At 71.8% G+C, this 56,247-nt stretch carries 50 protein-coding genes, 2 tRNA genes and 1 riboswitch; of the genes, 28 read left to right on the top strand and 24 right to left on the bottom strand.

Annotated features, from left to right (window positions below; genetic code table 11):
• Positions 1-967: 967 nt before the first annotated feature.
• The gene (locus ACH4K1_RS20360; protein WP_398090686.1) at positions 968-2,386 is read right to left on the bottom strand and encodes an ABC1 kinase family protein; all 1,419 of its coding nucleotides are present in this window, start codon (positions 2,384-2,386) and stop codon (positions 968-970) included.
• A gap of 64 nt (positions 2,387-2,450) precedes the next feature.
• Complete coding sequence (locus tag ACH4K1_RS20365) at positions 2,451-3,731, bottom strand: ThiF family adenylyltransferase (protein WP_398090687.1); 1,281 nt, start codon at positions 3,729-3,731, stop codon at positions 2,451-2,453.
• Positions 3,732-4,100: 369 nt separating this feature from the next.
• Between ACH4K1_RS20365 and ACH4K1_RS20370 the strand changes: the two genes are divergently transcribed.
• From ACH4K1_RS20370 to ACH4K1_RS20385, 4 genes are all read left to right on the top strand, one after another.
• Complete coding sequence (locus ACH4K1_RS20370) at positions 4,101-4,718, top strand: M48 family metallopeptidase (protein ID WP_398090688.1); 618 nt, start codon at positions 4,101-4,103, stop codon at positions 4,716-4,718.
• A gap of 196 nt (positions 4,719-4,914) precedes the next feature.
• The gene (locus tag ACH4K1_RS20375) at positions 4,915-6,561 is read left to right on the top strand and encodes a TerD family protein (protein WP_398090689.1); all 1,647 of its coding nucleotides are present in this window, start codon (positions 4,915-4,917) and stop codon (positions 6,559-6,561) included.
• Between the two features lie 11 nt (positions 6,562-6,572).
• Entirely contained in the window at positions 6,573-7,253 is a 681-nt protein-coding gene (locus ACH4K1_RS20380) for an AIM24 family protein (protein ID WP_228990568.1), read from the top strand.
• 19 nt (positions 7,254-7,272) lie between these two features.
• Positions 7,273-8,028 (top strand): AIM24 family protein, encoded by a 756-nt coding sequence (locus ACH4K1_RS20385; RefSeq protein WP_228990569.1) that lies wholly within the window; start codon positions 7,273-7,275, stop codon positions 8,026-8,028.
• A 76-nt stretch (positions 8,029-8,104) separates the two neighbouring features.
• Here ACH4K1_RS20385 and ACH4K1_RS20390 read toward each other — a convergent pair whose 3' ends face one another.
• Together ACH4K1_RS20390 and ACH4K1_RS20395 are read right to left on the bottom strand one after the other, a co-directional pair.
• Positions 8,105-8,644, bottom strand: a complete 540-nt coding sequence (locus ACH4K1_RS20390; protein WP_398090690.1) for an NUDIX hydrolase — start codon at positions 8,642-8,644, stop codon at positions 8,105-8,107.
• A complete protein-coding gene (locus ACH4K1_RS20395) occupies positions 8,641-10,098 on the bottom strand; it encodes a zinc-dependent metalloprotease (protein WP_398090691.1) in 1,458 nt (485 codons plus the stop codon). Before ACH4K1_RS20395 ends, ACH4K1_RS20390 begins: the two co-directional genes overlap by 4 nt.
• A 191-nt stretch (positions 10,099-10,289) precedes the next feature.
• On the opposite strand from ACH4K1_RS20395, the gene ACH4K1_RS20400 reads away from it, so the two are divergent.
• From ACH4K1_RS20400 to ACH4K1_RS20415, 4 genes are all read left to right on the top strand, one after another.
• Complete coding sequence (locus tag ACH4K1_RS20400) at positions 10,290-11,441, top strand: SDR family oxidoreductase (RefSeq protein ID WP_228990572.1); 1,152 nt, start codon at positions 10,290-10,292, stop codon at positions 11,439-11,441.
• A 99-nt stretch (positions 11,442-11,540) separates the two neighbouring features.
• Positions 11,541-12,002, top strand: coding sequence for a molybdenum cofactor biosynthesis protein MoaE (locus tag ACH4K1_RS20405; RefSeq protein ID WP_398090692.1), 462 nt, complete (start codon positions 11,541-11,543; stop codon positions 12,000-12,002).
• Positions 12,003-12,128: 126 nt separating this feature from the next.
• On the top strand, positions 12,129-12,299 hold the full coding sequence (locus ACH4K1_RS20410) for a hypothetical protein (protein ID WP_228990574.1): 171 nt from the start codon (positions 12,129-12,131) through the stop codon (positions 12,297-12,299).
• Positions 12,300-12,400: 101 nt separating this feature from the next.
• Positions 12,401-13,513 (top strand): PDZ domain-containing protein, encoded by a 1,113-nt coding sequence (locus ACH4K1_RS20415; protein ID WP_398090693.1) that lies wholly within the window; start codon positions 12,401-12,403, stop codon positions 13,511-13,513.
• 47 nt (positions 13,514-13,560) lie between these two features.
• Here the strand turns inward: ACH4K1_RS20415 and ACH4K1_RS20420 are convergent, their stop codons facing one another.
• Complete coding sequence (locus ACH4K1_RS20420; RefSeq protein ID WP_398090694.1) at positions 13,561-14,121, bottom strand: PPA1309 family protein; 561 nt, start codon at positions 14,119-14,121, stop codon at positions 13,561-13,563.
• Between the two features lie 136 nt (positions 14,122-14,257).
• Between ACH4K1_RS20420 and ACH4K1_RS20425 the strand changes: the two genes are divergently transcribed.
• The 4 genes from ACH4K1_RS20425 to ACH4K1_RS20440 all read left to right on the top strand — a co-directional run bounded on the left by ACH4K1_RS20425 (position 14,258) and on the right by ACH4K1_RS20440 (position 19,896).
• Positions 14,258-17,266: a UPF0182 family protein gene (locus ACH4K1_RS20425; protein WP_398090835.1), complete on the top strand. Its 3,009-nt coding sequence runs from the start codon at positions 14,258-14,260 to the stop codon at positions 17,264-17,266.
• 42 nt (positions 17,267-17,308) lie between these two features.
• Positions 17,309-17,382 (top strand) — tRNA-Met (locus tag ACH4K1_RS20430).
• A 225-nt stretch (positions 17,383-17,607) separates the two neighbouring features.
• Positions 17,608-19,716, top strand: a complete 2,109-nt coding sequence (locus tag ACH4K1_RS20435) for a tetratricopeptide repeat protein (RefSeq protein ID WP_398090695.1) — start codon at positions 17,608-17,610, stop codon at positions 19,714-19,716.
• A gap of 106 nt (positions 19,717-19,822) precedes the next feature.
• A tRNA-Met gene (locus ACH4K1_RS20440) sits at positions 19,823-19,896 on the top strand.
• A gap of 183 nt (positions 19,897-20,079) precedes the next feature.
• Here ACH4K1_RS20440 and ACH4K1_RS20445 read toward each other — a convergent pair.
• On the bottom strand, positions 20,080-20,499 hold the full coding sequence (locus ACH4K1_RS20445) for a Fur family transcriptional regulator (protein WP_398090696.1): 420 nt from the start codon (positions 20,497-20,499) through the stop codon (positions 20,080-20,082).
• Between the two features lie 256 nt (positions 20,500-20,755).
• Between ACH4K1_RS20445 and ACH4K1_RS20450 the strand changes: the two genes are divergently transcribed.
• Positions 20,756-22,207, top strand: coding sequence for a catalase (locus ACH4K1_RS20450; RefSeq protein ID WP_398090697.1), 1,452 nt, complete (start codon positions 20,756-20,758; stop codon positions 22,205-22,207).
• Positions 22,208-22,313: 106 nt separating this feature from the next.
• Here ACH4K1_RS20450 and ACH4K1_RS20455 read toward each other — a convergent pair whose 3' ends face one another.
• Together ACH4K1_RS20455 and hisN are read right to left on the bottom strand one after the other, a co-directional pair.
• Complete coding sequence (locus tag ACH4K1_RS20455; protein WP_398090698.1) at positions 22,314-22,718, bottom strand: cyclic nucleotide-binding/CBS domain-containing protein; 405 nt, start codon at positions 22,716-22,718, stop codon at positions 22,314-22,316.
• A 334-nt stretch (positions 22,719-23,052) separates the two neighbouring features.
• Complete coding sequence (gene hisN / locus ACH4K1_RS20460) at positions 23,053-23,856, bottom strand: histidinol-phosphatase (protein WP_398090699.1); 804 nt, start codon at positions 23,854-23,856, stop codon at positions 23,053-23,055.
• Positions 23,857-23,990: 134 nt separating this feature from the next.
• On the opposite strand from hisN, the gene ACH4K1_RS20465 reads away from it, so the two are divergent.
• Positions 23,991-24,557 carry a TetR/AcrR family transcriptional regulator gene (locus ACH4K1_RS20465; RefSeq protein WP_398090700.1) on the top strand — a complete coding sequence of 189 codons (567 nt, stop codon included), beginning with the start codon at positions 23,991-23,993 and terminating at the stop codon, positions 24,555-24,557.
• 31 nt (positions 24,558-24,588) lie between these two features.
• Here ACH4K1_RS20465 and ACH4K1_RS20470 read toward each other — a convergent pair whose 3' ends face one another.
• The 4 genes from ACH4K1_RS20470 to ACH4K1_RS20485 all read right to left on the bottom strand — a co-directional run bounded on the left by ACH4K1_RS20470 (position 24,589) and on the right by ACH4K1_RS20485 (position 28,279).
• Entirely contained in the window at positions 24,589-24,912 is a 324-nt protein-coding gene (locus tag ACH4K1_RS20470; protein WP_398090701.1) for a DMT family transporter, read from the bottom strand.
• Between the two features lie 176 nt (positions 24,913-25,088).
• On the bottom strand, positions 25,089-26,105 hold the full coding sequence (gene rsgA / locus ACH4K1_RS20475; RefSeq protein ID WP_398090702.1) for a ribosome small subunit-dependent GTPase A: 1,017 nt from the start codon (positions 26,103-26,105) through the stop codon (positions 25,089-25,091).
• A 4-nt stretch (positions 26,106-26,109) separates the two neighbouring features.
• Entirely contained in the window at positions 26,110-27,462 is a 1,353-nt protein-coding gene (aroA, locus tag ACH4K1_RS20480; protein ID WP_398090703.1) for a 3-phosphoshikimate 1-carboxyvinyltransferase, read from the bottom strand.
• Positions 27,463-27,565: 103 nt separating this feature from the next.
• Positions 27,566-28,279, bottom strand: coding sequence for a M50 family metallopeptidase (locus ACH4K1_RS20485; protein WP_398090704.1), 714 nt, complete (start codon positions 28,277-28,279; stop codon positions 27,566-27,568).
• 53 nt (positions 28,280-28,332) lie between these two features.
• Here ACH4K1_RS20485 and ACH4K1_RS20490 point away from each other — a divergent pair, with 53 nt between their 5' ends.
• The 6 genes from ACH4K1_RS20490 to def all read left to right on the top strand — a co-directional run bounded on the left by ACH4K1_RS20490 (position 28,333) and on the right by def (position 33,684).
• A complete protein-coding gene (locus tag ACH4K1_RS20490; RefSeq protein WP_398090705.1) occupies positions 28,333-29,148 on the top strand; it encodes an SOS response-associated peptidase in 816 nt (271 codons plus the stop codon).
• Between the two features lie 54 nt (positions 29,149-29,202).
• Positions 29,203-29,850 carry an alpha/beta family hydrolase gene (locus ACH4K1_RS20495; protein ID WP_398090706.1) on the top strand — a complete coding sequence of 216 codons (648 nt, stop codon included), beginning with the start codon at positions 29,203-29,205 and terminating at the stop codon, positions 29,848-29,850.
• Positions 29,851-30,151: 301 nt separating this feature from the next.
• On the top strand, positions 30,152-30,808 hold the full coding sequence (locus ACH4K1_RS20500; RefSeq protein ID WP_228990643.1) for a sigma-70 family RNA polymerase sigma factor: 657 nt from the start codon (positions 30,152-30,154) through the stop codon (positions 30,806-30,808).
• Positions 30,805-31,125, top strand: a complete 321-nt coding sequence (gene rsrA, locus ACH4K1_RS20505) for a mycothiol system anti-sigma-R factor (RefSeq protein WP_398090707.1) — start codon at positions 30,805-30,807, stop codon at positions 31,123-31,125. Before ACH4K1_RS20500 ends, rsrA begins: the two co-directional genes overlap by 4 nt.
• 804 nt (positions 31,126-31,929) lie before the next feature.
• Positions 31,930-32,925: a hypothetical protein gene (locus ACH4K1_RS20510; RefSeq protein WP_145798011.1), complete on the top strand. Its 996-nt coding sequence runs from the start codon at positions 31,930-31,932 to the stop codon at positions 32,923-32,925.
• A gap of 120 nt (positions 32,926-33,045) precedes the next feature.
• Positions 33,046-33,684, top strand: a complete 639-nt coding sequence (gene def / locus ACH4K1_RS20515) for a peptide deformylase (protein ID WP_398090708.1) — start codon at positions 33,046-33,048, stop codon at positions 33,682-33,684.
• 65 nt (positions 33,685-33,749) lie between these two features.
• On the opposite strand, the gene ACH4K1_RS20520 is transcribed toward def, so the two are convergent.
• Complete coding sequence (locus ACH4K1_RS20520; protein WP_398090709.1) at positions 33,750-34,730, bottom strand: GlxA family transcriptional regulator; 981 nt, start codon at positions 34,728-34,730, stop codon at positions 33,750-33,752.
• A gap of 81 nt (positions 34,731-34,811) precedes the next feature.
• On the opposite strand from ACH4K1_RS20520, the gene ACH4K1_RS20525 reads away from it, so the two are divergent.
• Positions 34,812-35,027: a hypothetical protein gene (locus ACH4K1_RS20525; RefSeq protein WP_398090710.1), complete on the top strand. Its 216-nt coding sequence runs from the start codon at positions 34,812-34,814 to the stop codon at positions 35,025-35,027.
• Positions 35,028-35,040: 13 nt separating this feature from the next.
• On the opposite strand, the gene ACH4K1_RS20530 is transcribed toward ACH4K1_RS20525, so the two are convergent.
• The 6 genes from ACH4K1_RS20530 to ACH4K1_RS20555 all read right to left on the bottom strand — a co-directional run bounded on the left by ACH4K1_RS20530 (position 35,041) and on the right by ACH4K1_RS20555 (position 43,201).
• Positions 35,041-36,057, bottom strand: coding sequence for a ribonucleotide-diphosphate reductase subunit beta (locus ACH4K1_RS20530; RefSeq protein ID WP_398090711.1), 1,017 nt, complete (start codon positions 36,055-36,057; stop codon positions 35,041-35,043).
• Positions 36,057-38,477 (bottom strand): ribonucleoside-diphosphate reductase subunit alpha, encoded by a 2,421-nt coding sequence (locus ACH4K1_RS20535; protein ID WP_398090712.1) that lies wholly within the window; start codon positions 38,475-38,477, stop codon positions 36,057-36,059. The genes ACH4K1_RS20530 and ACH4K1_RS20535 overlap by 1 nt, the downstream gene beginning before the upstream one ends.
• Before the next feature lie 134 nt (positions 38,478-38,611).
• A riboswitch (cobalamin riboswitch) is annotated at positions 38,612-38,753 on the bottom strand.
• 56 nt (positions 38,754-38,809) lie between these two features.
• Positions 38,810-39,496, bottom strand: a complete 687-nt coding sequence (locus ACH4K1_RS20540; RefSeq protein WP_398090713.1) for a hypothetical protein — start codon at positions 39,494-39,496, stop codon at positions 38,810-38,812.
• 208 nt (positions 39,497-39,704) lie between these two features.
• On the bottom strand, positions 39,705-39,908 hold the full coding sequence (locus ACH4K1_RS20545) for a YbdD/YjiX family protein (RefSeq protein WP_398090714.1): 204 nt from the start codon (positions 39,906-39,908) through the stop codon (positions 39,705-39,707).
• Complete coding sequence (locus ACH4K1_RS20550) at positions 39,905-42,130, bottom strand: carbon starvation CstA family protein (protein WP_398090715.1); 2,226 nt, start codon at positions 42,128-42,130, stop codon at positions 39,905-39,907. Before ACH4K1_RS20550 ends, ACH4K1_RS20545 begins: the two co-directional genes overlap by 4 nt.
• Before the next feature lie 306 nt (positions 42,131-42,436).
• Positions 42,437-43,201: a GntR family transcriptional regulator gene (locus ACH4K1_RS20555; RefSeq protein ID WP_030113615.1), complete on the bottom strand. Its 765-nt coding sequence runs from the start codon at positions 43,199-43,201 to the stop codon at positions 42,437-42,439.
• A 279-nt stretch (positions 43,202-43,480) separates the two neighbouring features.
• On the opposite strand from ACH4K1_RS20555, the gene ACH4K1_RS20560 reads away from it, so the two are divergent.
• The 4 genes from ACH4K1_RS20560 to ACH4K1_RS20575 all read left to right on the top strand — a co-directional run bounded on the left by ACH4K1_RS20560 (position 43,481) and on the right by ACH4K1_RS20575 (position 48,292).
• The gene (locus ACH4K1_RS20560; protein ID WP_398090716.1) at positions 43,481-44,779 is read left to right on the top strand and encodes an extracellular solute-binding protein; all 1,299 of its coding nucleotides are present in this window, start codon (positions 43,481-43,483) and stop codon (positions 44,777-44,779) included.
• A gap of 115 nt (positions 44,780-44,894) precedes the next feature.
• A complete protein-coding gene (locus tag ACH4K1_RS20565; protein ID WP_398090717.1) occupies positions 44,895-45,902 on the top strand; it encodes a carbohydrate ABC transporter permease in 1,008 nt (335 codons plus the stop codon).
• The gene (locus ACH4K1_RS20570) at positions 45,899-46,762 is read left to right on the top strand and encodes a carbohydrate ABC transporter permease (RefSeq protein ID WP_228990243.1); all 864 of its coding nucleotides are present in this window, start codon (positions 45,899-45,901) and stop codon (positions 46,760-46,762) included. The genes ACH4K1_RS20565 and ACH4K1_RS20570 overlap by 4 nt, the downstream gene beginning before the upstream one ends.
• 9 nt (positions 46,763-46,771) lie before the next feature.
• The gene (locus ACH4K1_RS20575; protein WP_398090718.1) at positions 46,772-48,292 is read left to right on the top strand and encodes a glycoside hydrolase family 3 protein; all 1,521 of its coding nucleotides are present in this window, start codon (positions 46,772-46,774) and stop codon (positions 48,290-48,292) included.
• A 154-nt stretch (positions 48,293-48,446) separates the two neighbouring features.
• On the opposite strand, the gene nagB is transcribed toward ACH4K1_RS20575, so the two are convergent.
• On the bottom strand, positions 48,447-49,232 hold the full coding sequence (nagB, locus tag ACH4K1_RS20580) for a glucosamine-6-phosphate deaminase (protein WP_145798126.1): 786 nt from the start codon (positions 49,230-49,232) through the stop codon (positions 48,447-48,449).
• Positions 49,233-49,460: 228 nt separating this feature from the next.
• Here nagB and ACH4K1_RS20585 point away from each other — a divergent pair, with 228 nt between their 5' ends.
• Both ACH4K1_RS20585 and ACH4K1_RS20590 read left to right on the top strand, forming a co-directional pair.
• Complete coding sequence (locus ACH4K1_RS20585) at positions 49,461-50,534, top strand: SIS domain-containing protein (protein ID WP_398090719.1); 1,074 nt, start codon at positions 49,461-49,463, stop codon at positions 50,532-50,534.
• 417 nt (positions 50,535-50,951) lie between these two features.
• Positions 50,952-52,418: a sensor histidine kinase gene (locus ACH4K1_RS20590; RefSeq protein WP_398090836.1), complete on the top strand. Its 1,467-nt coding sequence runs from the start codon at positions 50,952-50,954 to the stop codon at positions 52,416-52,418.
• 182 nt (positions 52,419-52,600) lie between these two features.
• Here the strand turns inward: ACH4K1_RS20590 and ACH4K1_RS20595 are convergent, their stop codons facing one another.
• Complete coding sequence (locus tag ACH4K1_RS20595) at positions 52,601-52,858, bottom strand: WhiB family transcriptional regulator (RefSeq protein ID WP_003953983.1); 258 nt, start codon at positions 52,856-52,858, stop codon at positions 52,601-52,603.
• Positions 52,859-53,179: 321 nt separating this feature from the next.
• Positions 53,180-54,148, bottom strand: coding sequence for a diacylglycerol/lipid kinase family protein (locus ACH4K1_RS20600; RefSeq protein WP_398090720.1), 969 nt, complete (start codon positions 54,146-54,148; stop codon positions 53,180-53,182).
• Between the two features lie 161 nt (positions 54,149-54,309).
• Between ACH4K1_RS20600 and ACH4K1_RS20605 the strand changes: the two genes are divergently transcribed.
• Complete coding sequence (locus ACH4K1_RS20605; protein WP_398090721.1) at positions 54,310-54,759, top strand: hypothetical protein; 450 nt, start codon at positions 54,310-54,312, stop codon at positions 54,757-54,759.
• Positions 54,760-54,771: 12 nt separating this feature from the next.
• Here ACH4K1_RS20605 and ACH4K1_RS20610 read toward each other — a convergent pair whose 3' ends face one another.
• Positions 54,772-55,716: an RNA polymerase sigma factor SigF gene (locus ACH4K1_RS20610; RefSeq protein ID WP_398090722.1), complete on the bottom strand. Its 945-nt coding sequence runs from the start codon at positions 55,714-55,716 to the stop codon at positions 54,772-54,774.
• On the bottom strand, positions 55,713-56,126 hold the full coding sequence (locus ACH4K1_RS20615) for an anti-sigma regulatory factor (RefSeq protein WP_030113604.1): 414 nt from the start codon (positions 56,124-56,126) through the stop codon (positions 55,713-55,715). The genes ACH4K1_RS20610 and ACH4K1_RS20615 overlap by 4 nt, the downstream gene beginning before the upstream one ends.
• Between the last annotated feature and the right edge of the window lie 121 nt (positions 56,127-56,247).

Here is a 56,247-nt window from a genome sequence, read left to right on the forward strand (position 1 = left end):
GCGCCGGGCGGGGCGCCCCCGGGGGGGGGGGGAGGGGGGGGCCGACCTGGCCCCCCCCACCCCCCCCCCCCGGGGGGGCCCCCCGGCCGGGGGGCCCCCCCGCGGTGGGGTGTGGGCGCCGGCCGCCCCGCTGCGGAGATATCGTCAAAGGGTGGACGAGGAGACCGATCCCCCCGAGCAGCCCGACCCCTCCGGCCGACCCGGACCCTCCGAACGGCCTGGCCCCTCCGGCCGACCCGATCCCTCCGGCCGACCCGATCCCTCCGAGCGACCCGATCCCTCCGAGCGGCCCGGTCCCTCCGAGCGGCCCGGCCCCTCCGGCCGCCCCGGACACTCCGAACGGCCCGGCCAGTCCGGTCCCTCCGAGCGGCCCGGCAGGCCCGTCCAACCCGGTCCCCCCGAACCGCCCGCCGGGGGAAGCGCGGTGTGCGCCCGCTGCGGCGCTACCGCCGAAGGCGAAACGGCTCCGCCCACCTGGCTCTGCTCGGTAGAGGACGGAGACCGCCTCCACTTCTGTGGGGACTGCGCGCGACTCCACATCCGCGCGATCGAGAGCCGCCTCGACTCCCTCTGGTGGTGACCGCCCGCCCGCGCCCCGGGCCGCGATCCGAACCGGCCGACCCGGACAACCACCCCGACCCGTCAGGCCGGTACGGGTGGTCACCCGGGGCCGGTGACCGCCCGAGCCTGCCCGGTCGGAACGGCCGCTCGCCCGAACACGGCCGACCGCCCGAGCACAGCCGCTCGCCCGAGCACGGCCGACCGGTGTGGATAACTCGTCCCCAGCCCGGCCGGCCGGCCGCCGCCCCGGGCCCCTCACGCATCGGGAATCCTTGCGTCCCGGGGCCCCTGCTGTCGGGGAGCCCTCGCGCCCGGGGCTCTCCTACGTTCCGGGACCGCCCGTACCCCGGGCTCTCCATACGTTCTGGAACCGCCCGCGTCCCGGTGCTCCTCCTCCCGCAGTCGCCTACGTCTCGACGACATCCCCCCTCGGCTCGGGGGCGTCCTCCTCCTCAGCGGATTCCGCGTACTCCGCTTCCAGGTCCGTCTCCTCCGGGAGGAACCCCGGCAGCCATGCTTCGAGTTCGTCGCGCATCCGGACCGTCGCGCCGAGCTGGCACAGCACCCCGATGGTGCTCAGCGTCACCCGGTGTATCAGGACGTAGGACGGAGGGAGGTTCAGCTGCCTGCCGAGCTGGTGGGCGGGGGAGCGCGGATCGGCTATCCGGGCCGCCTGCTCCCGGAGCCAGCTCCGGCTGAAGGTGAACTCCTCCACCCGGGTGGGCTCGATGATCGGAAGCAGGTAGTCGAGCACCGCGTCCGGATCCAGGTCGATCGACTCCTTGACGAAGCCCTCTTCGCGCAGCAGCCGGTACACCCCCGCCGCGTCGCCCTCCAGCGTCAGCCGCAAGGAGTCGCCGATATTCCGCGGCAGCCCGCCCGGAAGCCGGTCGACCGTGCCGAAGTCCAGCACCCCCAGCCGCCACGCACCGGCCGGATCGCCCTTCTTCACCGGTAGCAGCCGGAAGTTGCCCGGGTGCGGGTCGGCGTGGAGCAGACCGGTGCGCGCCGGACCGGAGAACAGGAAGCGGGCGAGCAACTGACCGGCACGGTCCCGCTGCTCCTCCGTCCCCTCCGCGACGATCTCGGAGAGCGGGATCCCGTCGATCCACTCCGTCACCAGCACCTGGTCGGACTGGTGCACCACCCGGGGGATCAGCACATCCGGGTCGTCCGCGAACTCCGCCGCGTGCTCCCGCTGGGCCTGTGCCTCCAGCGCGTAGTCCAGCTCCTCCGAGACCCGCTCGCGGAGCTCCTTGATCAGAGGCTTGATGTCCATCCCCGGGACCAGCGGCCCGAGCAGCCGGGCGAAACGGCTGAGCTGGGCGAGGTCGGAGAGCAGGGCCTCGCCCGCCCCCGGGTACTGCACCTTCACGGCGACCTCGCGGCCGTCGTGCCACACCGCCCGGTGCACCTGCCCGATCGAGGCGGCCGCTGCCGGTGTGTCCTCGAACTCCAGGAAGTGGTCCCGCCAGTCCTCACCGATCCGTTCGGCGAGCACCCCGTGGACCGTGCGCGCGGGCAGCGGTGGCGCTGCCTCCTGGAGCTTGGTCAAGGCGGCCCGGTAGGGACCGGCGACCTCCTCGGGCAGGGCCGATTCGAAGACCGACAGGGCCTGGCCCAGCTTCATGGCCCCGCCCTTCAGCTCGCCCAGCGTCTTGAACAGCTGGTCCGCCGTGCGCTGCTGCACCTCCCGGGCGACCAGCTCGGCGGACTTCCCGCCGATGCGCTTTCCCAGGCCCCATGTAGCACGGCCGGCGAAGCCGAGCGGAAGCGCGGCCAGCTTGGCCGTGCGCGTTACCGCCTTCCGGGGAAGATCAGACATGTGCCCCTCCAGTTCCCAGACTGCCGTGCCGCTCCGGTCTCCGGTGTCGCTCCGGCGACGGCGGTCACCCCGCCATTGTGTCCTGCGCCCCTGCGCCGGTGACGGCCCGATCCCGCTCAACCTCCCCGGCCGCCCCGCAGGAGCAGTCCGCGTGCGGGCCGATCGGCTCGGACCGCCAGTCCAGCAGGGGCAGAGCGGCCTCCCAGCGGGCCCCGGTAGTGGCGGGGAGGTCCCCGTCCAGAAACGCCAGAGCGTGCGCCGCGGCCAGCCCGGCGACCGCCGTGGCGAGCGCCAGATCGCACGCGGGCACCGCCCCCCGCCGCCCGGAACGCCACTGCGCCAGCATCCGGGGCCACTGCGGATCCCGGTCCGCACGGTGCAGTTCCAGGCACCCCGCGCAACCGGTGCCCCCGGGCAGCACGAGCGGGCCGACCACTCCGGTGGCCTCGATCACCCCCGCGTACAGATGAGGAGTGCCCGACGCGATCCAGGGGCCGGCCGTCTCCGCGGCGGGCGCGTACACCGCCAGACCGTCCCGGGGGGCGACGACGATCAGGGAGAGGGCGGGCTCCCCGGCCCCGAGGGCGGGGCCGGCCCCCGTCTCGACCCGTGCCCCCGGCACGCCCGCTCCCGGCGTCCTCATTCCCGACGCCCCCGCCCTTGACGCCCTCCTCCCAGACGCGCCGGCCCCCGCGCCGGGCACCGCCTTGCCGGGCCTCTCGGCCTCGCCCACCGCCCGCCGGGGACCAGGCCCGGGCGCCGAACGGCGGACGAGCCGGCGGGCCGCCACATCGCGCCGCTCCCCCACGGCCGCCTGGGGGAGGCCCCCGGGCGCCACGTCCCACAGCTCGGCCCGGCCGCCGTCGAGCACTTCGACCCGCCCCACCCCCGCACCGGACAGCACCGAGGCGATGGACGCCCCGACCCGGCCGGCCCCCCGCACCTGGACCCGCATCTCCCGCCGGGCCGCCATCCGGCGCAGCCCGCCGCCCGGCTCGGGACGTACGACCGACAGCGACGCCACATCGGGGCGCTGCCGGTCCATCACTTCGGCCCGCTGACGCAGCACATCGGCTTCCGGTCCCGCCGCCCTCGGGTCGTCGAGGAGCCCCGCCTCCGCCAACCTGCGCAGCAGCACATCGACATGACGCTCCGACAAGTCCAGGGCACGGGCCTCCTCGCGCAGCAACGGCAGACCGCGCGTGCCGTCGAGCAGCTCCAGGAAGCTCCCCGTGGCGAGGTCCACCGGACCCAGCGCCACGGCATGCGCGGGCGTCACACCGAACTGCACGGTGTTCCGTCCACGCCAGGCGCGACGGAGTGCGGGCTTCAGCATCGGATACATGACTTCTCCCCCGGGTGGTGTCATGGGCACGGGCGCACCCGCCGTCCTGGTGGGCCAGGCGGATTTCCGCAGGACCACCGCCAGCATGCGGGCCCGCGCCGAACCGTGCCCGAAGTTGTCCACAGGGGCGGTCTGCTCATCATGCAATCAGTGGATCGGCGCGTCCCGGCCCGGTCGTCCACGGTCCCGGCCCCGCCCTACACGGCCGCGTCCCGCCCGGCCGCACACGGTCCCGGCCCGTCCCGGCCCCGCCGTGCATGGAACCGGCCGGCCCCGCCGCAGGCCGCCTCGGAAGGGTTCTGCCGTGGATCACCGCAGAACCGTTCCCGGGACGGGACTTCTTCCGTGCACAGCGGGTAACGTCGTGACGTGGCTGCCGACCCCTTGCCCGGCCTCGCCGGGGAGAACCCCGCGCGCGGCGCCGGAAGCTCTCCGCACCGCACGGAGAACCGCCCGGCCCGCGCCGCCGCGGCGAGCGCGGTCGAGGTCCGCAGGAGCACCCGGCGCAGGAAATCGGTCTCCGCCTACCGGGAGGGCGACCGCACGATCGTGCTGATCCCCGCCCGGATGTCGCAGGCGGAGGAGCGGCGCTGGGTGGGCGTGATGCTGGACAAGCTGGCCGCTCAGGAGAGCCGGCGCGTCCCGGGCGACACCGAGCTCTCGGAGCGGGCCGCGCGGCTGTCCGCCCAGTATTTCGACGGCCGTGCCAGGCCCGTGTCGGTGCGCTGGGTGACCAACCAGAACACCCGCTGGGGCTCGTGCACCCCCGCCGAGGGCAGCATCAGGCTCTCGCACCGGTTGCAGGGGATGCCGGAGTACGTCGTCGACTACGTGCTCCTCCACGAGCTGGCGCACCTGCTCGTCCCGGGGCACGGGCCGGAGTTCTGGCGGCTGCTGGAGGCGTACCCCCGCACCGAGCGCGCCCGGGGGTATCTGGAAGGCGTGGTGGCGGCCGGCCAGCTGCCCCAGCTGCCCACCGCCCGTTAGGGCCTGTCGTCCCACTGCCGCCTGCCGGGCGACGCCTGTCACGCGCGATCGCGGTGTTGGCCGGGCCCCAGGAGCGACCGGTTCCGTTTCGTGCGCCGATTCTGTACCGGGTGTGTACCGGCTTGGCTCGTTGTCGTCGTTTGCGGTTAGCCTGACGCGACGCATTTACCTTCGGGATGGGGGACGGTCGTTACGCATGGCCAGGGAATTCCAACGCGGCCACAAGGCCAAGATCAGTGACCTCACGCCAGGGACGGATCTGTACGTGGGCGTGCAGATCGCGGCCCCGGGGCTGACCTTCGACATCAGCTGCTTCGGCCTCGACGCCGACGAGCAGCTTTCCGACGACCGGTATTTCATCTTCTTCAACCAGCCGAAATCGCCCGAGGAGTCCATTCAGCTCCTCGGCGCGCAGTCGGGTGACACCGAGTCCTTCCGCGTCACGCTCGACCGCATTCCGCCGGCCATCCACAAGCTCTCCTTCACCGCGACGCTCGACGGCGCGGGGCAGATGTCCCAGATCGGCCCGGGGTACATCCGGATCGTGGCGGGCGGTGAGGAGGTGGTGCGGTACTCCTTCACCGGATCGGAGTTCACCACCGAGCGCGCGGTGATGCTCGGCGACTTCTACCTGAAGGACGTCTGGCGTTTCGCCGCCGTCGGCCAGGGTTTCGACGGCGGTCTCGAAGCGCTCCTGAAGAACTTCGGCGGCGAGGTCGCCGAGGAGGAGGCCCCGCCCGCGGCGGCCCCCGCCGCCCCGGGTTTCGCCCCGCCGGCCCAAGCTGCCGCGCCCCCCGCCTTCGGCGCCCCGGCCGCCCCTCAGCCCGCGCCCGCCTTCGGAGCCCCGTCCGCTCCCCAGGCCCCGCACCCCGCGCCGTCCTTCGGCGCCCCGGCCGCTCCCACCCCGCCGCCCGCTCCGCAGCACCCCGTGCACGCGGCCCCGACGATGGCGGCCCCCCTGGCCCCTCAGGCCCCGCAGCCGCCCATGGCTCCGCAGGCCCCGTCCCCGTACGGCCAGCCGCAGCCACCGCAATTCGGCCAGGCCCCGGGGCAGGGCGCCCCGCCCGCCACGCCCTTCGGCCAGCAGGCGCCCGCGCCCTTCGGCCAGCCCGCCCCGTCCCCCTACGGCCAGCAGCCCCCGGGCGCGCCGCAAGGCGTTCCCCAGGGTGTGCCGGCCGCGGGCGCCGGACTCCAGGCGGCGCTGCAGCCGTACAAGGAGACCGCGACCGGCCAGCGCTGGACCCCGCAGAACCAGCAGCTCATGCGGGTCGACCTGACCATGGGCGGAGCCGGGGTCCTGGCCCGCCAGGGCAGCATGGTGATGTACCAGGGCAAGGTGGACTTCGGTTACAAGGGTGCCGGTTTCGTCGGCCGAGCCGTGGGGAACGCCACCGGCCAGGAGATGCAGCTGATGCGCTGTACCGGCCGCGGCCAGGTCTTCCTGGCCGAGGAGGGTTCGCAACTGCACCCGATCGAACTGCAGGGCGACGCCATCTGCGTCTCCGCCGAGAACGTCCTCGCCTTCGACGAGTCCCTCCAGTACGAGATCCGCCGGGTCGAGGGACACGGCATCCCCGGTGGCGCCCTGTTCACCATGCAGTTCCACGGCACCGGCACGGTGGTCGTGAAGACGCACGGCACCCCGGTCGTCCTGCCGGTCACGCCCACCACGTTCGCCGACTGCAACGCCGTCGTCGCCTGGTCGGCCGCCTCTCAGGTGATCGTTTCCAGCCAAGTCCGGCTGCGCCGCAACGCGTACCCCGGACACAGCGGGGAGACCGTGAACCTCCAGTTTCGGGGAGCCCCCGGCAACTTCATCGTCGTCCAGCCCTACGAGGTCTGAGGGAGCCCGTCATGAACCAGCAACTCGCGGGCTACGCCCCGACCCCCGTCACGGCCCGGATGGAGAACCACGGCAAGGCCATGCTCAAGGTCGCCATGGCCTCCGGGCAGGACCTCTTCGCGCGCACCGGCTCCATGGTGGCGTACGAGGGCTTCATCCAGTACGAGCCCAACCCGCCCGCGGTCCGGCAGATCGCCTCCCAGTGGATCACCGGGGAGGGCGCCCCCGTCATGAAGTGCTCCGGCGACGGGTTGCTCTACCTCGCCGACTACGGCGCCGACGTGGTCGTCATCAACCTCGACAACGACTCCATCTCGGTCAACGGCACCAACCTCCTCGCCTTCGACGCCCACCTCACCTGGGGCGTCGAGAAGGTGAAGGGGCTGGCCAAGTTCGCCGGACAGGGTTTGTGGAACGTGGTCGTCCAGGGCACCGGATGGGTCGCCATCACCTCCCGGGGCACCCCGATCGTCGTCGACTGCGGGCGCGGCGAGGACGAGACGTACGTCGACCCGGACGCCCTCGTCGCCTGGTCCCCGAACCTCAAGGTGAAGGGCAAGCGCAGCTTCAAGGCCGGCTCGCTGATCGGCCGGGGCAGTGGTGAGGCGTACCAGATGGCCTTCTCCGGACAGGGCATCGTCGTCGTCCAGCCGAGCGAGGACAGCACGGACCGCCTGCGGATCCGGAACTGAGGGGGAGGGAGTCCACACCATGCAGAGTCCGCTTTTCAGCCACACCGAGCAGCAGAGCCAGGACCGGTACGCGATCCAGAACCCGCAGCTCCTGCGGGTGGCGCTGACCGGCCACGACGACGTCCTCGCCCGCAAGGGCGCCATGGTCGCCTACCAGGGCCTGATGGACTTCGACGGCGAATACCAGTCCCAGGGACAGCGCCGGGCCCGGGCGCGCACCGGCGAGGGCCTCGACCTGATGCGCGTGTCCGGCCAGGGCACCGTCTACCTCGCCAACCTCGCCCAGTACATCCACGTCGTGGACGTCGACCGCGAGGGGATGACGGTGGACAGCTCCTACGTCCTCGCGCTCGACTCCTCGCTCCACACCGAGGTCATCGCCGTGGACAGCCAGTACGGGATCTCCGGCAGCGGCAAGTACCAGCTCAACATCTCCGGTACGGGCAAGGTCGCCCTGATGACCTCGGGCCAGCCGCTGATGATGCAGGTCACGCCCGACAAGTACGTCAACGTCGACGCGGACGCGATCGTCGCCTGGTCCAGCTCCCTGCGCGTGCAGATGCAGGCCCAGACGCACTCCTCGGGCGTCTTCCGGCGTCGCGGCAACACGGGGGAGGGCTGGGAGCTGAGCTTCCTCGGCCAGGGCTTCGCGCTGGTCCAGCCGAGTGAGGTCATGCCCCCGCAGAACGCCCAGATCGGCCAGGGGGCCCGCGCCCAGTTCGGCATGGGCCAGCAGGGTTCCCACGGCCAGAACCAGAACAACGCCTGGAACTGACCGGCGCGGCGGCACACGACGGTAAGGGGCGGCCTCCACAGAGGCCGCCCCTTGCCCATGGCCGTTCGACCGGCTGCTACAGCCGGGCCCGCGCCGCCTCCAGCAGCCGTACGACGGAGGCGTCGGCCACGCCGGGCACGTCCTCGTACGCGAACCAGCGCAGCTCCAGGGACTCCTCGCTGATCCGCTCCGCCGCCCCGGCGGGGGCCAGCGCCGCGTACTGCACGTCCAGGTGCCAGTTGCACGGCGCCGGGATCGGGTGCCGGTCCAGCCGGACGGGCCCGCCGGGCAGCAGGGCCAGCCCCGTCACACCGGATTCCTCCGCGGCCTCACGGAGCGCCGCCGCCTCCAGGGTGGCGTCCTGCGGCTCGCAGTGGCCGCCCATCTGGAGCCACATCCGCAGCTTCCGGTGCAAGGTCAGCAGCACCTTCTCCCGCGACGGGTCGATCACCAGGGCGCTGGCCGTCACATGCCCGGCCCCGCACGCCTTCCACATGCCGTCGTCGTGCTCGGCCAGATGGTCCAGGTAGAGCCGGCGCAGCTCCGCCTGGCCACCGGCCGCGTCCTGGGGGGCGTACCCCTTCAGCACGAGGACGGCGTCGTCGTGCAGGGTCACCGGTCGCGGCCGTCCTCGTCCGCGGCCTCTGCGCCGCCGTCCTCGCCCTCGCCCTCGGCGGGCTTCGGCTTCTCCGGCGCGGGCGTGGCCGAGCCCTGCGCCGCCTCGCCGAGCATCTTGTCAAGCTCGGAGAAGTCGGCCTGCTCGTGGTGGACGAAGCCGTCCGGGTCGTCCAGGTCGCCGGCGGTCGGCAGCATGTCCGGGTGGGCCCAGAGCGCGTCCCGGCCCTCCAGCCCCCGCGCGTCCGTGAGCGAGGCCCACAGGCGCGACGCGTCCCGCAGCCGGCGCGGGCGCAGCTGGAGGCCGATGAGCGTGGCGAACGTCTGCTCGGCCGGACCGCCGGAGGCGCGGCGCCTGCGCATCGTCTCGCGCAGCGCGTCCGCCGAGGTCAGCCGGGACTTCGCGGCCTCGTGGACCACCGCGTCCACCCAGCCCTCCACCAGGGCGAGAGCCGTCTCCAGGCGGGCCAGGGACGCCTTCTGCCCGGGCGTGTCCTCGGGCTGGAACATGCCCTGCTGAAGGGCGTCCTGCAGCTGCTCCGGCTGCGAGGGGTCGAACTGGCCGACCACGTCCTCCAGCTTGCTGGTGTCGACCTTGATCCCGCGGGCGTACGCCTCGACCGCCCCGAACAGGTGCGACCGCAGCCACGGCACATGGGCGAAGAGCCGCTGGTGGGCGGCTTCGCGCAGGGCCAGATACAGCCGGACCTCGTCCTGCGGGACGCTGAGGTCCTTGCCGAACTTCTCCACGTTCAGCGGAAGGAGCGCGGCCTTCCCCGCCGGGCCCAGGGGCAGCCCGATGTCGGTGGAACCGACCACCTCGCCGGCCAGCGTGCCCACGGCCTGCCCGATCTGCTGGCCGAACATGGCGCCGCCCATGGAGCGCATCATGCCGATCAGCGGGCCCGCCATGGCCTGCATCTCCTCGGGGAGCACATCACCCATCGCCAGGCCCACCCGCTCGGCCACCGGGTCGACCAGCTGCCGCCAGGCGGGCAGCGACGCCTCGACCCACTCCGCACGGCTCCAGGCCACGGTGGAGACCGAACCGGAGGGCATCGAGGTGACGCCGTCCAGCCAGAGGTCCGCCAGCCGCAGCGCCTCATCGACCGCCGTGCGCTCCGAGGAGCCGACACTGGCGTCCTTGGAACCGTCCGGCGTGCCCTGCGAGACCGTCTGGCGGGCGATCTGCTTGGCCATGTCCCAGTTCACGGGACCGCCCTCGTAGCTCAGCATCTGGCCGAGCTGCTGGAAGGCGGCGCCGAGATCGTTCGGGTTCATCGAGCCGAACATCGCGGCGAACGGGTTGTCCCCGCCCGCCCCCGGCCCGAATCCGAACGGGTTTCCGGGCCCGCCCGCGCTCTGCCCACCTTCGGTGGGGTCCTTCTTCTTGCCCTCGTCGCCGTTCTCCGGCTCCTCCGGCGGAAGGCCGAATCCGAATGGGGTGTCACTCACGGGTTTCCTCGGCTCGTAGGGCCGCCGGCTCGAACCGACGGCGACTGCCCGACATCACCACCCAGCGTAGACACCACGCCCGCTTCGGGCCTCAGTGCTCCGTCGGCTCCCGGCCTGCGGCAGGATGGACGCCACCTGGTACGTACGCGTCACGTCGGGTACGTACTGAAGACAACCGCTGGAGACGCCCGGTGAGTTCCCCAGATCCGCAGGTTCGCGCAGCGCGAAACCCGACCGACCCCTCGCCCGCGAGCGCACCCGAAGAGAAACGTCCCAGGAGCCGCAGGAACCGGGGCCCCGTCGTCGCGGTCACCGGCGCCGCCACCGGCATCGGCGATCTGCTGACCGCCCGCCTCGCCGCATCCGACGAGATCAAGCAGGTCATCGCCATCGACGAGCGTCGCGGCGAGGTCTCCGAGGCGACCTGGCACATCCTGGACGTCCGCGACCCGGTCATCGCCGAGAAACTGCGCGGGGCGGACGTCGTCGTGCACCTGGCCCTCGATCTCGACCTGGAGACCGACCCCGCCGCCCGCACCGCGTACAACGTACGGGGAACTCAGACCGTGCTCACCGCGGCGGCCGCCGCCGGGGTCCACCGGGTCGTGCTGTGCACCTCGGCGATGGTCTACGGAGCGCTCGCCGACAACGACGTGCCGCTCTCGGAGGACGCCGAGCTGCGCGCCACCGCCGAGGCCACCGGCGTCGGCGACCTCCTGGAGATCGAGCGGCTCGGCCGCCGGGCCCCCCGCGCCCACCCCGGCCTCAACGTGACCGTCGTGCGCCCCGCCGTCCTGGTCGGCGGCACCGACACCGCCCTGACCCGCTACTTCGAGTCCCCGCGCCTCCTGGTCGTCGCCGGCTCGCGCCCCACCTGGCAGTTCTGCCACGTCGAGGACCTGGTGACGGCGCTGGAGTACGCCGCGCTGGAGAAGATCGACGGCGAGTTCGCGGTGGGCTGCGACGGCTGGCTGGAACAAGTCGAGGTCGAGGAGCTGAGCGGCGTACGCCGGATGGAGCTGCCCTCCGCCGTCGCGCTCGGGGCCGCCGCCCGCCTCCACCGGATCGGCCTCACCCCGTCCCCGGCGGGCGACCTGGCGTACACCATGCACCCCTGGGTCGTCAGCGTCAGCCGGCTGCACGACGCGGGCTGGCGCCCGAAATGGACGAACGAGGAGGTGCTCGGCGCCCTCCTCGAAGAGGTCGAGGGCCGCCACACCGTCGCCGGCCGACGCCTCGGCCGCAAGGACGCCACCGCCGCCGGAGCCGCCGGAGCCACGGTCGCACTCCTCGGCGCCGCCGCCGTCGTCCGCCGCGCCCGCAAGGCCCGCCGCCGTATCTGATCCGCCCGACGACGCCTGTAGGAGACTCCAAACGGGTCGTCCCGCCGCCGGTGGAAGAGGCAATTCCAGGTTGTCGGAGCCGTACGGCACGATGGGGGCATGGCACCCATCCACGACCACCCCGGCGAGCACGCGGCGGCCGACCCCGTCCGGCTGCTGGCGATCCGGGACACCCCGCTCTCCGTCGACGAGGTGTTCCGCGCCGTCGGCGACGACGCGGCGGGCGGCATCGCGCTCTTCGTCGGCACCGTCCGCAACCACGACGGAGGGCAGGACGTCGGCGCGCTCGGCTACTCCTGCCACCCCTCCGCCGAGGACGAGCTGCGCCGGGTGGCGGAGAAGGTCGCCGCCGACTTCCCGGTCCGCGCCCTGGCGGCCGTCCACCGAGTGGGTGAACTGGCGGTGGGCGACCTGGCCGTCGTCGTCGCCGTCGCCTGCCCGCACCGCGCCGAGGCGTTCGACGCCTGCCGCAAGCTCATCGACGACCTCAAGCACGAGGTGCCGATCTGGAAGCACCAGCGGTTCTCGGACGGTACGGAGGAATGGGTCGGAGCCTGCTGATCGCAAACCGTACGGAGACGCATCAGCCCCGATTTGCGTAACCGCCCCCCCGCCATGAGCGTTGGTCTTCCGGATCGTTAATCTGCTGATCGGGGTACCCGGTCGCTCATGGGTAGGGAGGTCGTGATGGCGGCACTCGCGTGGCTGTTGATTCCTGTCATAGCTGCTGTCGGCGGTGCGATATGGGCGGGCTGGGCTGCCCGCGATCGCACGACCGGCGATGTCACCGAACTCGCCGGCTACGCCCGTTTCCGGGACGCGATGGCCAAATCGCATTCCGGTTCCGAGGCCGCCTGAGACCGACGCACGCCGCGTGACGCCTGCCGCCGCGTTCCGGTCGCCCCCGGACGGCCCGGCCCCGGCGGTGCACTGACAGGCCCTTCCCGTACTGTCGTTCCATGCCACGCCGCACCGCGACGATGCTCGCCTCCACCCTCGTCCTCATCGCGCTGCTCTGCGCAGGCGTGCTGATCAAAGTGCCGTATGCGGAGATGTCCCCCGGACCGACGGTGAACACCCTGGGCGACGCGCGCGGCGAGCCCGTCCTGCAGATCTCCGGTCGCAAGACGTACCCGGCTTCCGGCCATCTCAACATGACGACGGTCCGCGTCACCGGGGCGGAGTACCGGATGAACATCGTCGAGGCCGTCTACGGCTGGCTGGCCCACGACAGCGTCGTGGTCCCGCACGACACGCTCTACCCGGACGGGAAGACCGAGGAGCAGTCCACCCAGGAGAACGCCGAGGAGTTCAGCCAGTCCCAGGAGAGCGCCAAGGTGGCGGCCCTGAAGCAACTGGACATCCCGGTCGCCACGCAGGTCGTGGTCTCCACGGTGGTCAAGGGCAGTCCCTCCGAGGGCAAGCTGCACGCGGGCGACGTGATCAAGGCCGTCGACGGCACGGCGGTCAAGGAGCCCGACGACGTGGCGAAGCTCGTCACCGAGCACCGCCCCGGCGAGAACGTCACCTTCACCATCGTCCCGGCGAAGGAGGCCGCCGCCGCCGAGAAGGCCGGCCGCGCCCCCGAGGGTGGCGAGAAGATCACCGTCAAGACGGTGAAGGCCCCCGCCCAGGGCGAGGGCGAGGCGGGCGGCGAGGGCCGGGCGATCGTCGGCATCAGGGCCGGGACCGACCACACGTTCCCGTTCGAGATCGACATCAAGCTCGCCGACGTCGGCGGCCCCAGCGCCGGGCTGATGTTCTCCCTGGGCATCATCGACAAGCTCACGCCGGGCGACCTGACCGGCGGCACGTTCGTCGCGGGCACCGGCACCATCGACGACGCGGGCGAGGTCGGCCCGATCGGCGGTATCACCATGAAGCTGGTCGCCGCCCGCGAGGCGGGGGCCCGCTACTTCCTCACGCCCGACGACAACTGTGCGTCGGCCGCGGCCGACACGCCCGACGGGCTCACCCTCGTGCGGGTCAAGACCATCGAGGACGCCACGGAGTCGATGGAGCTGATCCGCGCGGGGAAGACCGCCGGCCTGCCCAGCTGCTCGACCGGCTGACGACCGCGCCGCCCGGGGCCCGCGAGGGCTCCCGGGCAGCGGCCGGCTCAGGACTCGAACGTCGCCGCGAGCGCCTCGGCGAGACCGGGCACCAGGCCGGCGCCGGTCAGCACCTCGGTGGGCGAATCCTTCTCGCGCAGCCGTACGGCGGACTCGCGGGCCCCGTCCCGCAGGACGGCCACCGTCATCCGCACCTCCTGCCGGTCGGGGTGGCCGGCCACCCACTTCGTCAGCTGCTGGTCGCTGAGTCCCTCGGGCACGGAGGCCTCGGCGGACGGCGGCAGCATCAGCCGCTCCACCGTCATGGCGCAGCCGACCACCGCGTCGGGCCAGGCGATGGTGGCGAGGAAGTCGTCGAGCGCGGTACCCGGCGGCAGCTCGTCCTGTTCGATCGGGGTGAGCGCGGCGACGGAGGAGTTGGGGTCCTCCAGGCCCAGCTGAGCGGCCAGACCGGGCTCCTGGACGCGCAGTTGCGCGGTGTCGACCAGGGCGAACAGCCGGGCCGGCTGGTCCCAGCCGAGGGTGGAGGCATAGGCGTCGATTTCGAGGACGGCGACGGTGAGCGGACTCGCGGCCATCGGGGGTCCTGCGGGGGAAACGTTGGGCATGGGCAATATCCTGCCTCCTTCCGCCCCGGGAACGGGAACTAGGTAAAGCCTCAGTAAGTTGCATAGGTGGGCTCTACGATCCCTGGGCCTGCTCCACACGACCGCGAACTTCGAGGTGCGCACGTTGGCTTTCCAGATGCCGGACCGCGGCGGAGGCCCGACCGGGCCACGGATCAGAGTCGGCCGCCCGTCCCGGCGTGCCCGAACCCTGCTCATGACTTTGGGTGTCCTGGCGGTCCTCGCCATGGCTTTCGTCATGTTCGCGGGGTTCTGGACGGACTGGCTCTGGTACAGGTCGGTCGCGTATTCATCCGTCTTCACCACCACCCTGTGGACCAAGATCGGGCTGTTCCTCGTCTTCGGACTGCTGATGGCGATCGCCGTCGGCGTGAACATCTGGCTCGCGCACCGGCTCCGGCCGCCGCTGAGCGCGATGTCGCTGGAGCAGCAGAGCCTGGACCGCTACCGCATGAGCATCGCCCCCTACAAGAAGTGGGTGCTGCTCGCCGTCACGGCCCTCGTCGGACTGATCGCCGGAGCCTCCTCCTCCGGCCAGTGGCGCACCTGGCTGCTGTACATCAACGGCGTGCCGTTCAACCAGAAGGACCCCCAGTTCAAGCTGGATGTCGCCTTCTTCGCGTTCGACCTGCCGTGGTACCGCTTCCTGCTGGGCTTCGGCTTCGCGGCGACCGTGCTCTCGCTGATCGCCGCCGCGCTGACCCACTACCTGTACGGCGGACTGCGCATCACCAGCCCCGGCGCCCGCGCCACCGGGGCGGCCACCGGCCACCTCTCGGTGCTGCTCGGCATCTTCGTCTCCCTGAAGGCCGTGGCGTACTGGCTCGACCGGTACGGACTGGCCGTGAAGTCCAGTGACTTCAAGGCCACCGACAACTGGACGGGTCTGCGGTACGTCGACGCCAACGCCTACCTCCCGGCGAAGACCATCCTGTTCTGCATCGCCGCGATCTGCGCCGTGCTGTTCTTCGCGACGCTGTGGCGCCGCACCTGGCAGCTCCCGGTCATCGGCTTCGGCCTGATGGTGCTCTCGGCGATCCTGATCGGCGGGCTCTACCCGGCGATCGTGCAGAAGTTCCAGGTCCAGCCGAACGAGCAGGCCAAGGAAGCGCCGTTCATCCAGAAGAACATCGACGCCACACGCGACGCGTACGACATCGACGACGCCAAGGTGGACGACTACGACGGACAGGCGGCCACGGAGGACGACACCAAGCTGCGGGCCGCGGCCAACACCGCCGCCAGCTACCGCGTGATGGACCCCAACGTCGTCTCGCCGGCCTTCCAGCAGCTCCAGCAGCGGAGGAACTACTACCAGTTCCCCAAGACGCTCGACGTCGACCGCTACAAGGACGAGGACGGCAAGGAGCAGGACACCGTCATCGGGCTGCGTGAGCTGAACATCCAGGGCATCCCCAAGCGGAACTGGATCAACGACCACTTCACGTACACCCACGGCTACGGCGCCATCGCGGCCCGCGGCACCACCACCGGCACCAACCCGACGGGGTCCCCGGACTTCACCGAGTCGGGCCTGCCCTCCACCGGTGAGTTCGGCAGGTACGAGCAGCGGATCTACTACGGCGAGAAGACCGAGCAGTACTCCATCGTCGGCGGGCCCCAGAAGGAGCTCGACTACGAGGAGGACGGCGAGAAGACCACCAGCTACAAGGGCGACAGCGGGGTCAGCCTCTCCAACGGCTTCAACCGCGCCGCGTACGCGGTCTCGTTCAGCGAGCCGCAGATCATGTACTCGGGAGCCATCGGCGAGGGCTCGCGGATCCTGTACAACCGCACGCCCAAGGAGCGCGTCGAGGCGGTCGCCCCGTGGCTGACCATCGACGGCGACGCCTACCCGGCGGTCGTGAACGGCCGGATCCAGTGGGTCGTCGACGCGTACACCACGAGCAACGGCTACCCGTACGCGTCCCGGACGACGCTCGGCGACACCACGGCCGACTCGCTGACGACCAACCAGCGCGCGGTCGTCGCCCAGCAGAACCAGGTCAACTACATCCGCAACTCGGTGAAGGCCACCGTCGACGCGTACGACGGCAAGGTCAAGCTGTACGAGTGGGACACCGAGGACCCGGTCCTCAAGACCTGGCGCAAGGCGTTCCCGGGGACGGTCGAGCCCCGGAGCGACATCCCGAAGGCGCTGATGGACCACCTGCGGTATCCGCAGGACCTCTTCAAGGTCCAGCGCGAGCTGCTGACCCGCTACCACGTCGAGGACCCCGCGCAGTTCTACAGTGGTTCCGACGCGTGGCAGGTGCCGGACGACCCGACCAACAAGGAGCCGGGCTCCGTTCCGCCGTACTACCTGAGCATGAAGATGCCGGGCCAGGAGGCGCAGGAGTTCTCGCTGACCACCACGTTCACCCCCCGGGGCCGTCCCAACCTGGGGGCCTTCATGGCGGTGAACGCGGACGCGGCCAGCAAGGACTACGGCACCATGCGGCTGCTGCGGGTCACCTCCACGGTGAAGGGCCCCGGCCAGGTGCAGAGCGAGCTCAACGGCAACGACGACGTCGCCGAGTTCGTGAGGAACCTGAAGGGCACCGACTCGGACATCGAGTACGGCAACCTGCTGACGGTCCCGCTGGAGGGCGGCTTCCTCTACATCGAGCCGGTCTACACGCGCGGCGGCAACCAGAACTACCCGCTGCTGCGGAAGGTCGCCGCCTCGTACGGATCGAAGATCGTCTTCGAGAACAGCCTGGGAGACGCCCTCAACGCGGTCTTCGGGGTCGACGGCGACGCGGACACGACGCCGCCCGACCCGAGCGAGCCGCCGGGCGAGACCGACGAGCCCCCGGCCACCGGTGACGCGGCGCTCAAGAAGGCCATCGCGGACGCCCAGAAGGCGTACGAGGACGGCGAGAAGGCGCTCAAGGAGCAGGACTGGCCGGCCTACGGCAAGGCGCAGGACGCGCTCCAGGAGGCGCTGGAGCGGGCCGCCGCCGCGCAGCCCAAGGCGGGCGGCGAGGGGGAGAAGGCCGACGGCGACAAGCCGGCGGGCGACGCCGAGCCGGAGAGTTCGGCCTCACCCGCGAGCGCCGAGAAGTCCGCGGCCCCGGCGGAGGAGTCCGAAGGGGCCGAGAAGGGCTCCGACCAGGGCAGCTGAGAAAAGTCCACCCCGCGTCGTGATAGTGTTTGAACACAACGACGCGGGGTGGAGCAGCTCGGTAGCTCGCTGGGCTCATAACCCAGAGGTCGCAGGTTCAAATCCTGTCCCCGCTACTGAAAAGACGAAGGCCCGGATCTCCTGGAGATCCGGGCCTTCGCCATGCCTGGGGTGAGGGTGCCGTGTCGATTTCACACGGTGGGCGTGAAGCGCGGTTCGGTGGGCAGCAGTGGGGTCCGGACGTGTTTGACTTGTCTCTCTGTGGGCATGTCGACAAAACGCTGTAGTGACCTCACTGTCCGCGATATACGAGGTGTACGCGGGTTACAGGTGGTGCGACGATGGTATTTATGGGGGACAGGGCAACTCTGTTGGAGACAGGGCGGTTTGTGCGGCAGCGCGGCCACGACGGGGAGAGCGCGGTAGACGCGGCTTTCGCCGCTGCCATCGCCGGGGCGGGTACACCGGTCCAGCGGACCGGCGATCTCGGCACGACCTCGTCCGACGAGGCGGTCCCGTCCGATGAGGGCGCCGCGCCCGAGGGCGGACCCGCACCCGAGGGCGCCGTCCCCGAGGATGCCACCACCGACGCGGTCGACGCCGCGGACCACGCCGAGAGCGAGGCGCGCCACCGACGCGCCGCCGACGCGGGGGACACCGCCTCCATGAGCGTCCTGGGCGCCCTGCTGCTGCGCCGGGGGGACCTGGACGGCGCCGAGCGCTATCTGCGCGCCGCCACCGCGGACGGCGACCGGGCCGCCGCCAACAACCTGGGCGTCCTGCTGCACCAGCGCGGCTACCCGGACGAGGCCGCCGGCTGGTGGCGCATCGCCGCCGTGGCCGGTTCCGCCGCCGCCGCGCACGCGCTCGGACGGCACCTCCGCGAGCGCGGCGACGAGCCCGGCGCCGAGTACTGGCTGCGGCAGTCCGCCGAGCAGGGCCACGCGCTCGGCGCGTACGCGCTCGCCGACCTCCTGGAGCACCGCAGCGACGTCGGCGCCGAGCGCTGGTTGCGCGCCGCCGCCGAACAGGGGCACCGCGAGGCCGCCTACCGGCTGGCCCGCGCGCTGGAGCGCAAGGCCGTCGAGGACCCGCACGAGGCATTCGGCCTCGGCCGCGGCCCGGTGCGGACCGGGACGGGGCTGAGCCTGCCGGGCGTCGCGCCCGCTCCCCCCGCGGACGGCGCGGCGGGCAAGGGCGCGGCCGACGGCGACGGGCCGGTGGCGGGGCCCGCCACGGGCCGGGTCGGCGAGGCCGAGCAGTGGTACCGCCAGGCCGCCGCCCGGGGCCACCGGCGCGCCGCCCTGCACCTCGGTGCGATCCTGGAGCGACGCGGCGAGTTGAAGGAGGCCGGGCGCTGGTACCTCACCTCCGCCAAGGCGGGCGAAGCGCGCGCCGCCTGCGCGCTGGGGTTCCTGCTGCGCGACGCCGGCGACGAGGAGAGCGCCGCCGTGTGGTGGCTGCGCGCCGCCCAGGACGGCGACGGCAACGCCGCCAACGCGCTCGGCGCCCTGCACGCCGCACGCGGTGAGCAGCAGACCGCCGAGCGCTGGTACCGGGCCGCCATGGACGCCGGGGACGTCAACGGGGCGTACAACCTCGGGCTGCTCTGCGCCGCCCAGGACCGCATCCCGCAGGCTGAGCAGTGGTACCGCCGCGCCGCGTACGCCGGGCACCGCGAGGCCGCCAACGCGCTCGCGGTCCTGCTCCTCCAGGCCGGCGACCACACCGGGGCCGAGCCCTGGTTCTCCAAGGCGGCCGAGGCGGGCAGCGTCGACGCCGCCTTCAACCTGGGCATCCTGCATGCGGGGCGCGACGAGGACCGTACGGCGCTCGGCTGGTACGAGCGGGCCGCGGCAGCGGGGCACACCGACGCCGCGCTCCAGGTCGGCATCGCCCTCCTCCGTGAGGGAGAGGACCAGGAGGCCGAGCGGCACCTGCGCTGCGCGGCGGGCGGCGGCAGCGCGGAGGCGGCCTTCCGGCTGGCCGGGGTGCTGGACGCGCGCCAGCCGCCCCCGGGGCCTCCGGCGCTCGGCGAGCCGATGCCGGAGAAGACCGAGTGCGAGGAGTGGTACGAGCGGGCCGCCCAGCAGGGCCACCGCCGCGCCCAGGTCCGGGTCGGCATGCTCGCCGCCGCCCGGGGGGACGTGGAGAGCGCCGCCCACTGGTACCGGGAGGCCGCCGAGGCGGGCAGCCGCAACGGGGCCTTCAACCTCGGGCTGCTGCTGGCCCGCGAGGGCAGCGAACGCGAGGCCGCGCTGTGGTGGACCCGGGCCGCCGGGGCCGGGCACGGCCGCGCCGCGCTGCGCCTGGCGCTCCTCGCCGCCCGCCGGGGCGAGCTGACGGAGGGGCAGCGCTGGTGCGCGCGGGCCGTGGAGCTGGGGCCGGCCGAGGTGGCCGAGCGGGCGGCGCGGCTGCGCGAGGCGCTCCACCAGGAGCTGACCGCGTGACGCCGGGCCGCCCGGCGCCGTGACCGGCGGCGAACGGCGCCCCGGCCGGGGCGCCGTGAAGGGATTTGCATCGCCCGACCCGCTGACGTAACGTTGCATTCACCGACGCGGGGTGGAGCAGCTCGGTAGCTCGCTGGGCTCATAACCCAGAGGTCGCAGGTTCAAATCCTGTCCCCGCTACTGAAAAGACGAAGGCCCGGATCTCCTGGAGATCCGGGCCTTCGCCATGTCCGGAGGCCGAGAGGCAGAGGCGGCGGCCGGGAGGCGGCGGCCGGGAAGGCCCGCGGTGGCCGACGAGGAGCACGGTGAACGCGCGAAGCCGGGCCCGCCCGTCTCCACGGGAGGGCCCGGCCGGGGCCGCTTTCAGGCGGCGGGGGCGCAGTCCGGGCAGAGGCCGCGGTAGGTGACCTCGACGTCGGAGACCATGAAGCCGTAGCGCTCGTCCGCCGGGAGGTCCGCCAGCGGGTTGCCCGCGGGGTGCACGTCCCGGATCGCGCCGCACCGGCCGCACACCAGGTGGTGGTGGGGGCGGTGGGCGTTCGGGTCGTAGCGCTTGGCCCGGCGGTCGGTGGACACCTCCAGCACCTCGCCGAGGGACACCATCTCCCCAAGCGTGTTGTAGACGGTGGCGCGGGAGATCTCCGGCAGCCGGGAGACGGCCCTCGCGTGGACCTCGTCCGCCGTCAGGTGCACGTGGTCCCCGTCGAGGACCTCAGCCACGACACGCCGCTGCGCCGTCATGCGCCAGCCGCGTCCGCGAAGTCGTTCCAGCAGGTCGCTCATGGGGCCCAGCCTAACAGTGGAGGGAAGGAATCCCGATCGGGTGTGACTTTGGACGTGCGGTGATTCTGGATCTTCCATGATCCTGGATGGACGGTGATCTTGGATGGAAATCTGATTTGGATGCTCGCTTGACTTGGACTTTGTCCATTGTAGGATCGAGACCGGCATAGGCCAAGGGACAGGCTGCGCTGACCATCGACCCCGCGACAGAGGCGGGCCGATCACCGAAGCGCAGGACATGACGCAGGAGGCGCACGTGACGCAGGGACCGCTCACCACGGAGGCCGGCGCGCCGGTCGCCGACAACCAGAACAGTGAGACCGCGGGCCCCGGCGGTCCGGTTCTCGTCCAGGACCAGGCGCTCCTGGAGAAGCTCGCCCACTTCAACCGCGAGCGCATCCCGGAGCGGGTCGTGCACGCCCGCGGCGCCGGCGCGTACGGCACCTTCACGCTGACCCGTGACGTCTCGCAGTGGACCCGGGCGAAGTTCCTCTCCGAGGTCGGCAAGCAGACCGAGACCTTCCTGCGCTTCTCCACCGTCGCCGGCAACCTCGGCTCCGCCGACGCCGTGCGCGACCCCCGCGGATTCGCGCTGAAGTTCTACACCGAGGAGGGCAACTACGACCTCGTCGGCAACAACACCCCGGTGTTCTTCATCAAGGACGCCATCAAGTTCCCCGACTTCATCCACACCCAGAAGCGCGACCCGTACACCGGATCGCAGGAGGCGGACAACGTCTGGGACTTCTGGGGGCTGTCGCCCGAGTCGACGCACCAGGTGACCTGGCTCTTCGGCGACCGCGGCATCCCGGCCACGCTGCGCCACATGAACGGGTACGGCTCGCACACCTACCAGTGGAACAACGAGGCCGGCGAGGTCTTCTGGGTCAAGTACCACTTCAAGACCGACCAGGGCATCAAGAACCTCACCCAGGAGGAGGCCAACAGGCTCGCCGGCGAGGACCCCGACAGCCACCAGCGCGACCTGCGCGAGGCGATCGAGCGGGGCGACTTCCCCTCCTGGACGGTGCAGGTCCAGATCATGCCCGCCGCGGAGGCGGCGACCTACCGCTTCAACCCGTTCGACCTCACCAAGGTGTGGCCGCACGCGGACTACCCGCCGATCGAGATCGGGAAGCTGGAGCTCAACCGCAACCCGCAGAACGTCTTCGCCGAGGTCGAGCAGTCCATCTTCAGCCCCGCGCACTTCGTGCCGGGCATCGGCCCCTCCCCGGACAAGATGCTCCAGGGCCGCCTCTTCGCGTACGGCGACGCCCACCGCTACCGCGTCGGCATCAACGCCGACCACCTGCCGGTGAACCGCCCGCACGCCACCGAGGCGCGGACCAACAGCCGGGACGGCTACCTCTACGACGGCCGTCACCAGGGCGCCAAGAACTACGAGCCGAACAGCTTCGGCGGCCCCGCCCAGACCGACCGGCCGCTGTGGCAGCCGGTCCCGGTCACCGGTGTCACCGGCAACACCGAGGCCCCCGTGCACGCCGAGGACAACGACTTCGTGCAGGCGGGCAACCTCTACCGGCTCTACTCCGAGGACGAGAAGGCCCGGCTGATCGACAACCTCGCCGGGTTCATCGCCAAGGTCTCGCGCGACGACATCGCCGAGCGCGCGATCAACAACTTCCGCCAGGCGGACGGCGACTTCGGCAAGCGGCTGGAAGCCGCGGTCCAGGCCCTGCGCGGCTGACCGGGCGTTTGCCGTCGACGGTGGGCCGGACTCCCTCACGGGGGTCCGGCCCACCGGTCGTCGGGGTACGGGAGACGGGTGGCGGGACGGCCGGGAGCGGCGGGCCTCAGCCGGCGGCCGCGACCGGGCGCCGACGGCGGGCGGGCGACCAGCAGCGGATGATGTCGCGCACCGACACGATGCCCACCGCGCCCTCGCCGTCCAGCACGATCAGGTGCCGGAACCCGCCGTGCGTCATGGCTTCCGCGGCCTCCTCCAGGGTCCAGGCCGGCGCGGCGAACACGACGTCGGTGGTGGTGTGGGCGGATACGGTCTCCCGGGCGGGGTCCAGCCCCGCCCCGACCGCGTCGAGAATGTCGCGCTCGGTGATGATGCCGAGCCCGAAGGTGTCCGGATCATGGACGACAGCCGCTCCGATCCGGCGGGCCGACATCAGCCGGGCCGCTTGGTGGAGCGTATGGGTGGGGCCGACGGTGAGGACCACCGTGCTCATGGCGTCACGGACGAGCATGAAACGAGCCACCTCCTCGGTGAACCCACTCTGTGAGTCGATTCACAAGTTCACAAGCGGGGGAGTCCCAGAGTCGCACCCTCGGGGCGGGCCGACAAGAGGTGGGTGAAGTGCGGGGAGGGCGTGCGGACATCTCATGCCGCGCCCCCACGCGCCGCGTGAACCGGGTGGTTTCGGACAGGCCCGCGCACCCGGGGTTCGGCAGAGCCGTGCCGGGAAACCCGGAAGCGCACCGGCCCCGGCAGCCCGGCGGAGGGGTGTCAGGGCCGCAGTTCGGGGCAGCCGGACCGGGCGGTGTCAGGGCCGCAGTTCGGGGCAGCCGGACCGGGCGGTGTCAGGACCGCCGGTCGAGGTAGCTCAGCAGGTCGTCGTGGAGCGCGCCGTTGGAGGCCGCCGCGTTCCCGCCGTCCACGCCGTCCACCCCGTCCAGCGAGGTGAAACGACCGCCCGCCTCCTGCACGATGATCGCGTTCGCCGCCATGTCCCACAGCGACAGCTCCGGCTCGGCGCAGAGGTCCACGGAGCCCTCCGCCACCATCATGTACGGCCAGAAGTCCCCGTACCCCCGCGTCCGCCAGCAGGCCCGGGTGAGGTCCAGGAGTCCGTCGAGGCGGCCCTGTTCCTCCCAGCCGGAGAGCGAGGAGAACGCGAACGAGGCGTCGGAGATCCGGTGCACCTTCGACACCTGCATCCGGCTTGCGGAGGTGAGGCTGCGGCCGGTGAAGGCGCCCGCGCCCTTCGCCGCCCACCAGCGCCGGTTCAGCGCCGGCGCGGAGACCAGCCCCACCACCGGCTGGAAGTCGCCCCCCGGGCCCGCTTCCATCAGCGAGATCAGCGTCGCCCACACCGGCACGCCGCGCACGTAGTTCTTGGTGCCGTCGATCGGGTCGATCACCCAGCGGCGCGGACCGCTTCCCTCGACCCCGTACTCCTCGCCGAGGATCGCGTCCCTGGGGCGGGCCCGACGCAGGTGGCCCCGGATCAGTTCCTCGGCGGCCTTGTCGGCCTCGCTCACCGGGGTCATGTCCGGCTTGGTCTCCACCTTCAGGTCGAGAGCCTTGAACCGGTCCATGGTCGCGGCGTCGGCGGCATCCGCCAGTACGTGGGCGAGGCGCAGATCATCGTGGTAGTCGGGCATGCCGTCACAGTATCCAGGGCCGTCGTGCGCGGGCCAACGCGCCCCCGGCCGCCGCCTTCTCCGCGCCCCCTTGACAGCCCCCACGAGCGGGTCAACTCTGAACCGCAGGAATCCCGGGGCAGGGGGTGGCGGCGATGCGGAGAGCACGGCAGGCCCTGCTGGAGGCCGCCCACCGGGCGCTGGAGGACCGGCCCTGGCGCGCCGTGCGCATGGCCGACGTCGCCGCCCTGGCCGGGGTCTCCCGGCAGACCCTCTACAACGCGTTCGGCACCAAGGAGGGGCTGGCCGGGGCCCTGCTGCGGCGGGCCGCCGAGGACTACCTCGCCGGGGTGGACCGCGCGCTGGGCGCCCCGGGGCCCGACCGCCCGGCCGCCGTCGCCCTCTGGACCCTGCGGGCCGCCCGGCAGGACGTGCTGGTCAAGGCGTTGCTGACCGGGCACTGGGCGGACGGGCTGCCCCGCCCGGACCGCCGGCCGGGCTCCCGGGGACGTACGGGCGGGCAGCCGCCGCCGACCCCCGAGGAGCTGCTCGCGCTGGTGCGGGCGCGGACGGCGGACGCCACGCCCGGGGGCGCGGCGGGACGCTGCGAGATCGCGTTACGGCTCGCGCTGTCCTGCGTGGTCGTCCCGGTACCGGGCGACGACGCGGCGGACAGCGGTGCGCTGCGGCTGGTCCGGGAGGCGGCCCGGCCCCTGGGATAGGAGCGGGCGGTGACGGGAAGCCGGCCGGGGCTCAGTGCGCCGAACCGGAGAGCTGGAGGCCGATCACGCCGACGATCACCAGCGAGATCGAGACCAGCTTCAGAGTGGAGACCACGTCGCCGAGGAAGACCATGCCGTAGATCGCGGTCCCGGCCGCCCCGATGCCGGTCCACACCGCGTACGCCGGGCCGACGTCCAGCTTCCTCAGCGCCAGGGTCAGCAGACCGAAGCTGCCCAGCGCGAACGAGGCGAACGCGATCGTCGGCCAGAGCCGGGTGAATCCGTGGGAGAGCTTCAGACACACGGCGAAGCCGGTCTCCAGCAGTCCTGCGACCACGACCAGCAGCCACGCCATCGTCAGTTGCCTCCCGCGTAGGTGACGGCTTCGTCCCGCTCGGTGCGATTATGCCTTTACCGGTCGTTGAAGCACGCAAACATGCCCGGGCGGCCGCGGCCGACTCCGGCCGGACGGTCCCGTCAGCCGTCCTCGCGGCGTCAACCGTCCTGGTTCCGTCAGCCGTCCTCGCGCCGTCAGTCGCCCTCGCGCCGCTCCCGGGTCGCGAGCAGTCTGCGCAGGGAGTCCAGCCGGGCCGGATCGGCGTGCCCCTCGGCCACCCAGGCGTCCAGAGCGCATTCGGGCTGGTTCTCGTCGTGGGTGCAGCCGCGCGGGCACCCCTCGGTGCCCGGCACCAGGTCGGGGAAGGCGTGGATGACGCGCGAGGGGTCGACGTGGTGCAGCCCGAAGGAGCGCACGCCGGGGGTGTCGACCACCCAGCCCCGGTCGCCGGGCAGCGGCAGCGCGAGAGCCGAGGTGGTGGTGTGCCGCCCCCGGCCGGTGACCGCGTTGACATCGCCGGTGGTCCGCCGCCGGTCCTCCGGCACCAGGGCGTTGACCAGGGTCGTCTTGCCGACCCCGGAGTGCCCGACGAAGGCGGTGATCTTGCCCGCCAACTGCTCGCGGACCCGCTCCGCCGCGCCCCCCGTCTCCAGCTCCTCACGGCTGGTCACGATGTACGGGACGCCGAGCGGGGTGTACGCCTCCAGCAACGCGTCCGGCGATGCCAGGTCGGACTTGGTCAGCACCAGGAGCGGGGAGAGGCCGCCGTCGTACGCCGCGACCAGGCAGCGGTCGATCATGCGCGGCCGGGGCTCCGGGTCGGCCAGGGCGGTGACGATCGCCAGCTGGTCGGCGTTGGCGACGACCACGCGCTCGTACGGATCGTCGTCGTCCGCCGTGCGGCGCAGCACCGTACGGCGCGGGGCGATGCGCACGATCCGGGCCAGGGTGTCCTTCTCGCCGGAGAGGTCGCCGACGATGGAGACGGTGTCTCCCACCACGGCGGCCTTGCGCCCCAGCTCACGGGCCTTCATCGCCACCACGGTCCGGCCCTCGACGAGGCAGGTGAGCCGGCCCCGGTCGACGGTGAGGACCATGCCGTCCTCGGCGTCCTCGTGCTTGGGCCGGATGTGGGTGCGCGGGCGGTTGCCCTTGCGGTTGGGGCGGACGCGGATGTCGTCCTCGTCGGGGTTCTTCCCGTAGCGGCGCATGGGTCTAGGCCCCGAGCATTCCGGTCCACAGGGCCGGGAAGTCCGGCAGGGTCTTGGCGGTCGTGCCCACGTTCTCGATCTCCACGCCCTTCACCGCCAGACCGATGATCGCCCCCGCGGTGGCCATCCGGTGGTCGTCGTACGTGTGGAAGACGCCGCCGTGGAGCGGGCGCGGGCGGATGTGCAGCCCGTCCGCCGTCTCGGTGACGTCGCCGCCCAGCTCGTTGATCTCCTTGGTCAGCGCGGCCAGCCGGTCCGTCTCGTGCAGCCGCAGATGGGCCACCCCGCTCAGCGTCGAGGGGGAGTCGGCCAGCGCCGCGACCGCCGCGATGCCCGGGGTCAGCTCGCCGACCTCGCCGAGGTCCACGTCGATGCCGTGGATACGGCCCGTACCGGTGAAGGTCAGTCCGTGCTCGGTCAGCTCGCAGCTGCCGCCCATCGCGGTGAAGATCTCGCGCAGTGCGTCGCCCGGCTGGGTGGTGCGCTCGGGCCAGTCGGGGATCGTGACCCGTCCGCCGGTCACCAGGGCCGCCGCCAGGAACGGCTGGGCGTTGGAGAGGTCCGGCTCGATCGTCAGGTCCCGGCCGAGCAGGGCGGAGGGGGAGACCCGCCAGACGTTCGGTTCGCCGCCCGTCTCCGGCTCGTCCACCTGGGCGCCGACCGCGCGCAGCATGTCGACGGTCATCCGGATGTGCGGCATCGAGGGGAGCGTGGTCCCGGTGTGCCGGACCTCGACGCCGTGGTTGAAGCGCGGGGCCGACAGCAGCAGCGCCGAGACGAACTGCGAGGAGGACGAGGCGTCGATCGACACCGGGCCGCCCACCAGCGCCCCGCCGCCGTGCACGGTCAGCGGCAGCGCCCCGCGCCCGTCGTCGTCGATCCGCGCGCCGAGCGCCCGCAGCCCCTCGATCACGCCGGTCAGCGGGCGCTCGTAGGAGCGGGGATCGCCGTCGAAGCGGACCGGGCCGTCGGCGAGGGTGGCGACCGGCGGCAGGAAGCGCATCACCGTGCCGGCGTTGCCGACGTCCACCGTCGCCGGGCCGTGCAGCCCCGCCGGGATGACCCGCCACGCCTCGCCCGTGGCGTCCGGGGAGGCCGCGGCGGACGGGCTGCTCGCGGACGAGGAGGAGACGGTCTCCTCGATGCCGACGCCCATGGCGCGCAGCGCGTCGGCCATCAGCAGGGTGTCGCGGGAGCGCAGCGGGCGGCGCAGCCAGCCCGGCTCGGAGGCCAGCGAGGCCAGCACGAGGGCGCGGTTGGTGACCGATTTCGATCCGGGCACGGTGACGGTCGCGTCGACGGCGCCGCTCGCGTGGGGAGCGGGCCACAGGGCAGGGTGCACGGAACTCTCGGTCATGGCCCTTACTTTAGTGGTTCCGCACCCGCCTGGTTCCTGGCGAAAAGTGCGCAAACCATCCCGTAGCCAGCCAGGGGGGCGGACCGGGACGGTCGGCCGGCCCTCACCAGCCGAGCAGCCACCGGCCGCCGCCGGTCAGCGAGCACAGCGACACCGCGTGGAAGAGGAACAGCCACAGCACCGCCGGGGCGTCCGTCAACCGGGCCAACTGGTCGGCGTCGGAGTCCGGCGCCCCGCCGTGCCGCCGCTTGGACTGGAGCTCGAACGGCGGCCGCACCCCGCCCAGCAGCAGGAACCACACCACCGCGTACGCGAACGCCGACTGCACGTCCGACGAGGCCAGCCAGGACACCATCAGGAACGTGGCGCCGGTCAGGATGACGGTGAGCGCCCCGTACACGTTGCGGATCATCACCAGCATCACCGCGAGCAGCGCCGTCGCCACCCACAGCAGGAGCGTGATCCTGCCGTTGGTGAGCAGCCAGGCGCCGCCCAGGCCCAGCAGGGAGGGGGCCGTGTAGCCCGCCGCCGCCGTGAGGATCATGCCGATCCCCGTCGGCTTGCCGCGGCTCACGGTCAGCCCGCTGGTGTCCGAGTGCAGCCGGATGCCGGAGAGCTGCCGTCCGGTGAGCAGCGCCACCAGGCCGTGGCCGCCCTCGTGCGCGATGGTGATCGTGTTGCGGGCGAGCCGCCACAGCGGGTCGGGCACGACGGCGATCAGCGCCAGGACGGCCGTCACCACCACCAGCCACTGCTCGGGGGCGGGCTGGGTGCCGGTGACGCGATCCCACAGATCGCCCAATTCGCTGCTGTTCATCGGCCGGGCGACTCCTTGCGGTCGGGGTGGGCGGTCGTGGCAGTCTGGCACTTATGTGCGGACGGTTTGCAGCCAGTCGGAAGCCCGAGGACCTGACCGGACTCTTCGGCGTCGAGAAGTGGGAACCCACCGAGACCCTGGAGCCGGACTGGAACGTGGCGCCGACCAAGAAGGTCTACGCGGTTCTGGAGCGTCCTGTTAAGGACGCCGACGACCCGCGTCCGGTTCGCCAGCTGCGCGCCCTGAGATGGGGGCTCGTACCCTCCTGGGCGAAGACCCCCGACGGCGCCGCCCGGCTGATCAACGCCCGCGCGGAGACCGTCCACGAGAAGCCCTCCTTCCGCCGCGCCTTCGCCCAGCGCCGCTGCATCCTGCCCGCCGACGGCTACTACGAGTGGGTCACCGGCGCGCAGGAGCGGCAGTTGGAGGAGGAGAAGGGCAAGAAGCGGCCCCGCAAACAGCCCTACTTCGTCACCCCCGCCGACGGTTCGGTCTTCGCGATGGCCGGGCTGTACGAGTTCTGGCGCGACGCGACCCTCCCCGGCGACCACGAGAACGCCTGGTGGGCCACGTGCTCGGTGATCACCACCGAGGCGGAGACCACTCCGCTGGCCGTCGCCCCCGCAGAGGGGCCCGAGGTGCTCGCCGACATCCACCCCCGGATGCCGCTGATGCTCACCCCCGACCGCTGGGACACCTGGCTGGACCCCACGCACACCGGCGTCGACGAACTGCGCGCCCTGCTGGAGCCGCCGCCGGGCGGGCTGATGCGCGCCTACCCGGTCGCCACCGCCGTCAGCAACGTCCGCAACAACGGGCCGGAGCTGCTGGAGGAACTGGCCGCCCCGGAGGAGTCCACGCTGTTCTGAGCGGCAGGCGGGCCCGCGCGCCGTTCCGCTTCGCGCACGGGGGAGGATGGGGCGGTGAGCCGTCGACCCCGTACGCAGAACGTCGTCACCGACGCCGGTGAGGCCCGGATCACCTGGGTTCCCGCCACCACCGCCGGGCCCCGCCTCGTCCTCGCCCTGAGCCACGGGGCCGGCGGCGGCATCGAGGCCCGGGACCTCCAGGCCCTCGCCCGCGCCCTGCCCGGCCGCGGCGTCACCGTCGCCCTGGTGGAGCAGCCCTGGCGGGTGGCCGGCAAGAAGGTGGCCCCCGCCCCGAAGACCCTGGACGCCGGGTGGCGCGGAGTGTGGCCCGCCCTGGCCGCCGCCGGGCCGCCCGTCGTCGCCGGGGGCCGCAGCGCCGGGGCCCGGGTCGCCTGCCGGACCGCGGCCGGACTGGGCGCGGCGGCCGTGCTCGCGCTCGCCTTCCCGCTCCACCCGCCGGGCAGGCCCGAGAAGTCCCGCGCCGCCGAACTGCTCGGCACGGGCGTACCCACGCTGGTGGTGCAGGGCGGCGGCGACCCCTTCGGCCGGCCCGGCGAGTTCCCTCCCGGCCGGTACGCGTTGGCCGAGGTGCCCCACGGCGACCACGGGTTCGCGGTGCCCAAGAAGTCCGGGCTGACGGAGGAACAGGCGATGGGCGTCCTCACCGACGCGGTCGCCGGATGGCTCGCGCCCCTCGGATGACCGCCCGGGCCCCGCCCGGAGGAGGCGCCGCCGACCCCGGGAATGCCCCGCCCGGGGGCGCTGTTGTTCGGGACGTCGGTGCAACAACGTCGTACGTGGAGAGGGAGTCCGTCGCATGGGTTCGACCATCTGCCCCAGTCGCTCGAACGCCGCTGACCTGGAGTGGACCGTGCTGCCCGCGGCGAGGACCACCCCCGAGCGGCTCGTGGGCGGTGGTGATCGACAGGCCGTCCGCAAGCAAGGTCGACTATTCTCCGATGCGAGCGGGTCCGGTCTCGGTCCCGCCACATCGTTGGAGGAGGTGGGTCCGGTCACTGGGACCGACACAGGGACCGACGACGGCCGTGCACCGGAGACGCCGGCCGAGCGCAACGCGCGCTTCGAGCGGGACGCCCTGGGCTTTCTCGACCAGATGTACTCGGCGGCGCTGCGCATGACGCGCAACCCGGCCGATGCCGAGGACCTGGTCCAGGAGACCTACGCCAAGGCGTACGGCTCCTTCCACCAGTTCCGTGAGGGCACCAACCTCAAGGCGTGGATGTACCGCATCCTCACCAACACCTTCATCAACTCGTACCGCAAGAAGCAGCGGGAGCCCCAGCGCAGCGCCGCCGAGGAGATCGAGGACTGGCAGCTCGCGCGGGCCGAGTCGCACATGTCGACCGGTCTGCGCTCGGCCGAGTCCCAGGCCCTGGACCATCTCCCGGACTCCGACGTGAAGTCGGCGCTCCAGGCGATTCCCGAGGAGTTCCGCATCGCCGTGTACCTCGCCGATGTCGAGGGCTTTGCCTACAAGGAGATCGCGGACATCATGGGGACACCCATCGGTACGGTGATGTCCCGGCTGCACCGCGGCCGTCGCCAACTGCGCGGCATGCTGGAGGACTACGCGCGCGAGCGCGGGCTCGTCGCGGCCGGCGCCGGTGGTTCGGACGATCGGAAGGGCTCGGCCTCATGAGCTGCGGAGAGCCGCACGAGACGGATTGCTCGGAGGTCCTCGACCACCTCTACGAGTTTCTCGACCGGGAGATGCCCGAGGGCGATTGCACCAAGTTCGAGGTGCACTTCGAGGAATGCTCCCCGTGCCTGGAGAAGTACGGCCTCGAACAGGCCGTGAAGAAGCTGGTCAAGCGCTGCTGCGGGCAGGACGACGTTCCGACCGACCTGCGCTCCAAGGTGATGGGCCGGATCGAGCTGATCCGGGCGGGCGAGGCCGTGCCCGAGCAGGACGTGGCCGTGCAGGACGCGGACCGGACCGCCACCGCCGCCGAATAGTCACCCGAAGGTGCTAATCGGCTCCGTAACGGCTCGGTGAACACTCCAACTCGCTAGCGTGGCGCGTCCATCGACCATGCGGGGGCGAGTGAGGGCGTGAGGGGCACACCGGGGGCGGCGCGCGTCGTGATCCTGGCCGCCGTTCCCGGCGCGATCCGGTGCACCCTCCCCGCGTACGCCCCCGGCGCCCCGGCCCCGTGGGGCGCGGCGGCCGTGACCGCCGCTCTCGGCCCCGGCTGGGAGACGGCCGGACGCCGGTCCCGTGCCGGAGGCTCCGTACGGGTCGCCGCCGGGCTGTTCCCCCCGGGCCCCTCCCCGCCGCCTTCATGCGGTCGGCTGCCGTCCCCGGCGCTCCGGCCGGGCGGATGGAACGGCCGCCGTCCGCTCCCCGCCGGGCCTCCCCGCCCACCCTCGTCCGCGCCGCCGCCCCCTGGCCCCGTGCCGCCCCCGGCGGGGCTGTGGTCCGCCGGTCCGGCGGTCGCCGCGGCGGTGGTCCGCCAGGCCGATTCCGGTCCGGGAACACCTGCCCGCCGCCGGAATCCTCAGGGCGGCCGACGCGTACGACGAGCTGTGCGGGGCAGGCGTGGGCGGGCCGCCCGGCGCGCTCCGGCAGCTCACGCTCGGCACCGGGTACGACCACCGGCCGCAGGGGGCGGAGGCCCTGGGGCGCGTCCTCGCGCGAGGCGGTCTGGCCCCGGCCGGAGCTGGGTAACCCATGGGTAATGAGCGGGCGTCCGGCCGGGCATGGTTGGATGCGAAAGCAGAGCGGATGTCGAGGGTGTCCAGTCGGGACAGGCGGGAATCGTGAGGATCTTCGGGAAGGTACGGCATCGGCCGTCCGCCTCTTGGCGGCAGGCCACGGACCGCGCGTTCACGCTGATCGGCGACGGCCGGTACGAGGACGCGGGGGCGCTGCTGACGCGCGCGGCGGATCTGGAGCCGTGGCTCTCGGAGTCCTGGTTCAATCTGGCGCTGCTGCACAAGTTCCGGCACGACTGGGAGCAGGCGAGGGCGGCGGGGCTGCGGGCCGTCGCGCTCCTCGACCGCGAGTCGGGCGCCCCGGACTGGTGGAACGTGGGCATCGCCGCCACCGCGCTCCAGGACTGGCCGCTGGCGCGGCGGGCCTGGCAGGCGTACGGGCTCAAGGTCCCCGGCGGCGGCCAGCACAGCGCGGCCACCACCGAGCCGTCCGGCATGGAGCTGGGCAGCGCCGCGGTGCGGCTCTCGCCCGAGGGCGAGGCCGAGGTGGTCTGGGGCCGCCGGCTCGACCCGGCCCGGATCGAAGTGCTCTCGATCCCGCTGCCGTCCTCCGGGCGGCGCTGGGGCGAGGTCGTCCTGCACGACGGAGTGCCCAACGGCGAGCGGGTCACCGCCGCCGGGCCCGCGTACCCGGTGTTCGACGAGATCGAGCTGTGGGCCCCCTCCCCGGTGCCGACCTGGGTGGTGCTGCTGGAGGCGGCCACCGAGGAGGACCGGGACGCGCTGGAGAAGCTGGCCTCGGACGCGGGGTTCGCCGCCGAGGACTGGTCCTCCTCCGTGCGGCTGCTGTGCCGGGCCTGCTCGGAGAGCCGGATGGAGAGCGACGAGGGCGACGGGGAGCACCTGGACCCGCACGACCACAGTGAGCCGGGCCACCCCGGGCCGCTGGGCCACCGCACGGCCGGGGCGGGGGGCCTGTGGGTGCCGGAGCGGGAGTGCGGCCTCGCGGCCCCCGCCGGGCTGGTGCGCGGACTGTTGGACGGCTGGGTCGCCGACAGCCCGGACAGCCGTGAGTGGCGGGATCTCGAAGAAGTCTGCTGACCGCTGCCCGTAGGCTGTACGCGCACCGGTCGCGGTGCTGCTCCTCCCGCGCTTCCCGGTTCCGGACGGGATGCGGCGGGATCACCGAGTTCAGGGTTTGCAGGAAGGCGTACGGCGGACATGTCGCAGCAGGAGACGGACGGGCGGATCGACGTGGACGACGAGGGGTTCGTCGTCGACACCGAGGAGTGCGAGGAGCGCGAGGCGGCCCACCGCGCGCGCGGCACCTCCCGTCCGATCACGGTCGTGGGCAACCCGGTCCTGCACAAGGAGTGCAAGGACGTCACCGCGTTCGACGACGAGCTGGCGCGGCTCATCGACGACATGTTCGCCAGCCAGAAGACGGCCGAGGGCGTCGGCCTCGCGGCCAACCAGATCGGCGTGGACCTGAAGGTCTTCGTCTACGACTGCCCGGACGACGACGGGGTGCGCCACACCGGCGTCGTCTGCAACCCGGTCCTGGAGGAGCTGCCCCCCGAGATGCGGGTGCTGGACGACTCCAACGAGGGCTGCCTCTCGGTCCCGACCGCGTACGCCTCGCTCGCCCGCCCGGACTACGCGGTGGTGCGCGGACAGGACGCGCAGGGCAACCCGATCCGGGTCAAGGGCACCGGTTACTTCGCGCGCTGCCTCCAGCACGAGACGGACCACCTGTACGGCTACCTGTACATCGACCGGCTCTCCAAGCGGGAGCGCAAGGACGCGCTGCGCCAGATGGAAGAGGGCACGCCGCGCTACGAGGTCGTCCCGAACGGCTGAGCACGACTTCGCGGGGCCCGGAGCCGGTCGTCGGCGCCGGGCCCCGCCGTCGTGTGCGGCCCCGCTCAGGCGACGTCGGGCACGGCCGTGGCCGACGGGCCCCGGAAGGTGCGCCGGTAGGCGTTGGGCGTGGTGCCCAGCGTCCGTACGAACTGGTGCCGCAGCGTCGCCGCCGTGCCGAACCCCGTCTGACCCGCGATCGTGTCGATCGTCCGGTCGGAGGTCTCCAGCAGGTGCTGGGCGAGCAGCACCCGCTGCCGCAGCAGCCAGCGGTAGGGCGTCGTCCCGGTCTCCTGCTGGAACCGCCGCGCGAAGGTGCGCGGCGACATGTGCGCCTGTGCGGCCAACTGCTCCACGGTCATCTCCCGGTCGAGGTGCTGCTCCATCCAGGCCAGGGTCGAGCCGACCGTGTCGCAGGCGCTCCGGGGCAGCGGGCGGTCGACGTACTGCGCCTGGCCGCCGTCCCGGTGCGGCGGCACCACCATCCGCCGCGCGAGGGTGTTGGCCGTCTCCTGGCCGTACTCCTGCCGGATCAGGTGCAGGCAGGCGTCGATCCCGGCGGCGGTCCCGGCCGAGGTGACCACCGGGCCCGCGTCCACGTACAGCACGTCCGGCTCCACGACCGCCTTCGGGTAGCGGCGTGCCAGCTCGGCCGCGTGCCGCCAGTGCGTGGTGCAGCGGCGGCCGTCCAGCAGCCCGGCCGCGCCGAGGACGTACGCCCCCGAGCAGACGCTCAGCACCCGCGCACCCCGCTCCACGGCCCGCCGCAGCGCGTCCAGGGCCGCCTCGGGGTACTCCCGGTCCATGACGTGCCCGCTGGCGGGGACGGCGATGAGGTCGGCCTCCTCCAGCCGCTCCAGGCCGTACGGCGTGCTGATGGTGAAGCCCGCGTGGGTGCGCAGTTCGGGGCCCTCGGCGGACACCACCGCGAAATCGTGCACCGGCAGACCGTCGTCGCTGCGGTCGAGGCCGAACACCTCGCACAGCACGCCGAGTTCGAAGGGGTGGACCTCGTCCAGCAGCAGGACGGCGACATTGTTCGGCATGGAGTGAGTGTGGCAGCTATTTGACGTCCCATGGCAGTCCTGCCACTGATGATTCTTGTCCCGGCGGGCCAGAGTAGAGGCATGAACACATTCCTGAACTACCTGGTCGTAGCAGCACTTTTCGCCCTCGTCCTCGCCCCCGTGGCGTTCGGCGTCGCCCGGGAACGCCGCATCGACCGCCAACTGCGGGAGGCGGAACGGGGCCGGCGGGAGCCCGCGCCCCCGCGAACGCGGAGCGCCGCGCGGCCCGTCACGGCCGCACGGCGCTCCCGGCCCGGAAGCTGGGCCGGGGTCTGAGGAACCCCGGGGGCTAGAAGTCGTCGTCGAACCCGACCGAGCCCTCGACGGCCACCTGGTAGGCGGACGGGCGGCGCTCGAAGAAGTTCGTCAGCTCCTGGACGCCCTGCAGCTCCATGAAGGAGAACGGGTTCTCCGAGCCGTACACCGTAGGGAAGCCCAGGCGGGCGAGCCGCTGGTCGGCGACGCACTCCAGGTACTGGCGCATCGACTCGGTGTTCATGCCCGGCAGCCCCTCGCCGCACAGGTCGCGGCCGAACTGCAGCTCCGCCTCCACGGCCTCCTTCAGCATGTCGGTGACCTGCTGCCGGAGCGCGTCGTCGAAGAGGTCCGGCTCCTCCTTGCGGACGGTGTCCACGACCTCGAACGCGAAGTTCATGTGCATCGTCTCGTCACGGAACACCCAGTTGGTGCCTGTGGCGAGGCCGTGCAGCAGACCGCGCGAGCGGAACCAGTACACGTAGGCGAACGCCCCGTAGAAGAACAGCCCCTCGATGCAGGCCGCGAAGCAGATCAGGTTGAGCAGGAAGCGACGGCGGTCCGCCTTCGTCTCCAGCCGCTCGATCTTCTCCACCGAGTCCATCCAGCGGAAGCAGAACTGCGCCTTCTCCCGGATCGACGGGATCTCCTCGACCGCGTCGAACGCCGCCGCCCGGTCGTCCGGATCGGGCAGGTAGGTGTCCAGCAGCGTCAGATAGAACTGGACGTGCACGGCCTCCTCGAAGAGCTGCCGCGACAGGTACAGCCGCGCCTCGGGGGAGTTGATGTGCTTGTACAGCGTCAGCACGAGGTTGTTCGAGACGATCGAGTCGCCGGTCGCGAAGAACGCCACCAGCCGGCCGATCATGTGCTGCTCGCCCGGGGACAGCTTGGCGAGGTCGGCGACGTCCGAGTGGAGGTCGACCTCCTCCACGGTCCAGGTGTTCTTGATCGCGTCCCGGTAGCGCTCGTAGAAGTCCGGGTAGCGCATGGGGCGCAGGGTCAGCTCGAAGCCCGGGTCGAGCAGGTTCTTCTCTTCGGTGGAGCTCATTACTGGCAGGCCTCGCAGGACTCGGGGTTTTCCAGGGAGCAGGCGACGGCGTCCGCCTCGGGGGCCGGCGCCTGCTGGACGGGGACGGGGACGGGGGCGGCGGCCGAGGCCCCGCCGGACGCGGCGCGCGCGATCCGGGTCGCCGGACGCGAACGCAGGTAGTACGTCGTCTTCAGCCCCTGCTTCCAGGCGTACGCGTACATCGAGGAGAGCTTGCCGATCGTCGGCGTCTCCAGGAACAGGTTGAGCGACTGGCTCTGGTCGAGGAACGGCGTACGGGCGGCCGCCATGTCGATCAGGCCGCGCTGCGGGATCTCCCACGCCGTGCGGTACAGCGCCCGCACGTCCTCGGGGATCCAGGCGAAGCCCTGCACCGAGCCGCTCGCCTCGCGCAGCGCCTCACGGGTGCGGGCGTCCCACACGCCGAGCCGCTTCAACTCGTCCACCAGGTAGGCGTTGACCTGGAGGAACTCACCGCTGAGCGTCTCGCGCTTGAACAGGTTGGAGACCTGCGGCTCGATGCACTCGTACACGCCCGCGATCGAGGCGATCGTGGCGGTCGGCGCGATGGCCAGCAGCAGCGAGTTGCGCATGCCGGTCTTCGCGATCCGGGCGCGCAGGGTCTCCCAGCGCTCCGGCCAGTTCAGCTCGGTGGCGTAGTGGTCGGGGTGCAGCACCCCGCGCGCCGCCCGGGTCTCGGACCAGGCGGGCAGCGGACCCGACCGCTCCGCCAGGTCGCAGGACGCCTCGTACGCGGCCAGCATGATCCGCTCGGAGATCTTCGTGGAGAGCGCGCGGGCCTCGGGGGAGTCGAAGGGCAGGCGCAGCCGGAAGAAGACGTCCTGGAGGCCCATCGCGCCCAGGCCGACCGGCCGCCAGCGGGAGTTGGAGCGCCCGGCCTGCTCGGTCGGGTAGAAGTTGATGTCGACGACCCGGTCCAGGAAGGTCACGGCCGTGCGCACGGTGGCGTCCAGGCGCTCCCAGTCGATCGAGCCGTTCGCGACGAACGCGCCCAGGTTGACCGAGCCCAGGTTGCAGACGGCCGTCTCGCCGTCGTTCGTGACCTCCAGGATCTCCGTGCACAGGTTCGAGGAGTGCACGACCCGGCCCGGTTCGGCGGTCTGGTTGGCGGTCCGGTTGGAGGCGTCCTTGAACGTCATCCACCCCTGGCCGGTCTGGGCGAGGGTCCGCATCATCCGGCCGTACAGCTCACGCGCCGGCATCGACTTGCGGGCCAGCCCCCCGGCCTCGGCCGCCCGGTAGGCCGCGTCGAACGCGTCGCCCCACAGGTCGACCAGCTCGGGCACGTCCGCCGGGGAGAACAGCGACCACTCGGTGTCCGCCTCGACGCGGCGCATGAACTCGTCCGGGATCCAGTGCGCCAGGTTCAGGTTGTGCGTACGCCGCTGGTCCTCGCCGGTGTTGTCGCGCAGCTCCAGGAACTCCTCGATGTCCGCGTGCCAGGTCTCCAGGTAGACCGCCGCCGCGCCCTTGCGCCGACCGCCCTGGTTCACCGCCGCCACCGAGGCGTCCAGCGTCTTGAGGAACGGCACGATGCCGTTGGAGTGCCCGTTGGTGCCCCGGATCAGCGAACCCCGGGCGCGGATGCGGGAGTACGACAGGCCGATGCCGCCCGCGTGCTTGGAGAGCCGGGCCACCTGGTGGTAGCGGTCGTAGATCGAGTCCAGCTCGTCCTTGGGGGAGTCCAGCAGGTAGCAGGAGGACATCTGCGGGTGGCGGGTGCCGGAGTTGAAGAGCGTGGGGGAGGAGGGGAGGTAGTCCAGCCTGCTCATCAGCCCGTAGAGCGCGGTGACCTCCTCCAGCGCCCGCACCGACTCGTCCTCGGCGAGGCCCGCCGCCACCCGCAGCAGGAAGTGCTGCGGGGTCTCGACGACCTGGCGGGTGTGCGGGTGGCGCAGCAGGTAGCGGCTGTGCAGCGTACGGAGGCCGAAGTAGCCGAAGCGGTCGTCCGCGCCCTCGGCCAGCGTCCGCTCGACCAGCTCGTCCAGCGCCTCCGCGTGCAGCGCGACGAAGGCGGCGGTACGGTCCGCGATCAGGCCCTCGCGGTGCCCCACGGCGACCGAGGCGGAGAAGGACGTCGCGCCCTGGCCCGCGGCCTCCTCCGCGATCGAGAGGGTCAGCAGCCGGGCGGCGAGCCGGGAGTACGCCGGGTCCTCGGAGATCAGCCCCGCGGCGGCCTCGGTGGCCAGCGTGCGCAGTTCGGCCTCGTCGGAGCGGGCGTTGCGTCCGCGCAGCGCGGCGGCGGCGACCCGTCCGGGGTCGGTGTCGGGAAGATCGGCGGTGAGGCCGGTCAGGGTCCGCAGCAGGGCGGTCCCGGGTCCGTCGTTCGTGCCTGTTCCGGACGGGGTGGAGGCAGCGGATCCGGTGGCTGAAACCGGATCGGCGGGCGCGATGGTCACAGGGCTTTCCCTCGCTCGGCAGGGGCCGGCGGAAGGCGGAGAAGCCGGGCAGCGCGAAACCCGGGCAGGGCGGCACGGCTGACGGCGTCCACCGGCCCATCCGCGAGGCCCGGACGTCTGGCGTCCGGTTCGGTCGAGCCGGACGCGCTGTCGGCAGGTCTTCGGACTTGCAGGTGCGCAGAAGCGCACTGATCACACCGTTGCGGGACAGTTCCGGATTCGCACCGGATTCCCCTGCGGCGACAGCGAGGTCGAGCATACATGTGGGGGCCGCCGGATGATGCGGCCCCCACATGTTGTGTCACGGCGTACCCGGCGCGGCGTACGTCACGTCAGCCGCTCGCTCCCACGCCGTTGTTCGGGGCGCCGTCGCCCGCCGGGGGCAGGTCGCCGCGCTCGACCGGCTGCTGCCCCGAAGCCGGGGCGGCGGGCGGCAGGACCTCGTCGAGTTCGCGGTCGTCGGCGCGGTGGGCGGCCAGGGCCGCCGCGCGCAGCGTCGCCCGGTCCACCTCCTGGCGTGTTCCGCTCACCGTCACCACCAGGCCGCCCTTCTCCCGGGCGTACGCGTGGCCCGCTTCCGTGGCGCTGTACCACTGGTCGCCGTCCCGCTCGCAGGTGGCGGGGGGCTTCCGGCCGGCCGGGTGCGCGGAGGTGTCCGTGCAGTCGGCCACGGCGTGCGGGCGGCGCTCCACCGACAGCTGGATGCGGCCGCCGTCCGGCGAGGTGTAGGCGCTGCCGAACCCGTCGTCGCCGACCACCCCGACCGACTGGCGGGCCAGGGCGAAACCGTCGGCCTCGGTCACCCACACGTGCTCCGGGACGGTCTGCACGGCCCGCGCCCGCGCCTCCAGCTCCGCCCGGTCCGGTGCCGGGACGGCAGAACCGCTCGGGCCCGCCGCCCGCGCGTCGGGCGGCGGCTCGGTGCCGCAGCCCGCCGAGGCGGCCAGGGCCAGGGCCAGGGCCGCCGTGGTGATCGTGCGGACGGGTCGGAACCGGGGCGCCCGGCGATGCGGTGTCATGGGCGCATCCTTTCGTACGGTGAACGGGCGGCGCCCCGGAAGGACGCATGGTCCGGGCAGGCGGACCGGGCCGCCGCCCCCTCCACCGAAGAAGGGGCGACGGCCCGGAATCCAGGACCCCTCGACCGGCCCGCGGCGCTCGGCAGCACCGGCCCGCGGTGCTCAGCAGTACCGGCCCGCGATGCTCGGCAGCACCGGCCCGCGGTGCTCAGCAGCAGCGGAAGCCCTCGCGTGGGTCCGCCTCGCGGGCGTCCATGCGGGCGCGCTCGAAGGCGCGGCGGGACAGGACGGGCGTCTCCGGATCGTGGGCCCGGGCGTGCGCCACGTACCGGTCGTAGACCGATTCGCCGGTCAGCTCACGGACGTACCAGCGGATGCGTCCGGCCACCCGCCGTACGTCCGCGACCGTCATGTCCGGCTCCCCGTCCCCGCGGCCTCCTTGCGCAGCCCGCCCTCGGGGCCGACGCCGGCGGCGGCCAGTTCGGCCTTCTCCTCCTTGGTCGCGAAGAGCGAGGCGGGGGCGACGAGCCTGGACTCGACGAACGGCGTCTCGTGGAGCTTGACGCTCTCCGGGTCGCGGATGGCCTTGTAGCAGACCCGCCCGGCGTCCACGAGCACCACGATGATGAGGAGCGCGAAGAGCGCGCTCAGCACCCCGTCGACGGTGGAGTTGGTGACGACGGTCCGCATGTCGTCCATGTTCTTCGCGGGGGCCAGCACCTCGCCCGCGTCGATGCCCGCCTGGTACTTGTCGCGCTGGGCGAAGAAGCCGATCTTCACGTCGTCGGAGAAGATCTTCTGCCAGCTCGCGGTGAGCGTGACCGCCACGTCCCAGGCGAGCGGGACCGCGGTGACCCACGCCCACTTCAGGCGGCCGGACTTGACCAGCAGAGTGGTGCAGACGGCGAGTGCGACGGCGGCCAGCAGCTGGTTGGCGATGCCGAAGAGCGGGAAGAGCTGGTTGATGCCGCCCAGCGGGTCGTGCACGCCGACCCAGAGGAAGTAGCCCCAGCCGCCGACCACGACGGCGCTGGCGAACCAGACGCCCGGCTTCCAGCTGACCTCGCGGAACGGCTTGTAGGCGTTGCCCAGCATGTCCTGGAGCATGAAGCGCCCGACCCGGGTGCCGGCGTCCACGGTGGTGAGGATGAACAGCGCCTCGAACATGATGGCGAAGTGGTACCAGAACGCCTTCATCGCGGTCCCGCCGACCACCGCGGAGAAGATCTCCGACATGCCGAGCGCGAACGTCGGCGCGCCCCCGGTCCGGGAGAGCAGGCTCGCCTCCTCGACGTCCTTGGCGGCCTGGGCCAGGGCGTCCGGGGAGATGGTGAACCCGAAGTTCGCCACGGCCTGGGAGGCGGAGTGGACGCTGTCCCCGATCACGCCGGCGGGGGCGTTGATGGCGAAGTAGAGGCCGGGGTCGATGATGCAGGCGGCGATCATCGCCATGATCGCCACGAACGACTCGACCAGCATGGCGCCGTAGCCGATCATCCGGATCTGCGTCTCCTTCTGGACCATCTTCGGCGTGGTGCCGGAGGAGACCAGGGAGTGGAAGCCGGAGAGCGCGCCGCAGGCGATGGTGATGAAGACGAACGGGAACATCGAACCGGCGAAGACCGGGCCCGAGCCGCTGGAGGCGAACTCGGTGACCGCGGGCATCTTCAGGGTCGGCAGGGCGACGACCACGCCCAGGGCCAGCAGCCCGATCGTGCCGACCTTCATGAAGGTGGAGAGGTAGTCGCGCGGGGCCAGCAGCAGCCACACGGGCAGCACGGAGGCGAGGAACCCGTACACGATCATCCAGATGACCAGCGTGCCCGGCTCCAGCGTGAAGAAGTCCGCCCACGACGACTCGGCGACCCAGCCGCCCGAGACGATGGCGAGGAGCAGCAGCGCGACGCCGATGAAAGAGACCTCGCTGACCTTGCCGGGCCGCAGGATGCGCAGGTAGACCCCCATGAAGAGGGCGATCGGGATCGTCATGCCGATGGAGAACACGCCCCACGGCGAGTGCGCGAGCGCGTTCACGATGACCAGCGCGAGGACCGCGAGCAGGATGATCATGATGATGAAGACCGCGACCAGGGCGGCGATCCCGCCGACGGGCCCTATCTCGTCGCGCGCCATCTGGCCGAGCGAGCGGCCGTTGCGGCGGGTGGAGAAGAAGAGCGTCACCATGTCCTGGACGGCCCCGGCGAAGATGACGCCGACGACGAGCCAGATCGTGCCGGGCAGGTAGCCCATCTGCGCGGCGAGCACCGGGCCGACCAGGGGCCCCGCCCCGGCGATGGCGGCGAAGTGGTGGCCGAACAGGACCCGGCGGTCGGTGGGATGGAAGTCGACGCCGTTGTCCAGCAGTTCGGCGGGGGTCGCGCGGTTCTTGTCGGCTTTCAGAACCCGGTTGGCGATGAACCGGGAGTAGAAGCGGTACGCGATGGCGTACGAACCGAGGGCCGCCGCCAGCATCCAGGCGGCGGAGACCTCCTCGCCCCGCGAGAGCGCGAGGGCGGCCCAGCCGACGGCGCCGGCCAGGGCGACCAGGCTCCAGACGGCGATGGACTTCGGGGTCGGCGACCGCCGTCCCGACGGCTGTGGAACCGGTGGTGCTGGTGTGGGCGATTCCGGCATATCGATCCGTCCCCTCGCGTGATCACTGTCGTAGCGTGCGCGAAATCTAAGGGGTACGGCCGCTCTCCGGAACCCCTGTCCGCATACCGGTCGCGTATCGCCGATGTCTCCACCGAAGTTCCGCGGTAAGGACACGGACGGGAGGGGGGAGCGGTTCACCGGGGCCCCTCCCGGCCACCGGCCCACCCCGGTCCTCCTCCCGGGAAGCGGGCCGCCCGGACCCGCTCCGGCCGAGGCGACCGAAAAAAAGGCGGCGGCCCGGGGCGGGAAGCCCCGGGCCGCCGCCTGGTCGCGCGCTGGACGTCCTCAGTCGGCCGGCCGCTTCAGGCGGGCCACGAACTTGTAGCGGTCGCCCCGGTAGACCGAGCGCACCCACTCCACCGGTTCGCCCCGGCCGTCCACCGAATGCCGGGACAGCATGAGCATCGGCAGCCCCACGTCGGTGCCCAGCAGCCCCGCTTCGCGCGGAGTGGCGAGCGAGGTCTCGATGGTCTCCTCCGCCTCGGCCAGCCGGACGTCGTACACCTCGGCGAGCGCGGTGTAGAGGGAGGTGTACTTCACCAGCGAACGGCGCAGCGCCGGGAAGCGTTTGGCCGAAAGGTGCGTGGTCTCGATCGCCATCGGCTCGCCGCTGGCGAGCCGCAGCCGCTCGATGCGCAGGACCCGGCCGCCCGTCGAGATGTCCAGCAGCCCGGCGAGGGTGTCGTCCGCCGTGACGTAGCCGATGTCCAGGAGCTGGGACGTCGGTTCCAGGCCCTGGGCGCGCATGTCCTCGGTGTACGAGGTGAGCTGGAGGGCCTGGGAGACCTTCGGCTTGGCGACGAAGGTGCCCTTGCCCTGGATGCGTTCGAGGCGGCCCTCGACGACCAGCTCCTGGAGGGCCTGGCGCACGGTGGTGCGCGAGGTGTCGAACTCGGCGGCCAGGGTGCGTTCGGGCGGCACCGGGGTGCCGGGCGGCATGGTGTCCGTCATGTCGAGGAGATGCCGCTTGAGCCGGTAGTACTTCGGCACGCGCGCTGTGCGCGTACCGGCTCCGGTCTCGCTCCCCGTACTGCCCCCGTCGGCACTCATGGCCCGCCTTCCCGACACTTGCGTTACTGCCGTCACCGGCTCCTCCGTCTGTCGCGGCTCACATGGTGGCACGGTCCGGTCACGGGTCTTCGCCCTCCCTTAGGTGTCGGTCCTATAACGGACGCGAGTGCACTTCTTATACACCCTTGACACCCCTAAAGGTCTAGGCCAAGCTCCGGGTACTGGTCTAAACCATTAAAGACCAGGTCCAGCCCCAGCAGAACTCGTCGAATGTCTTCGCGGTGGGTGGGGTTGCAGCATCCCTGAGGAGGGTTTGACGTGAAGCGCAAGCTCATCGCGGCAATCGGTGTCGCGGGCATGTTGGTCTCGGTCGCGGCGTGTGGTTCCGACGACAAGAATTCGTCCGCCGACCCGAAGGACCGCAAGGAGACCCTGACCGTCTGGCTCATGGGCGAGGCCCAGTCCACCTGGCCGGAGCTGGTCAAGGACGTCAACGCCGAGTTCAACAAGAAGTACCCCGGCGTCACGGTGAAGATTCAGTACCAGCAGTGGGCCGACAAGGTCAAGAAGCTGGACACCTCCCTCGGCGGCGACAAATTCCCGGACGTCGTGGAACTCGGCAACACCGAGACCATGCAGTACATCCTCAATGGTGCGCTCGGAGAAATCGACCCCAAGAAGTACGAGAACTCGGACACCTGGATCAAGGGTCTGAAGGACACGTGCTCCTTCGAGGGCAAGACCTACTGCGTTCCTTACTACGCCAGTGCCCGCCTGGCGGTCTACAACAAGGACATGCTGAAGGCCGGCACCGGCAGCGACGCCCTCCCGCAGACCGAGGACGAGTTCCTCGCCGCGATGGACAAGGTCGCCGCGGAGCTGGGCAAGAAGGACAAGCGCGCCTCCTCCCTCTACTTCCCGGGCCGCTACTGGTACGCCGCGATGTCCTACGTCGCCGCCTACGGTGGCCAGATAGCCACGTACGACGAGGGCAGCAAGGAGTGGAAGGCCGCGCTCTCCACCCCGGAGGCCCAGAAGGGCATCCAGCACTTCGTCGACCTGGTCAAGAAGTACAACAAGGCCGACGTGACGAAGGACGAGCAGGACCACGCCAACGTCATGGCCAACGAGAAGGCCGCCGTCATCTACGGCCAGGCGTGGGAGGCCGGCAGCGTCACGACGGGCGAGAACGGCAACCCGAAGCTCGACGGCAAGATCGCCACGGCCGGTATGCCCGGCCCCGAGGGCAAGGCCCTCCCGTCCTTCATCGGCGGTTCGGACCTCGCGACGATCTCCAAGTCCAAGGTCCAGGACCTCGGCGAGGAGTGGATCTCCCTCTTCACCAACGCGAAGTCCATGGAGGTCCTCGCGTCGAAGAACATCCTCCCCAACAACGAGAAGCAGCTCGAGCCGCTGAAGCAGAAGCCGGAGACCGCCGCCATCGCCAACGCGGTGCCGGACGCCTGGTTCACGCCGATCGCGCCGGGCTGGGCCTCCGTGGAGAAGGAGGAGATCCTCCAGAACATGCTCCTGGAGATCGTCAAGGGCGCCTCCGTCGCCGACGCCTCGAAGAAGGCCGACGACAAGATCAACGCGCTGATCAACAAGGAATCCTGACCTTCCGATCGCCAGGCGGGGGCCCGGCGGCATCGCCGGGCCCCCGCTCCTTTCCCGCAAGTGAACGCCGTGAATTCCGGGGCCCGCCCCGGACCCGCGATGGAAGGTCAGCCACGTGTCTGCCGCTGATACCAAGGCCGCCGGGCCGCCGGTCCCCGTACCACCCGACCCGCAGGCGATCGGCAAGTCGTCCCCCGACGACGACGCGCCCCGGGTGCAGAAGAGGAAGCGGAAGAAGGGCGAACTCCTCCCCTACTTCCTGATCCTCCCGGCGATCGTGGCGATCGCCGCCGTCTACCTCTACCCCCTCGGCAAGACGGTCATCATGTCCTTCCAGGACATGGGCCGCCGCGAGCTGTGGACCGGCGATCCGGCCCCCTGGGTCGGCCTGGAGCAGTTCACCAACATCCTCGGCGACTCCGAGTTCTGGTGGGTCACCTTCCGCACGGTCGTCTTCATGGCCATCTGCGTGACCCTGACCATGGGGATCGGGCTGCTGGTCGCCCTGCTGATGCGCAGGCTCTCCACGTGGGTCCGGCTGGTGCTCACCGCCTGCCTCATCGCCGCCTGGTCCATGCCGCTGATGGTGGCCGCCTCCATCTTCCGCTTCATGGCCGACTCCGACTACGGCCTGATCAACACCCTGATCGCCAAGGTCGTCGGCGAGGACTGGCTCGGACACAACTGGTACCTCAACCCCGTCCAGGGCTTCGGCATCATCACCCTGCTGGTCGTCTGGGGCGCCGTCCCGTTCGTCGTCGTCACCCTGTACGCCGCCCTCACCCAGGTCCCCAAGGAGCTGGAGGAGGCCGCCGCCCTCGACGGGGCCAGCGCCTACGGCATCTACAAGTTCGTCACCTGGCCGGTCATCAAGCCGGTGTTCACCATGGTCACCACCCTCTCGGTGATCTGGGACTTCAACGTCTTCGGCCAGATCTGGCTGCTGCGCGGCAACAAGCCCGAGCCGGAGTACGAGACCCTCGGCCTCTACTCCTACTCCAAGGCGTTCGAGTCCACCTCCTTCAGCCAGGGCACCGCGATCGCCCTGATCACGGTGCTGCTGCTGTCCGGCGTGGCCGTGTACTACCTGCGCCAGCTCATGAAGACGGGAGAGGTCGAATGAGCAGCTCGACCCAGACGACACAGGCGCTGCGGCCCGACCGCAAGAAGAGCCGGCTCCACCTCGACATCCTCGGCCTCGGCATCGCCCTGGTCATGGTCTTCCCGGTCTACTGGCTGGTCATCAGCGCCCTGCGGCCCAACCGCGAGATCCGCAGCTACGACCAGACCCTGTGGCCCACGTCGATCACCTTCGACAACTTCGTCCGGGCCACCGAGCAGCCGAACTTCGCCACCGCCATCCAGTCCAGCCTGATCGTCGCCGTCACCGCGGTGGTCGGCGGCATGATCATCGCGACCCTGGCGGCCCTGGCCATCGGCCGGTTCCGGTTCTTCGGCCGCAAGGCACTGGTCCTGATCATGATCCTGGTCCAGATGCTGCCGCCCACCGCGATGCTCATCCCGATCTACGCCCAGCTCAACGCGATGGGCGGGATCGACGAGTACTGGGGCCTGATCGTCGTCTACCTCGTCTCCACGCTGCCCTTCGCCACCATCATGATCCGCGGCTTCGTCGTGAACATCCCGGTGGAGCTGGAGGAGTCCGCGATGGTGGACGGCTGCACCCGCTTCCAGGCGTTCCGCCGGGTGATCTTCCCGCTGCTGGCCCCCGGGCTCGCCGCCGCGTCGATCTTCGCCCTGGTCAACGCGTGGAACGAGTACCTCTTCGCGTACATCCTGATCAACGACAACTCCAAGTACACGCTGAACGTCTGGCTGATGACGTTCACGACCGAGCGCGGAACGGATTACGGCGCCCTCATGGCGGCCTCGACCATGATCGCCCTCCCCGTCGTCGTGTTCTTCATGATCATCCAGAAGAAGATGGCCGCTGGCCTCACTTCCGGCGCCGTGAAGGGATAGTGCGGGCCCATGACCACCCTCGTCTCCACCACGGACACCCTGACGCGCGACGCGCTCGCGGTGCTCCAGCCGGGGTTCACCGGCACCACCGCACCGGACTGGCTGCTGCGCCGGGTCGGTGAGGGGCTGGCCTCCGTCGGGCTGTTCGGCCGCAACATCACCTCGCCCGAGCAGCTCACCGCCCTCACCGCCCGGCTGCGCTCCGAGCGGGAGGACGTCCTCGTCGCCATCGACGAGGAGGGCGGCGACGTGACCCGGCTGGAGGTCACGCACGGCTCCTCGTTCCCCGGCAACCTCGCGCTCGGCGCGGTGGACGACGTCCACCTCACCCGGGCCGTCGCCCAGGAGCTGGGCCGCCGGCTCGCCGAGTGCGGCGTCAACCTCAACTGGGCGCCGTCCGCCGACGTCAACTCCAACCCGGACAACCCGGTCATCGGCGTGCGCTCCTTCGGGGCCGACACCCGGCTGGCCGCCCGGCACACCGCCGCGTACATCGAGGGGCTCCAGGCCGCCGGCGTCGCCGCCTGCACCAAGCACTTCCCCGGGCACGGCGACACCGCGGTCGACTCGCACCTCGCGCTGCCCCGCATCGACGTGGACCTGGACACCCTGCACGCCCGTGAGCTGGTGCCCTTCCGGGCGGCCATCGCCGCGGGTTCCAAATCGGTGATGAGCGCGCATATCCTTCTCCCTGCGCTCGACCCGGACCGCCCGGCGACCCTGAGCCCGCAGATCCTCACCGGCCTGCTGCGCCAGGAGCTGGGGTACGACGGCCTGATCGTCACCGACGCGGTGGAGATGGACGCCATCGCCGGTACGTACGGCATCGAGCGCGGGTCCGTCCTCGCCCTCGCGGCGGGCGCCGACGCCATCTGTGTGGGCGGCGGCCTGGCCGACGAGGAGACGGTGCTGCGGCTGCGCGACGCCCTCGTCGCCGCCGTGCGCGACGGAGAGCTGACCGAGGAGCGGCTCGCCGACGCGGCCGCCCGTGTACGAGCCCTCGCGTCCTGGACGCGGAGGGCCCGGGGGGATGTCCCGGGGCCGGGCGCGGCAGTGCAGGAGGGGACCGCGCCCGGCACTGGAGTCAGCTCCGACATCGGCCTGGTCGCCGCCCGCCGCGCACTCCGGGTGACCGGCTCCGGCGACCGGCTGACCGGGGCGGCGTACGTCGCCTCGTTCGGGGCCGAGGCGAACATCGCGGTCGGCGCGGAGACCCCGTGGGGCGTCGCCGCCGAGCTGGAGAGGCTCCTGCCCGGTACCGGGGCGGGCGCCTACACCGAGGGGAGCACCGCTCCGGCGGAGGCGGTCCTCGCCGCGGCGGGGGAGCGGCGCATCGTCGCCGTCGTCCGCGACGAGCACCGGCACGCCTGGATGAGCGCGGCGCTCGACGCCCTGCTGGCGGCCCGCCCGGACACGGTCGTGGTCGAGATGGGCCTGCCCCAGGCGGCCCCCCGGGGCGCGCTGCACCTGGCCACCCACGGTGCGGCCCGCGTCTGCGGCCTGGCGGCGGCGGAAGCGCTGACGGGCTGACGCGAGGGCCGGGAACAGGCCCGTCCGGCGATCGAGGACAGAGCCTCGCGCCGGGCGGGCCGCACCCCGCAGGCGCCCGTCTGACCGCACGGCTCAGGGCCGGGACACCGCGACGGTGTCCCGGCCCTGAGCCGTGCCGGGGGAGGGGCGGCCCCTACAGCCCCTGCCACGCGGGCTTGGCCGCGTACGTGGCGCGGAAGTAGTCCGCCAGCTTCAGCTTCGACGCCGCGGCCTCGTCCACCACCACGGTCGCGTGCGGGTGCAGCTGGAGCGCCGAGGCCGGCACGATCGAGGCGACCGGCCCCTCCACCGTCTGGGCGACGGCCTCCGCCTTGCCCTCGCCGGTGGCCAGCAGGATCGGGTGGCGGGCGTCCAGGATCGTCCCGATGCCCTGCGTGATCACGTGGTGGGGCACCTGCTCGATGTCGTCGTCGAAGAAGCGCGCGTTGTCGATCCTGGTCTGCTCGGTCAGCGTCTTGATCCGGGTGCGCGAGGCCAGCGAGGAGCACGGCTCGTTGAAGCCGATGTGCCCGTCGGTGCCGATGCCCAGCAGCTGGAGGTCGACTCCGCCCGCCTCCGCTAGCGCCCGGTCGTACGCCTCACAGGCGGCCTGGACGTCCTCGGCCGAGCCGTCGGGGCCCAGGAAGGACGCCTCGGAGAGCCCGAGCGGCTCGATCACCTCGCGCAGCACCACGGAGCGGTACGACTCCGGGTGGCCCGCCGGCAGCCCGACGTACTCGTCGAGCTGGCAGATCCGGGCGCGCGAGGCGTCCACCGCGCCGGAGGCGACCTTCGCGGCGAGCGCACGGTAGATGGGCAGCGGGGTCGAGCCGGTGGCGACACCGAGCAGGGCGTCGGGCTTGCGGTCGAGCAGTGCGGCGATGGCCTCCGCGATCAGTTCGCCGCCTGCCGTGGCGTCCGGGACGATGACAACTTCCACGCTGTGCCTGCCGATCTGACTAGGGGAGGAGGTGGTATAGACCAATCAATCTCCCAATTTAGCAGAATCGGGCAGCCGTACGGTGAACCCTCCGCAGATCGGCGCCGCGTCGCCCCGGTCCGCTGGCGGTCGGGGCCATTGCCTGGTCGACTTGTCCGGTACGGCGCCGATCGCCCACCCGCGCCCGCGCCGTCCCGTACGCCGACGCCGACAGTCCAGGAGGCCCCCATGTCCGCCGCCCCTCCGGTCGGCCCGGGCGACGAGCCCGGCCGCATCATGTCCGGCGAGATGGCCGAGCAGCCAGCCGTGCTGCGGCGCATCCTGGAGAAGGGCGCGCCCCGCATCCGCGAGACGGCCGCCGAGATCGCCGCCCGCAACCCCCGGTTCGTCCTGCTCGCCGCCCGGGGCACGTCCGACAACGCGGCGCTGTACGCGAAGTACCTGCTGGAGATCGGCTGCGGGCTGCCCTGCGGACTGGCCTCCATGTCCACCACGACGGCCTACGGCGCCCGTCCGGACCTGCGGGACGTCCTGGTGGTCACCGTCAGCCAGTCGGGCGGCTCGCCGGACCTGGTGGCCTCCACCCGTGCCGCCCGGGAGGCCGGGGCCGTCACGCTGGCCGTCACCAACAACCCGGACTCCGCGCTCGCCGCCGTCTCCGAGTACCACATCGACATCATGGCGGGCCCGGAGAGGGCGCTCCCGGCCACCAAGACGTACACCGCCTCCCTGCTCTCCCTGTACCTCTTCGTGGAGGGGCTGGGCGGCCGCGACGGCACCGGGGCCGCCGCGGGGCTGCCCGACCTCGCGGGCGCGATCCTGGGCCGCCGGGCCGAGGTCAAGGCGCTGGCCTCCCGCTACCGCTTCGCCGAGCGCATGGTGATCACCTCGCGGGGCTACGGCTACCCCACGGCCAAGGAGGCGGCCCTCAAGCTGATGGAGACCAGCTACATCCCGGCCCTCTCCTACTCCGGGGCGGATCTGCTGCACGGTCCGCTGGCGATGGTCGACAACATCTCCCCGGTGATCGCCGTGGTCACCGACGGCCGGGGCGGCGAGGCCCTCCAACCGGTGCTGGACCGGCTGCGCGGGCGCGGCGCGGACCTCTTCGTGGTCGGCCCCAAGGCCCAGGTGGAAGCCGCGTCGGCCGGCTTCTCGCTGCCCACGGCAGGGGTCGCGGAGGAGGTGCAGCCGATCCTGGAGATCCTGCCGCTGCAGATGCTGGCGTACGAGGTGACGATCGCCCGGGGCCAGGACCCGGACGCGCCCCGCGCCCTGGCCAAGGTCACCGAGACCCGCTGAAGGGGAGGCCCGCGCTCCGTACGCCCCGGAAGCGGACCGGCGCGGGAGGCGGCCGGCCCGGCCCGGGAACACCCGCGGGCCGCGGCGCCGGGACGGGACCCTCAGCCCGTCCGGCACCGCAGCCCGGAGCTACCTGGCCGGCGGTGTGCGGTGCCCCCGGCCACGGGAGGCGCCGGCGCAGTCAGGGCAGAGAGCGCCGGGTGCCTCGGTCCACTCTCCTGTGCGGGGAGAGTGGAGGTCGTGCTGCCCATTGTGGACTAGACCAATTGCCCGTGTCCATCCGTGTGCGCGACATTCTCGGGCCCGGCGCCGGGCCTGTCCATGCGGTTGCCGCGCCGTCGTTCCCCGGCACGGCCCACCGGGCCGCTCGGTTCGAACGCTTTCGGCCACCCCGGGTACGCTCCACACGTGCCCTCCATGAACGACCTCGTCCGCCAGCACACCGCCCTGAGCGACACCGACCTCGAATGGCTCCACCTGCTGGTCTCGGAGTGGCAGCTGCTCTCCGACCTCTCCTTCGCCGACCTCGTGCTCTGGGTTCCGACCCGCGACGGCACGCGGTACGTCTCCGTCGCCCAGATGCGCCCCAACACCGGCCCCACCTCCTACCAGGACGACATGGTCGGCCACCTGGTGCCGCGCGGCCGCCGCCCGCTGCTGGACGCGGCCCTGGACGAGGGTCGGATCGTGCGCGAGGGCGATCCGGAGTGGCGCGAGGAGGTGCCCGTACGGGTCGAGTCCATCCCCGTGCGCCGCGACGGCCGGGTGCTCGGCGTCATCGCCCGCAACACCAACCTGCTCACCGTGCGCACCCCCTCCCGGCTGGAGCTCACCTACCTCCAGTCCGCCTCCGACCTGGCCCAGATGATCGCCGCGGGGTCCTTCCCCTTCCCGGGCCAGCAGGTCGACATGGACGCCTCCCCGCGCGTGGGCGACGGGCTGATCCGGCTCGACGCCGACGGGATCGTCCAGTACGCCAGCCCCAACGGCCTCTCCGCCTACCACCGTCTCGGCCTCGCCTCCGACCTGGTCGGCCACCACCTCGGCACCACCACCGCCGAACTGGCCCCGTCCCGCGGGCCGGTGGACGAGGCCCTGGTCAAGGTGGCCAGCGGTTACGCGCCGCGCGAGTTCGAGGTGGAGTGCGCGGGCGGGGTGATCCAGCTCCGGGCCATCCCGCTCAAGCCCAAGGGCGTTCGCATCGGCTCCCTGGTCCTGCTCCGGGACGTCACCGAACTGCGCCGCCGCGAACGCGAGTTGATCACCAAGGACGCCACCATCCGGGAGATCCACCACCGGGTGAAGAACAACCTCCAGACGGTGGCCGCCCTGTTGCGGCTTCAGGCCCGGCGGATGGACTCCGAGCAGGGCCGCGAGGCGCTCAACGAGGCGGTCCGGCGCGTCGGTTCGATCGCCATCGTCCATGAGACGCTGTCCCAGAACCTGGACGAGCGGGTCGAGTTCGACGAGATCGCCGACCGGGTCATCGCGATGGTCTCGGAGATCTCCCCGGGCAAGGTGATCTGCCGTCGCACCGGACGCTTCGGCATCCTCGACGCCGAAGTCGCCACCCCGCTCTCGATGGTGCTGACCGAAGTGCTGCAGAACGCGCTGGAGCACGCCTTCGCCGTGGCCGAGCGCGGCACGGTGGAGGTCTCCGCCGTGCGCGGTGGATCGCCCACCGAGGGCCGGCTGCTGATCACCGTCACCGACGACGGGCGGGGGCTGCCCGAGGGGTTCGACCCGCAGCAGGCGGGCAACCTCGGCCTCCAGATCGTACGGACGCTGGTGGAGGGGGAGTTGGGCGGCACGTTCGGCATGGTCCCGGCCCCCGGACGCGGCACCCAGGTGGTGCTGGACCTCCCGGTCCGCGCGGACAAGTAAGGCGGGGCCGGGGGACGGGAGCGCACACAGCGAAGCGGGCCCGGACCGTGGTGACGGTCCGGGCCCGCTCCGTGATGCTCACGTTGCGATGCGCTCCGGGGTACTGCGCGCTGCGACTCGAAGGCGGGGCTGTGCGTACGCTCTGTACGCGCCGCCGGGCTGTGGCTTGGTGCGGTTCTCGCTCAGGCGCTTGCGTTGCGCGCCCGGTTGCGAGCGGCACGGCGCTTCATCGCGCGGCGCTCGTCCTCGCTGAGGCCACCCCAGACGCCGGAGTCCTGGCCGGACTCGAGCGCCCACTGCAGGCACTGCTCCATGACGGGGCAGCGGCGGCAGACAGCCTTGGCTTCCTCGATCTGCAGCAGCGCAGGACCGGTGTTGCCGATGGGGAAGAACAGCTCGGGGTCTTCCTCACGACAAACGGCGTTGTGACGCCAGTCCATGGCTGCTACCTCTCCTTGGTATTACACGCTTGTTGCTTGTGAATGTGAACGCTTTCACGAATCCCCCCGTAGATGACGGGCCGACCCCCAGAAGTACTGGGTGTGGTCACGTGATGGTGAGGAGGGGTTCTGACTCTCAGTGGAGGCCGATGCTGCGGGCCGTCCCGATCGCCATGTAGAGATTCGCAAACCTCGGCGGCGGATACAACCCCTTCTGGAAAGTTTTTTTTGATTCCTCGGTGTCGACTAGGTCACAGGCGCACTTCTTAGGGGTGGAACCCTGGCCAAACGTTCGAGTTAAAGGACTTTCGACCCTTCCACTCACACAATCACACGCAGTGCACGGCGTACGCCTGTGAACGTCACGCTCGTACGCAGTCCCAGGTGGTCGCCGTCCATCTGGAAGGGCAGTGGGACCTTTGAATGCAAGGTGAAGTCCGTGAGGTCATGACGTGAAACAGCGTGCTTTCCGCGAGGCCCCCGCTCGGGGCTCGACGTGAGCAGCTGGGTGCCGTAGCGGGCCACCGCCGGGGTGGACAGCCGCTTCAGTCCGAGCACGTCCAGCGCGGTGTCGAAGGACGCCTTCGGCGAGGCGTAGACCGGACGATTGCCCAGGTAGGTCCAGGGGGCGGTGTTGCAGACTATGGAGAGCGCGAGGTCGGTCACCGGCTCCCGGCCGGGCTCCTCCAGCGTGATCGTCCCGTGTCTGCGGTGGGCTTCGTTCAGGAACTGCCGCACCACCTGGCGCACATACAGGGCGTGCGTCGACCGCTTTCCGGTCTCGCGTTTCTGTTCGACCCGGCCGACCACTCCGGCGTCGAATCCGAGACCGGCGCAGAAAGTGAACCAGCGTTCGGGAACGGCTTCGTCCTCGGTGCCCGGGGTGCCGGCCGCCAGGCCGAGCCCGACCGTGCGTTCGGTCCGTTTCTCCAGGGCGTCCAGAATCGCACCGGTCGCCTCCACCGCGTCGTTCGGCAGCCCCAGGGCGCGCGCGAAGACATTGGTGGACCCGCCCGGCACCACGGCGAGCTTCGGCAGCCCTTCCGGGTCCGGACCGCGGTGCAGCAGCCCGTTCACGACCTCGTTCACCGTGCCGTCCCCGCCGAGGGCGACCACCAGGTCGATGTCGTCGCTGTCCGCGGCCCGCCGGCCCAGGTCCCGTGCGTGCCCCCGGTACTCCGTGGTCACCGCCTCCAGCTTCATCTCGCTGGCCAGCGCGTGGATGAGCACGTCACGGGTGCGGGCACTGGTGGTGGTGGCGGCTGGGTTGACCACGAGGAGTGCGCGCATGACCGCCAGCCTACCTACCGGGCGGTTCGTGCCGAAGTCACGGTGGACGACGACCCCGACCGTCACGCAACGTGACGGTCTGCCCCGCGCTCGTCGAACGCGCCGGGGCGCCGCCCACCCCGGCTTCACTTCCGGGCCCCGGGGATGCCAACCTGAAAGGCGTGAGCACTGAAGCGACCCCGTCCAGCCCGGCGCCCTCCGCAGCAAAGCGGCCGACCCGGATCACGGCCCTCGCGGGCGTCAGCGCCCTCGAAGGCGCGGCGCTCGTCGTCGGCGGCCTCTACCTGCTGGTCATGGGGTTGCTCGGGAAGCTGGAGAGCACCCAGCAGGCGGAGACGGTCGGCATCACCCTGGTCGCCCTCGGCGCGATCCCGCTGATCGCCGCCCGCGGGCTGCTGCTGCTGCGCGGCTGGAGCCGGGGGCCCGCGCTGATCACCCAGATCATGGCCCTGCCGGTGGCCTGGACGCTGCTGCGCTCGCAGGGCGCGCTGATCCCCCTCGGGATCGTCGTGGCGGTGGTCGCCGTCACCGGCCTCGTCCTCGTGCTGAATCCGGCGACCACCCGGGACCTGGGCATCCGCCGGGGGCCGGGCGCGGCCCCCGACGCCTGACCCGTACGGCCCCTACTCCTCGACGAGCAGCCGCTCGCGCAGCTGCGCGAGGGTGCGGGCCAGCAGCCGCGAGACGTGCATCTGCGAGATGCCGACCTCCTGCGCGATCTGCGACTGCGTCATGTTCCCGAAGAAACGCAGCAGCAGGATGCGCTTCTCGCGCGGCGGCAGGCCCTCCAGGAGCGGCTTGAGCGACTCCCGGTACTCCACGCCCTCCAGCGCCTCGTCCTCCGAGCCCAGCGTGTCCGCCACCGCCGGCGACTCGTCGTCGGTGTCCGGCACGTCCAGCGAGAGCGTGCTGTACGCGTTGGCCGACTCCAGGCCCTCCAGCACCTCCTCCTCGGAGATGCCCAGCCGCTCGGCCAGCTCGTGCACCGTCGGCGAGCGCCCGTGCTGCTGGGAGAGCTCCGCGGTGGCCGTGGTCAGCGACAGCCGCAGCTCCTGGAGGCGGCGCGGCACCCGCACCGCCCAGCCCTTGTCCCGGAAGTGGCGCTTGATCTCGCCGACCACCGTGGGGGTGGCGTACGTGGAGAACTCCACCCCCCGGTCCGGGTCGAACCGGTCCACGGACTTGATCAGCCCGATCGTGGCGACCTGGGTCAGGTCGTCCAGCGGCTCGCCCCGGTTGCGGAAGCGGCGGGCCAGGTGCTCCACCAGCGGCAGATGCATGCGCACCAGCCGGTTCCGCAGCTCGGCCTTCTCCGCCGAACCGTCGGGCAGCGCCCGCAGCTCGTAGAACAGGGCCCGCGCCCCGCTGCGGTCGTGTGGATCGTGGTGCCCGTGCTCGCTCATCTGGCCCGCCCGCTCTGCCTGCGACTGCTCCTCCACCGCGACGTCGGGGCGCTCGGGCCCCTCCGGATGCGGCCGGGCCTGCTGCTCCGGGATGCCCGCTGGGTGCACTGCCCCGGACCGGAAAGTCTCGTCCCGCACAGGACCGTCCCCGTTTCCGTCGCTCACGCCGGCCCGGGGCCCGCGCCGCGCTGTTTGTAGAGGCTGATGCTGACCGTACGGTCGTCCGCGACCGTGGAGTCGACCTTGCCCGCCAGTGCGGAGAGCACCGTCCAGGCGAAGGTGTCGCGCTCGGGCGCCCGGCCGTCCGTGGTGGGCGCCGACACCGTCACTTCGAGCGAGTCGTCGACCAGGCGGAAGACGCAACTGAGGACGGAGCCCGGCACGGCCTGCTGGAGCAGGATCGCGCAGGCCTCGTCGACCGCGATACGGAGATCCTCGATCTCGTCGAGAGTGAAGTCCAAACGCGCTGCGAGACCGGCCGTGGCCGTCCGCAGCACCGACAGGTAGGCACCCGCAGCGGGCAGCCGGACTTCCACGAAGTCCTGACTCCCGGGCTCGCCTGCGATCTGGGACACCCTCACCTCCAAGGTGGCACAAACTCTTTCGAGGTTCCGGGAAGGGCGCCCGGAGCCATGCGGTCCGTCGACGGTTCTCGGCCCGGCGACGTTATCGGATCCATGATGCCGTGTCGTACGG

The sequence above is a fragment of the Streptomyces sp. NPDC017448 genome (assembly GCF_044330565.1).
In the GTDB taxonomy this organism is placed as follows: Bacteria; Actinomycetota; Actinomycetes; order Streptomycetales; family Streptomycetaceae; genus Streptomyces.

Excerpts from the sequence above, each read along its gene's own strand:
- hisN (WP_398090699.1), bottom strand. The coding sequence starts at position 23,856 with ATGCCCGACTACCACGATGATCTGCGCCTCGCCCACGTACTGGCGGAT.
- ACH4K1_RS20445 (WP_398090696.1), bottom strand. The coding sequence starts at position 20,499 with ATGAGCGACCTGCTGGAACGACTTCGCGGACGCGGCTGGCGCATGACG.
- rsgA (WP_398090702.1), bottom strand. The coding sequence starts at position 26,105 with ATGCGCCGCTACGGGAAGAACCCCGACGAGGACGACATCCGCGTCCGC.
- ACH4K1_RS20555 (WP_030113615.1), bottom strand. The coding sequence starts at position 43,201 with ATGAGTGCCGACGGGGGCAGTACGGGGAGCGAGACCGGAGCCGGTACG.
- ACH4K1_RS20525 (WP_398090710.1), top strand. The coding sequence starts at position 34,812 with ATGAACACATTCCTGAACTACCTGGTCGTAGCAGCACTTTTCGCCCTC.
- ACH4K1_RS20530 (WP_398090711.1), bottom strand. The coding sequence starts at position 36,057 with ATGAGCTCCACCGAAGAGAAGAACCTGCTCGACCCGGGCTTCGAGCTG.
- ACH4K1_RS20420 (WP_398090694.1), bottom strand. The coding sequence starts at position 14,121 with ATGCCCAACGTTTCCCCCGCAGGACCCCCGATGGCCGCGAGTCCGCTC.
- ACH4K1_RS20520 (WP_398090709.1), bottom strand. The coding sequence starts at position 34,730 with ATGCCGAACAATGTCGCCGTCCTGCTGCTGGACGAGGTCCACCCCTTC.
- ACH4K1_RS20365 (WP_398090687.1), bottom strand. The coding sequence starts at position 3,731 with ATGTATCCGATGCTGAAGCCCGCACTCCGTCGCGCCTGGCGTGGACGG.
- ACH4K1_RS20545 (WP_398090714.1), bottom strand. The coding sequence starts at position 39,908 with ATGACGGTCGCGGACGTACGGCGGGTGGCCGGACGCATCCGCTGGTAC.
- ACH4K1_RS20465 (WP_398090700.1), top strand. The coding sequence starts at position 23,991 with ATGCGGAGAGCACGGCAGGCCCTGCTGGAGGCCGCCCACCGGGCGCTG.
- ACH4K1_RS20485 (WP_398090704.1), bottom strand. The coding sequence starts at position 28,279 with ATGAACAGCAGCGAATTGGGCGATCTGTGGGATCGCGTCACCGGCACC.
- ACH4K1_RS20380 (WP_228990568.1), top strand. The coding sequence starts at position 6,573 with ATGAACCAGCAACTCGCGGGCTACGCCCCGACCCCCGTCACGGCCCGG.
- ACH4K1_RS20410 (WP_228990574.1), top strand. The coding sequence starts at position 12,129 with ATGGCGGCACTCGCGTGGCTGTTGATTCCTGTCATAGCTGCTGTCGGC.
- rsrA (WP_398090707.1), top strand. The coding sequence starts at position 30,805 with ATGAGCTGCGGAGAGCCGCACGAGACGGATTGCTCGGAGGTCCTCGAC.
- ACH4K1_RS20540 (WP_398090713.1), bottom strand. The coding sequence starts at position 39,496 with ATGACACCGCATCGCCGGGCGCCCCGGTTCCGACCCGTCCGCACGATC.
- ACH4K1_RS20435 (WP_398090695.1), top strand. The coding sequence starts at position 17,608 with ATGGTATTTATGGGGGACAGGGCAACTCTGTTGGAGACAGGGCGGTTT.
- ACH4K1_RS20405 (WP_398090692.1), top strand. The coding sequence starts at position 11,541 with ATGGCACCCATCCACGACCACCCCGGCGAGCACGCGGCGGCCGACCCC.
- ACH4K1_RS20385 (WP_228990569.1), top strand. The coding sequence starts at position 7,273 with ATGCAGAGTCCGCTTTTCAGCCACACCGAGCAGCAGAGCCAGGACCGG.
- ACH4K1_RS20550 (WP_398090715.1), bottom strand. The coding sequence starts at position 42,130 with ATGCCGGAATCGCCCACACCAGCACCACCGGTTCCACAGCCGTCGGGA.
- ACH4K1_RS20455 (WP_398090698.1), bottom strand. The coding sequence starts at position 22,718 with ATGCTCGTCCGTGACGCCATGAGCACGGTGGTCCTCACCGTCGGCCCC.
- ACH4K1_RS20590 (WP_398090836.1), top strand. The coding sequence starts at position 50,952 with ATGAACGACCTCGTCCGCCAGCACACCGCCCTGAGCGACACCGACCTC.
- ACH4K1_RS20585 (WP_398090719.1), top strand. The coding sequence starts at position 49,461 with ATGTCCGCCGCCCCTCCGGTCGGCCCGGGCGACGAGCCCGGCCGCATC.
- aroA (WP_398090703.1), bottom strand. The coding sequence starts at position 27,462 with ATGACCGAGAGTTCCGTGCACCCTGCCCTGTGGCCCGCTCCCCACGCG.
- ACH4K1_RS20595 (WP_003953983.1), bottom strand. The coding sequence starts at position 52,858 with ATGGACTGGCGTCACAACGCCGTTTGTCGTGAGGAAGACCCCGAGCTG.
- ACH4K1_RS20425 (WP_398090835.1), top strand. The coding sequence starts at position 14,258 with ATGCCGGACCGCGGCGGAGGCCCGACCGGGCCACGGATCAGAGTCGGC.
- ACH4K1_RS20600 (WP_398090720.1), bottom strand. The coding sequence starts at position 54,148 with ATGCGCGCACTCCTCGTGGTCAACCCAGCCGCCACCACCACCAGTGCC.
- ACH4K1_RS20570 (WP_228990243.1), top strand. The coding sequence starts at position 45,899 with ATGAGCAGCTCGACCCAGACGACACAGGCGCTGCGGCCCGACCGCAAG.
- def (WP_398090708.1), top strand. The coding sequence starts at position 33,046 with ATGTCGCAGCAGGAGACGGACGGGCGGATCGACGTGGACGACGAGGGG.
- ACH4K1_RS20490 (WP_398090705.1), top strand. The coding sequence starts at position 28,333 with ATGTGCGGACGGTTTGCAGCCAGTCGGAAGCCCGAGGACCTGACCGGA.
- ACH4K1_RS20575 (WP_398090718.1), top strand. The coding sequence starts at position 46,772 with ATGACCACCCTCGTCTCCACCACGGACACCCTGACGCGCGACGCGCTC.
- ACH4K1_RS20375 (WP_398090689.1), top strand. The coding sequence starts at position 4,915 with ATGGCCAGGGAATTCCAACGCGGCCACAAGGCCAAGATCAGTGACCTC.
- ACH4K1_RS20415 (WP_398090693.1), top strand. The coding sequence starts at position 12,401 with ATGCCACGCCGCACCGCGACGATGCTCGCCTCCACCCTCGTCCTCATC.
- ACH4K1_RS20360 (WP_398090686.1), bottom strand. The coding sequence starts at position 2,386 with ATGTCTGATCTTCCCCGGAAGGCGGTAACGCGCACGGCCAAGCTGGCC.
- ACH4K1_RS20470 (WP_398090701.1), bottom strand. The coding sequence starts at position 24,912 with ATGGCGTGGCTGCTGGTCGTGGTCGCAGGACTGCTGGAGACCGGCTTC.